Origin of the sequence: Streptomyces sp. NPDC047042, assembly GCF_040644035.1 — a bacterium.
In the GTDB taxonomy this organism is placed as follows: Bacteria; Actinomycetota; Actinomycetes; order Streptomycetales; family Streptomycetaceae; genus Streptomyces.
Window position 1 is genome coordinate 230,685 of sequence record NZ_JBEYVP010000009.1, and the last position, 56,670, is coordinate 287,354.

50 protein-coding genes (1 of these 50 cut by a window edge) are annotated in these 56,670 nt (G+C 70.2%); 23 read left to right on the top strand and 27 right to left on the bottom strand.

Annotated features, from left to right (window positions below; genetic code table 11):
• Positions 1–108, bottom strand: partial view of an ABC transporter ATP-binding protein gene (locus ABZ855_RS12900; RefSeq protein WP_360805561.1) — the 5' portion only. It extends 1,707 nt beyond the left edge of the window; the window shows 108 of its 1,815 coding nt (coding positions 1–108); its start codon is at positions 106–108; the stop codon falls past the left edge of the window.
• A 216-nt stretch (positions 109–324) separates the two neighbouring features.
• On the opposite strand from ABZ855_RS12900, the gene ABZ855_RS12905 reads away from it, so the two are divergent.
• Both ABZ855_RS12905 and ABZ855_RS12910 read left to right on the top strand, forming a co-directional pair.
• Entirely contained in the window at positions 325–1,959 is a 1,635-nt protein-coding gene (locus ABZ855_RS12905; RefSeq protein ID WP_360805399.1) for a peptide-N4-asparagine amidase, read from the top strand.
• Positions 1,960–2,104: 145 nt separating this feature from the next.
• Positions 2,105–3,523, top strand: coding sequence for a cation:dicarboxylase symporter family transporter (locus ABZ855_RS12910; RefSeq protein ID WP_360805402.1), 1,419 nt, complete (start codon positions 2,105–2,107; stop codon positions 3,521–3,523).
• Between the two features lie 72 nt (positions 3,524–3,595).
• Here ABZ855_RS12910 and ABZ855_RS12915 read toward each other — a convergent pair whose 3' ends face one another.
• On the bottom strand, positions 3,596–4,066 hold the full coding sequence (locus ABZ855_RS12915; protein ID WP_360805405.1) for a MarR family transcriptional regulator: 471 nt from the start codon (positions 4,064–4,066) through the stop codon (positions 3,596–3,598).
• A gap of 100 nt (positions 4,067–4,166) precedes the next feature.
• Here ABZ855_RS12915 and ABZ855_RS12920 point away from each other — a divergent pair, with 100 nt between their 5' ends.
• Positions 4,167–5,966, top strand: coding sequence for an ABC transporter ATP-binding protein (locus tag ABZ855_RS12920; RefSeq protein ID WP_360805408.1), 1,800 nt, complete (start codon positions 4,167–4,169; stop codon positions 5,964–5,966).
• A gap of 65 nt (positions 5,967–6,031) precedes the next feature.
• The gene (gene mltG / locus ABZ855_RS12925) at positions 6,032–6,937 is read left to right on the top strand and encodes an endolytic transglycosylase MltG (protein ID WP_360805411.1); all 906 of its coding nucleotides are present in this window, start codon (positions 6,032–6,034) and stop codon (positions 6,935–6,937) included.
• Between the two features lie 29 nt (positions 6,938–6,966).
• Here the strand turns inward: mltG and ABZ855_RS12930 are convergent, their stop codons facing one another.
• From ABZ855_RS12930 to ABZ855_RS12950, 5 genes are all read right to left on the bottom strand, one after another.
• Positions 6,967–8,064 (bottom strand): NAD(P)-binding domain-containing protein, encoded by a 1,098-nt coding sequence (locus ABZ855_RS12930; protein WP_360805414.1) that lies wholly within the window; start codon positions 8,062–8,064, stop codon positions 6,967–6,969.
• 69 nt (positions 8,065–8,133) lie between these two features.
• The gene (locus tag ABZ855_RS12935; RefSeq protein WP_360805417.1) at positions 8,134–9,168 is read right to left on the bottom strand and encodes an ABC transporter substrate-binding protein; all 1,035 of its coding nucleotides are present in this window, start codon (positions 9,166–9,168) and stop codon (positions 8,134–8,136) included.
• Between the two features lie 68 nt (positions 9,169–9,236).
• Positions 9,237–9,974 carry an ABC transporter ATP-binding protein gene (locus ABZ855_RS12940; RefSeq protein WP_360805420.1) on the bottom strand — a complete coding sequence of 246 codons (738 nt, stop codon included), beginning with the start codon at positions 9,972–9,974 and terminating at the stop codon, positions 9,237–9,239.
• Positions 9,947–10,834 (bottom strand): ABC transporter permease, encoded by an 888-nt coding sequence (locus ABZ855_RS12945; RefSeq protein WP_360805423.1) that lies wholly within the window; start codon positions 10,832–10,834, stop codon positions 9,947–9,949. Before ABZ855_RS12945 ends, ABZ855_RS12940 begins: the two co-directional genes overlap by 28 nt.
• Before the next feature lie 136 nt (positions 10,835–10,970).
• Entirely contained in the window at positions 10,971–11,117 is a 147-nt protein-coding gene (locus ABZ855_RS12950) for a putative leader peptide (protein ID WP_360805426.1), read from the bottom strand.
• A 59-nt stretch (positions 11,118–11,176) separates the two neighbouring features.
• Here ABZ855_RS12950 and ABZ855_RS12955 point away from each other — a divergent pair, with 59 nt between their 5' ends.
• Positions 11,177–11,599 carry a secondary thiamine-phosphate synthase enzyme YjbQ gene (locus tag ABZ855_RS12955; RefSeq protein ID WP_360805429.1) on the top strand — a complete coding sequence of 141 codons (423 nt, stop codon included), beginning with the start codon at positions 11,177–11,179 and terminating at the stop codon, positions 11,597–11,599.
• A gap of 165 nt (positions 11,600–11,764) precedes the next feature.
• Here the strand turns inward: ABZ855_RS12955 and ABZ855_RS12960 are convergent, their stop codons facing one another.
• The 8 genes from ABZ855_RS12960 to ABZ855_RS12995 are packed head-to-tail and all read right to left on the bottom strand — an operon-like array spanning position 11,765 to position 18,433.
• Positions 11,765–14,110, bottom strand: coding sequence for a xanthine dehydrogenase family protein molybdopterin-binding subunit (locus tag ABZ855_RS12960; RefSeq protein WP_360805432.1), 2,346 nt, complete (start codon positions 14,108–14,110; stop codon positions 11,765–11,767).
• A complete protein-coding gene (locus ABZ855_RS12965) occupies positions 14,107–14,580 on the bottom strand; it encodes a (2Fe-2S)-binding protein (RefSeq protein ID WP_360805435.1) in 474 nt (157 codons plus the stop codon). Before ABZ855_RS12965 ends, ABZ855_RS12960 begins: the two co-directional genes overlap by 4 nt.
• Positions 14,577–15,449 carry a xanthine dehydrogenase family protein subunit M gene (locus ABZ855_RS12970; RefSeq protein ID WP_360805438.1) on the bottom strand — a complete coding sequence of 291 codons (873 nt, stop codon included), beginning with the start codon at positions 15,447–15,449 and terminating at the stop codon, positions 14,577–14,579. Before ABZ855_RS12970 ends, ABZ855_RS12965 begins: the two co-directional genes overlap by 4 nt.
• Positions 15,450–15,463: 14 nt before the next feature.
• Positions 15,464–15,982, bottom strand: a complete 519-nt coding sequence (locus tag ABZ855_RS12975; RefSeq protein WP_360805441.1) for a type II 3-dehydroquinate dehydratase — start codon at positions 15,980–15,982, stop codon at positions 15,464–15,466.
• Between the two features lie 14 nt (positions 15,983–15,996).
• The gene (locus ABZ855_RS12980; protein WP_360805444.1) at positions 15,997–16,500 is read right to left on the bottom strand and encodes a type II 3-dehydroquinate dehydratase; all 504 of its coding nucleotides are present in this window, start codon (positions 16,498–16,500) and stop codon (positions 15,997–15,999) included.
• 27 nt (positions 16,501–16,527) lie between these two features.
• Positions 16,528–17,679, bottom strand: a complete 1,152-nt coding sequence (locus ABZ855_RS12985; protein WP_360805447.1) for an amidohydrolase family protein — start codon at positions 17,677–17,679, stop codon at positions 16,528–16,530.
• A complete protein-coding gene (locus ABZ855_RS12990) occupies positions 17,676–18,248 on the bottom strand; it encodes an amino acid synthesis family protein (RefSeq protein ID WP_360805450.1) in 573 nt (190 codons plus the stop codon). Before ABZ855_RS12990 ends, ABZ855_RS12985 begins: the two co-directional genes overlap by 4 nt.
• Positions 18,245–18,433, bottom strand: a complete 189-nt coding sequence (locus ABZ855_RS12995; protein ID WP_360805453.1) for a 4-oxalocrotonate tautomerase family protein — start codon at positions 18,431–18,433, stop codon at positions 18,245–18,247. Before ABZ855_RS12995 ends, ABZ855_RS12990 begins: the two co-directional genes overlap by 4 nt.
• Positions 18,434–18,595: 162 nt before the next feature.
• Here ABZ855_RS12995 and ABZ855_RS13000 point away from each other — a divergent pair, with 162 nt between their 5' ends.
• From ABZ855_RS13000 to ABZ855_RS13010, 3 genes are all read left to right on the top strand, one after another.
• Positions 18,596–19,519 (top strand): LysR family transcriptional regulator, encoded by a 924-nt coding sequence (locus tag ABZ855_RS13000; RefSeq protein ID WP_360805456.1) that lies wholly within the window; start codon positions 18,596–18,598, stop codon positions 19,517–19,519.
• Between the two features lie 298 nt (positions 19,520–19,817).
• Positions 19,818–21,473 carry an APC family permease gene (locus tag ABZ855_RS13005; RefSeq protein ID WP_360805459.1) on the top strand — a complete coding sequence of 552 codons (1,656 nt, stop codon included), beginning with the start codon at positions 19,818–19,820 and terminating at the stop codon, positions 21,471–21,473.
• Between the two features lie 55 nt (positions 21,474–21,528).
• Positions 21,529–23,502 (top strand): FAD-dependent oxidoreductase, encoded by a 1,974-nt coding sequence (locus ABZ855_RS13010; RefSeq protein WP_360805462.1) that lies wholly within the window; start codon positions 21,529–21,531, stop codon positions 23,500–23,502.
• A gap of 32 nt (positions 23,503–23,534) precedes the next feature.
• On the opposite strand, the gene ABZ855_RS13015 is transcribed toward ABZ855_RS13010, so the two are convergent.
• The 5 genes from ABZ855_RS13015 to ABZ855_RS13035 all read right to left on the bottom strand — a co-directional run bounded on the left by ABZ855_RS13015 (position 23,535) and on the right by ABZ855_RS13035 (position 28,029).
• Entirely contained in the window at positions 23,535–24,518 is a 984-nt protein-coding gene (locus tag ABZ855_RS13015; protein ID WP_360805465.1) for a 2-oxoglutarate and iron-dependent oxygenase domain-containing protein, read from the bottom strand.
• Positions 24,519–24,636: 118 nt separating this feature from the next.
• Entirely contained in the window at positions 24,637–25,551 is a 915-nt protein-coding gene (mmuM, locus tag ABZ855_RS13020) for a homocysteine S-methyltransferase (protein WP_360805468.1), read from the bottom strand.
• Positions 25,548–26,297: an amino acid ABC transporter ATP-binding protein gene (locus ABZ855_RS13025; RefSeq protein ID WP_360805564.1), complete on the bottom strand. Its 750-nt coding sequence runs from the start codon at positions 26,295–26,297 to the stop codon at positions 25,548–25,550. Before ABZ855_RS13025 ends, mmuM begins: the two co-directional genes overlap by 4 nt.
• Positions 26,297–27,127: an amino acid ABC transporter permease gene (locus tag ABZ855_RS13030; RefSeq protein WP_360805471.1), complete on the bottom strand. Its 831-nt coding sequence runs from the start codon at positions 27,125–27,127 to the stop codon at positions 26,297–26,299. Before ABZ855_RS13030 ends, ABZ855_RS13025 begins: the two co-directional genes overlap by 1 nt.
• Positions 27,124–28,029 carry an ABC transporter substrate-binding protein gene (locus tag ABZ855_RS13035; protein ID WP_360805474.1) on the bottom strand — a complete coding sequence of 302 codons (906 nt, stop codon included), beginning with the start codon at positions 28,027–28,029 and terminating at the stop codon, positions 27,124–27,126. Before ABZ855_RS13035 ends, ABZ855_RS13030 begins: the two co-directional genes overlap by 4 nt.
• A 169-nt stretch (positions 28,030–28,198) precedes the next feature.
• On the opposite strand from ABZ855_RS13035, the gene ABZ855_RS13040 reads away from it, so the two are divergent.
• The gene (locus ABZ855_RS13040) at positions 28,199–29,005 is read left to right on the top strand and encodes an IclR family transcriptional regulator (RefSeq protein ID WP_360805477.1); all 807 of its coding nucleotides are present in this window, start codon (positions 28,199–28,201) and stop codon (positions 29,003–29,005) included.
• Positions 29,006–29,039: 34 nt separating this feature from the next.
• On the opposite strand, the gene ABZ855_RS13045 is transcribed toward ABZ855_RS13040, so the two are convergent.
• Together ABZ855_RS13045 and ABZ855_RS13050 are read right to left on the bottom strand one after the other, a co-directional pair.
• Complete coding sequence (locus tag ABZ855_RS13045; protein ID WP_360805480.1) at positions 29,040–29,789, bottom strand: IclR family transcriptional regulator C-terminal domain-containing protein; 750 nt, start codon at positions 29,787–29,789, stop codon at positions 29,040–29,042.
• 60 nt (positions 29,790–29,849) lie between these two features.
• Complete coding sequence (locus ABZ855_RS13050) at positions 29,850–32,948, bottom strand: lantibiotic dehydratase (protein WP_360805483.1); 3,099 nt, start codon at positions 32,946–32,948, stop codon at positions 29,850–29,852.
• 218 nt (positions 32,949–33,166) lie between these two features.
• On the opposite strand from ABZ855_RS13050, the gene ABZ855_RS13055 reads away from it, so the two are divergent.
• From ABZ855_RS13055 to ABZ855_RS13080, 6 genes are all read left to right on the top strand, one after another.
• Complete coding sequence (locus tag ABZ855_RS13055) at positions 33,167–33,319, top strand: hypothetical protein (protein ID WP_360805486.1); 153 nt, start codon at positions 33,167–33,169, stop codon at positions 33,317–33,319.
• A gap of 69 nt (positions 33,320–33,388) precedes the next feature.
• Positions 33,389–35,398, top strand: coding sequence for a radical SAM protein (locus ABZ855_RS13060; RefSeq protein ID WP_360805489.1), 2,010 nt, complete (start codon positions 33,389–33,391; stop codon positions 35,396–35,398).
• Entirely contained in the window at positions 35,395–36,411 is a 1,017-nt protein-coding gene (locus tag ABZ855_RS13065; RefSeq protein ID WP_360805492.1) for a DUF692 family multinuclear iron-containing protein, read from the top strand. Before ABZ855_RS13060 ends, ABZ855_RS13065 begins: the two co-directional genes overlap by 4 nt.
• Positions 36,408–37,193 (top strand): hypothetical protein, encoded by a 786-nt coding sequence (locus tag ABZ855_RS13070; protein ID WP_360805495.1) that lies wholly within the window; start codon positions 36,408–36,410, stop codon positions 37,191–37,193. The genes ABZ855_RS13065 and ABZ855_RS13070 overlap by 4 nt, the downstream gene beginning before the upstream one ends.
• Before the next feature lie 26 nt (positions 37,194–37,219).
• Positions 37,220–39,178, top strand: a complete 1,959-nt coding sequence (locus ABZ855_RS13075) for a RiPP maturation radical SAM C-methyltransferase (RefSeq protein WP_360805567.1) — start codon at positions 37,220–37,222, stop codon at positions 39,176–39,178.
• Positions 39,175–39,822 (top strand): DUF5825 family protein, encoded by a 648-nt coding sequence (locus ABZ855_RS13080; RefSeq protein ID WP_360805498.1) that lies wholly within the window; start codon positions 39,175–39,177, stop codon positions 39,820–39,822. The genes ABZ855_RS13075 and ABZ855_RS13080 overlap by 4 nt, the downstream gene beginning before the upstream one ends.
• Here ABZ855_RS13080 and ABZ855_RS13085 read toward each other — a convergent pair.
• A complete protein-coding gene (locus ABZ855_RS13085) occupies positions 39,787–40,554 on the bottom strand; it encodes a Stf0 family sulfotransferase (RefSeq protein ID WP_360805501.1) in 768 nt (255 codons plus the stop codon). The two genes, ABZ855_RS13080 and ABZ855_RS13085, sit on opposite strands and share 36 nt — an antisense overlap.
• Before the next feature lie 63 nt (positions 40,555–40,617).
• On the bottom strand, positions 40,618–41,838 hold the full coding sequence (locus ABZ855_RS13090; RefSeq protein ID WP_360805504.1) for a metallophosphoesterase: 1,221 nt from the start codon (positions 41,836–41,838) through the stop codon (positions 40,618–40,620).
• A 199-nt stretch (positions 41,839–42,037) separates the two neighbouring features.
• Here ABZ855_RS13090 and ABZ855_RS13095 point away from each other — a divergent pair, with 199 nt between their 5' ends.
• A complete protein-coding gene (locus tag ABZ855_RS13095; protein WP_360805507.1) occupies positions 42,038–42,814 on the top strand; it encodes a carbonic anhydrase in 777 nt (258 codons plus the stop codon).
• Positions 42,815–42,891: 77 nt separating this feature from the next.
• On the opposite strand, the gene ABZ855_RS13100 is transcribed toward ABZ855_RS13095, so the two are convergent.
• From ABZ855_RS13100 to ABZ855_RS13110, 3 genes are read right to left on the bottom strand one after another with little or no spacing between them, the layout of a single operon-like run.
• Entirely contained in the window at positions 42,892–43,914 is a 1,023-nt protein-coding gene (locus ABZ855_RS13100; RefSeq protein WP_360805510.1) for a TolB-like translocation protein, read from the bottom strand.
• 34 nt (positions 43,915–43,948) lie between these two features.
• Positions 43,949–45,244: an MFS transporter gene (locus ABZ855_RS13105; protein WP_360805513.1), complete on the bottom strand. Its 1,296-nt coding sequence runs from the start codon at positions 45,242–45,244 to the stop codon at positions 43,949–43,951.
• 29 nt (positions 45,245–45,273) lie between these two features.
• Positions 45,274–46,122, bottom strand: coding sequence for a glycosyltransferase family 2 protein (locus ABZ855_RS13110; RefSeq protein WP_360805516.1), 849 nt, complete (start codon positions 46,120–46,122; stop codon positions 45,274–45,276).
• Positions 46,123–46,544: 422 nt separating this feature from the next.
• Here ABZ855_RS13110 and ABZ855_RS13115 point away from each other — a divergent pair, with 422 nt between their 5' ends.
• The 7 genes from ABZ855_RS13115 to ABZ855_RS13145 all read left to right on the top strand — a co-directional run bounded on the left by ABZ855_RS13115 (position 46,545) and on the right by ABZ855_RS13145 (position 56,590).
• A complete protein-coding gene (locus tag ABZ855_RS13115; RefSeq protein WP_360805519.1) occupies positions 46,545–47,849 on the top strand; it encodes a sugar transferase in 1,305 nt (434 codons plus the stop codon).
• 23 nt (positions 47,850–47,872) lie between these two features.
• The gene (locus ABZ855_RS13120) at positions 47,873–48,928 is read left to right on the top strand and encodes a Gfo/Idh/MocA family oxidoreductase (protein ID WP_360805522.1); all 1,056 of its coding nucleotides are present in this window, start codon (positions 47,873–47,875) and stop codon (positions 48,926–48,928) included.
• 29 nt (positions 48,929–48,957) lie between these two features.
• Positions 48,958–49,953 (top strand): NAD-dependent epimerase/dehydratase family protein, encoded by a 996-nt coding sequence (locus ABZ855_RS13125; RefSeq protein ID WP_360805525.1) that lies wholly within the window; start codon positions 48,958–48,960, stop codon positions 49,951–49,953.
• Positions 49,950–51,089 (top strand): DegT/DnrJ/EryC1/StrS family aminotransferase, encoded by a 1,140-nt coding sequence (locus ABZ855_RS13130; RefSeq protein WP_360805528.1) that lies wholly within the window; start codon positions 49,950–49,952, stop codon positions 51,087–51,089. Before ABZ855_RS13125 ends, ABZ855_RS13130 begins: the two co-directional genes overlap by 4 nt.
• Positions 51,086–51,790: an acetyltransferase gene (locus ABZ855_RS13135; RefSeq protein ID WP_360805531.1), complete on the top strand. Its 705-nt coding sequence runs from the start codon at positions 51,086–51,088 to the stop codon at positions 51,788–51,790. Before ABZ855_RS13130 ends, ABZ855_RS13135 begins: the two co-directional genes overlap by 4 nt.
• The gene (locus ABZ855_RS13140; protein WP_360805534.1) at positions 51,787–52,905 is read left to right on the top strand and encodes a DegT/DnrJ/EryC1/StrS family aminotransferase; all 1,119 of its coding nucleotides are present in this window, start codon (positions 51,787–51,789) and stop codon (positions 52,903–52,905) included. Before ABZ855_RS13135 ends, ABZ855_RS13140 begins: the two co-directional genes overlap by 4 nt.
• A gap of 79 nt (positions 52,906–52,984) precedes the next feature.
• Positions 52,985–56,590, top strand: coding sequence for a DUF4082 domain-containing protein (locus ABZ855_RS13145; protein WP_360805537.1), 3,606 nt, complete (start codon positions 52,985–52,987; stop codon positions 56,588–56,590).
• The last annotated feature ends 80 nt before the right edge of the window (positions 56,591–56,670 follow it).

Genomic DNA, 56,670 nt, shown 5'->3' on the forward strand with positions numbered 1-56,670 from the left:
GGTGATCTGACCGCCGAGCTGGTTGCGGAAGAGCCAGTACAGGAATCTGGGGCCCGAGCGCGCGTCCGGCTCACCAGGGTCGGGGTACGGAAGGTCTTGGATCTTCATGACGTCCCAGTGGCTCGCATCTCGCATGAGGGGGTGGTTTCGGGGGTGACAGTGGGGGGTTACCAGAGGCCGGGAGGCCTACAACGGGCCGTGAAAGGTTCGCGTCACAGCGTGGCCGAAGGCAAACGGTTTTCCGGCAAGAGGCGTGGATTCGGCCCGATTGGCGGTTGATCGCCTCATTGCCGTGCGGGGCCGACTGCCCGTAGAACACCGGCCATGAGAAGCCGGATCATCATGTCCATGCTTGCCGGAGCGACCCTCGTGGCGAGCACCCTCCTCGGGGCGGGACCCGCCCAGTCGGCAGCGGCAGCGGGGGCCGCCCGGACGGTCGACGTGCCCGCCGAGTTCGGCACCGACTGGCACGACCCGGTCACCGCCGCCCCGCCCGTCACCAGGCCCGTCGGCACCCCGTCCTGCGAAGTCACCGTCGCCGAGGCCCAGTTCAAGGACTTCACGCCCTACGAGGGCACGTACACGCCTCCGGGCGGATGCGGCGCGAGCTGGAGCAAGGTCGTGCTGCGCATGGACGGCAAGGTCAAGGGCCGTCAGTACGACCGGCTCGGCTACCTTCACATCGGCGGCGTCGAAGTCCTCCGTACCTCCACTCCGCAGCCCTCGCCGGACGGCATCGCCTGGTCCGTGGAGAAGGACGTCACGCGTTACAGCGACACCCTGAGCAGGCCCCAGCCCGTCGAGATGCTCATCGGAAACGTTGTCAACGACACCTACACCGGCGTTCTCGACGTCAAGGTCACCCTGACGTTCTACGCGGGGAAACCCCTCGCGAAGAACACCCCCGACCGCGTGCTCACCCTCCAGGACGGCACCCTCACCACCCCGCGCAACAGCGAACGGATCGTCGCCGAGGTGTACGCGACCGGTTCGGGCGGCGGCTGCGAGGAGTACTGGTACCTCACTGTCCCCGACGCCGCGCCCTACTCCTGCAAGGCCACGGACGGCCCTTACCGCGAGGTGCAGATCAAGGTCGACGGACAACTGGCCGGAATCGCAGCCCCGTTCCCGACCGTCTGGACCGGCGGCTGGTCCAACCCCTTTCTCTGGTACGTGGTTCCGGGGCCGCGCGCCTTCGACATCAAACCCATCGAATACGATCTGACCCCCTTCGCCGGGGTTCTCAACGACGGCCGCCCGCATGATGTGCAGGTGTCCGTCGTCGGCGTCCCGGAGGGGCAGGCCGGCTGGAGCACCCCCGTCAACGTCCTCGTCTGGCAGGACGCCGGGCGCGCCCGGGTCACCGGCGGCCTGACCGCGCACCACGCGAGCGGCCTGGCCAACTCCTCGACGTATACACCCGGTTCGGCCGACGAGCTGCACCGTCTCGACACCGAGGGCGCTCACCGGCTGACCGTCGCCGGGTATGTGAACACCTCGCACGGCAGGGTCGTCACCACCGTCAGCCGCGCCCTCGCCAACACCTCCGTGCACCGCTGGACCGACGGCGAGAACACCGACGGCCTCACCGCCACCTGGACGGACGCCGAGAAGGTCACCGTCGACGGACGCGGACCGGCCAGGACGACGCGCACGCAGCGGACGTACACCATGGACGGCACGACCACGCTCGGCGCGGGCGACCGTCTGCGGACCGTGCTGACGCTCGGCGACCGGGCGGCCGTCACCGAGACATCGGCCGGGCGGCGCACGGCGTGGTCGTGGCTCGACGACACCTACGCGGGCGACGCGACGTATACGGCGAATGTGCCGCGCGACCAGCGCCACGCCGTCGGGACGACGAGCGAGCGCTACCGACTCCACAGCTCGGCGGGATGCCACGACCGTTCGCTGGTAACCGTGCAGGGGGTGCTCACGGAGGACCGGAGCCGCTGCTGACAGCGCTGTGAGCGCGCTGTGGGGGCGGCCGATGATTTACACGGCCGTCATACGCAAGTTGCAGACGGCGCGAACAGGTCCTCAATAGTGTGTGCGACGCGGAAGCGCTTTTCCGCATCCCAGAAACCCCCCTGGAGGAGTGCTCGTGCCGCAGTCCGTACCGTCCCTGCCGCGACGCGTCGCACGCATACTGCGTACTTCACTGTTCGCGCAGGTCGCTGTCGCGCTTGTGCTCGGCATCGTCGTCGGCAAGCTCTGGCCCGACGTGGCCACGGATCTCAAACCGCTCGGCGACGGTTTCACCCGGCTCATCAAGACGATCATCTCGCCGCTCGTGTTCTGTGTGGTCGTCGTCGGCATCGCCAAAGCCGGAGATCTCAAGGCGTTCGGCCGGATCGGGCTCAAGGCCCTGATCTGGTTCGAGGTGGCGAGCACGCTCGCCCTGGTCATCGGGCTGCTCGCCGCCAACGTCGTCCAGCCCGGCTCGGGCATGAACGTCGACCCGTCCACGCTCGACACCTCGGCGATCGACGCGAAGACCGGCGGCGGCTCGCTGCCGTCGACGACCGAGTTCATCGTCAACGCGATCCCCACCAGTTTCGTCGGCGCCTTCGCCGAGAACGAACTCCTCCAGGTGCTGATCCTTGCCTGCCTGGTGGGCGCCGCGCTGCTCCACCTCGGCCACACCAAGGTGCCGAAGGTGCTGCCCGCCATCGAGCAGGCCCAGGAGATCATCTTCGCGGTCGTCGGCTTCATCATGCGACTCGCCCCGATCGCGGTGTTCGGCGCGATGGCGGTGCTGATCGGTCAGTACGGGCTCGGTGTGATCGAGACGTACGCCAAGCTGATCATCCTCTGCTACGCGGCCGCCGCGCTCTTCATCGCGCTGCTCGCCGTCGCTCTCAGGATGGTCACCGGCCTCAGCCTCTGGAAGTTCCTGCGCTACATCCGTGAGGAGATGCTTCTCGCGCTCGGCACCGCCTCCACCGAGTCCGTGATGCCGCGCGTGATGCTGAAGCTGCGCAAGGCCGGTGCCCGCGACGACGCCGTGGGTCTGGTGCTGCCCACGGGGTACTCCTTCAACCTCGACGGCGCGTCGCTCTACCTCTCCATCGGCACCCTGTTCATCGCCCAGGCCGTGGGCGTGGACCTCAGCCTCGGCCAGCAGATCACCGTCATCCTGGTGCTCATGCTCACCAGCAAGGGCATGGCGGGCATCCCCGGTTCGGCCTTCCTCGCCCTGTCCGCGACCGCCTCCTCGCTCGGGGCCATCCCGGCCGGCGCGGTCGCTCTGCTGCTGGGCGTCGACCGGATCATGGACTCGATGCGCGTCGTCACGAACCTGCTCGGCAACTGCGTCGCCGTCTTCGCCGTCTCCCGCTGGGAGGGCGCGCTGGACCTGGAGCGCGCGAAGAAGGTCCTCGACCGGGAGATCGTGATCTCCGAAGAGGACGACGACGAGGGCGCCGAGGGCGACGCGGACGCAAAGGTGGCCGTGGTGAAGGAGCCGCTGGAGTCGGCGGTCCCGGCCCAGGCGTCCGACACCAAGGAGCCCGCGGGCTGACCCGCGCCGCTCGGACGGGCTGTGGGCCTCCACCGGTGAGACACCGGTGGAGGCCCACAGCCCGTTTTTCTGTCAGCAGTGCCGAGCGGGCGGAGCGCCGGCGCCGTCCATCAGCGTGTCCAGCAGCCCGCCCAGTACCGTGCGCTGCTCGTCCGTCAGCGGCGCGAGGACTTCCTCGGCCGCCGCGCGGCGCGCTCCGCGCAACTCGTCCAGCGCCTTGCGGCCGACGTCCGTGAGTTCGATCCGGATGACCCGCCGGTTGTCGGGATCGGGCGCCCGGCGCACCTTGCCGCTCGTCTCCAGCGCGTCCACCAGTGTCGTCACCGCCCGGGGGACCACCTCCAGGGCCTCCGCCAGATCGGCCATCCGCGGCCGCGAACCGTGGTGCTGGAGGTGGCGCGAGAGGGTGCGCAGCAGCCGTGACTGGGCAGGGGTGATGCCGACTCCGCGCTGTTCCAGATGGTGCTTGTGGATGCGGTGCAGACGGCGGGTCAGGCTCAGCAGCTGGTCGGCGAGCGGACCGTCGGCGTCGGGGGAACTCATACGGGAACAATATCAGGACGCAGTTCATTGTGAACATAGGTAACAATGAGCTAAGCTCCGCCAGTCGTCATCATCATCACCGGTTCTCCCGAAGGAGCCCATGAAACCCGAACAACCCGTCTGGACGCCCTCCGCCGACTCGGCGGACCAGCCGCACCAGGCCCGCCGCATCCTGAAACTCTTCCGCCCCTACCGCGGCCGACTCGCCGTGGTCGGCCTGCTGGTGGCCGCGGCGTCCCTCGTCTCCGTCGCCACCCCCTTCCTGCTGAAGGAGACCCTCGACGTCGCGATCCCCGAGGGCCGCACCGGACTGCTCAGCCTGCTCGCGCTCGGCATGATCGTCAGTGCAGTCCTCGGCGGTGTCCTCGGCGTGCTGCAGACGCTGATCTCCACGACCGTCGGCCAGCGCGTCATGCACGACCTGCGCACCGCCGTCTACGGCCGTCTGCAGATGATGTCGCTCGCCTTCTTCACCCGCACCCGCACCGGCGAGGTCCAGTCCCGCATCGCCAACGACATCGGCGGAATGCAGGCCACCGTCACCTCCACCGCGACCTCGCTTGTCTCCAACTTCACCAGCGTCGTCGCCACGATCGTCGCGATGGTCGCGCTCGACTGGCGGCTGACCATCGTCTCGCTGCTCCTGCTGCCGGTGTTCGTCTGGATCAGCCGGCGCGTCGGCAACGAACGCAAGCGGATCACCACCCAGCGCCAGAAGCAGATGGCCGCGATGGCCGCCACGGTCACCGAGTCGCTGTCGGTGAGCGGGATCCTGCTCGGCCGCACGATGGGCCGCGCCGACTCGCTCACCCGGTCCTTCGCCGCGGAGTCCGAGAGCCTGGTCGATCTCGAAGTGCGCTCCAGCATGGCCGGCCGCTGGCGGATGGCCGTCATCGGCATCGTCATGTCCGCCATGCCGGCCGTCATCTACTGGGCCGCGGGCCTCGCCCTCCAGTTCGGGGGCCCGTCCGTCTCCATCGGCACGCTCGTCGCCTTCGTCTCGCTCCAGCAGGGCCTGTTCCGGCCCGCCGTCAGCCTGCTGAGCACCGGCGTCCAGATCCAGGCCTCGCTCGCGCTCTTCCAGCGCATCTTCGAGTACCTCGACCTGCCCATCGACATCACCGAGCCGGAGAACCCGGTCCACCTCGACACGGTCAAGGGCGAAGTCCGCCTCGAGGACGTGGAGTTCCGCTACGACGACAAGAGCCGCCCGATCCTCGACGGCGTCGACATCACCGTCCCCGCGGGCGGCAGTCTGGCGGTCGTCGGTCCGACCGGCGCCGGCAAGTCCACGCTCGGCCACCTCGTGCCCCGGCTGTACGACGTGACGGGCGGCCGGGTCACCATCGACGGCGTCGACGTCCGCGACCTCGACTTCGACACGCTCGCCCGCGCGGTCGGCGTCGTCTCCCAGGAGACGTACCTCTTCCACGCCACGGTCGCCGACAACCTGCGCTTCGCCAAACCGGACGCCACCGACGAGGAACTGCACGCGGCGGCTCGCGCGGCCCAGATCCACGACCACATCTCGTCCCTGCCCGACGGCTACGAGACCGTCGTCGGCGAACGCGGCCACCGCTTCTCCGGCGGCGAGAAGCAGCGCCTCGCCATCGCCCGTACGATCCTGCGCGACCCGCCCGTCCTCATCCTCGACGAGGCGACCAGCGCCCTGGACACCGGCACCGAACACGCCGTCCAGGAGGCCATCGACGCACTGTCGGCCGACCGCACCACGCTTACCATCGCGCACCGGCTGTCCACCATCCGGGGCGCCGACCAGATCGTGGTCCTGGATTCCGGGCGGGTGGCCGAGAGGGGCACGCACGAGGAACTCCTGCGCCAGGACGGGCGCTACGCGGCCCTCGTCCGCCGGGATGCCCAACTGGAGCCGACCGGGTGACGTATCTGGTCGAACAAGATGAAGATATGTCGGGTTTATGACGTTCTGCGGGTTACCGTGCCCGCATGCAGATGAACACTCCGTCACGGAGCACGATTCGCCTGACGCGCCGTGGCCGGGCCGTCCTCATCGCGACCGGAGCCGTCGTCGCGGCCACCGCCGTGGCGGTGCCGCTGCTGAGCGTCGACAGCGAAGGGGACCCCCGGCCGACCTCCCTCCTCATCCCGGAGGGCTGGCGCTCCATCCAGGTGTACGAGGCGGTCGACAAGGCCCTCGCCCTGCCGGCCGGGACCACCAAGAAGTCGCTCGCCAAGGCCCGGCTGAGACTTCCGAGCGACGCCGAGGGCAACCCCGAGGGGTATCTCTTCCCGGCGACCTATCCGCTGAAGGAGAAGACCACCCCGGAATCCCTGCTGTCGGTCATGGTCGACACCGCCAACCAGCGGTTCGGCGGTCCGCCGGTCACCGCGGGGGCGCAGCGCAACGCCATGAACGTCTATCAGGCCGTCACCATCGCGAGCATCGTCCAGGCCGAGGCCGCCGGCAAGCAGGACATGGGGAAGGTGGCCCGGGTCGTCTTCAACCGGCTCGAGCGCGGGATGCCGCTCCAGATGGACTCCACGATCAACTACGCGCTGAACAGGTCCACGCTGCGAACGACGGCCGGCGACACCCGCCTGAACAGCCCGTACAACTCCTACCTGCGCATGGGCCTGCCGCCCACGCCGATCGCCAACCCCGGTGACGAGGCGATGCGGGCCGCCATCAACCCGACACCGGGCGACTGGCTGTACTTCGTCACCGTCAAGCCCGGAGACACCCGTTTCACGGCCGACTACGCCGAACACCAGCGCAATGTCGCCGAGTTCAACCAGAACCAGAAGAACCAGAAGAACCAGAAGAGCGAGAAGAGCGATCAGAACCGGAAGAGCCCGGTCCGTGGGCAGCAGAGCGGGCAGCCCGCCACATGACCCGACGGGCGGCACCGCGGTACGGGACGTCAGACAGCGGCCGGCTCCTGCTCGAGCAGCCGTCTGATGTCCCGTACGGCCGCCCGCCCGGCCCGGTTGGCGCCGATGGTGCTCGCCGAGGGACCGTAGCCGACCAGATGGACGCGCGGATCGGTGACCGCGCGCGTCCCCTCGACGCGGATGCCACCGCCGGGCTCACGCAGTCTGAGCGGCGCCAGATGGTCGATCGCGGCCCGGAATCCCGTCGCCCAGAGGATCACGTCGGCTTCGACGCGCTGTCCGTCGGCCCACTGGACCCCGTCCGGGGTGATCCGGTCGAACATGGGCCGCCGGTCGAGCACGCCGTCGGCGAGGGCCTGCCGGATCGCCTCGTTGAGGGGCAGGCCGGTGACCGACACGACGCTCTTGGGCGGCAGTCCCTGCCGGACCCGCTCCTCGACGAGGGCGACGGCCTCCCGCCCGAACTCCTCGGTGAAGGGCCCCTCCCGGAAGACCGGCGGACGCCGGGTCACCCAGGTGGTCGAGGCGGCGTACGGCGCGATCTCCATCAGATGCTGGGTACCGGAGGCCCCGCCGCCCACCACGACGACCCGCTGCCCGGCGAAATCCTCGGGCCCCGGGTACTGCGCGGTGTGCAACTGGCGCCCCCGGAAGGTCTCCTGGCCCGGATAGCGTGGCCAGAACGGCCGGTCCCAGGTGCCGGTGGCGTTGATCAGCGCACGTGCCGACCAGGCGCCGTCCGAGGTCTCGACGAGCAACCGCCCGTCTCCGTCGCCCTCGCGCACGGCACGTACCTCCACCGGCCGCCGCACCCGCAGATCGAAGGTGCGCTCGTAGGTGTCGAAGTACTCGCCGATGACCTCGGAGGAGGGCCGGGCCGGGTCGGCGTCCGTCAGTTCCATGCCGGGCAGCGCGTGCATCCCGTGCACCTTGCCGTACGTGAGCGACGGCCAGCGGAACTGCCAGGCGCCACCGGGACGCGGGGCGTGATCGAGCACGACGAAGTCACGCTCCGGCACGAAACCGGTGCGCTGCAGGTGATAGGCGCTGGACAGACCGGCCTGACCTGCGCCTATGACGACGACATCGACTTCTTGTACGCCCTCGCGTACCCCGGTGTTGTTCACGCTTCTACTAACCGGGGGAGGGGCGAGGATCTTCCCGCCCGCCGGTCCCCGGCATCCAGCCGTCCCCGCTCATGACTCCTTGCTGGGGCGCGGGGCGGTGGTGGACGGAGGCAGGTCGTCGTTGAACCGCCGGTCCACGTACTTGGCGAAGTCGACCTTGTTCGGGATGAGCTTGAGGCTGGTGAAGGTGTCCGCGATCTGCTGCTCGGACGCGACCAGCGCGTCGTCGATCGCCACCGGGATACGGGTCGCGTTGGAGCGGTTCACCGAGGCGAGCGCCACGTCGTACGGCAGCCCGGTGTCCTTCGCCCACACCTTGGCCCATGCTTCCGGGTGCGCGTACACCCAGTCCTGGGCCCGCCGCAGCCGCTCCACGAAGTCCTTGACGGCAGCGGCCTTCTTGCTGTCCGCCAGCGCGGAGGGCGCCGCCACCTGGAAGTTGAGCCCGTTGACCACCCCCACGCCGTCGGCCAGGACGCGCCCCTGCCCGCCCTTGAGTATCTGCGAGGTGTACGGGTCCCACACCGCCCACGCGTCGACACTGCCGCTGGTGTACGCGGCCAGCGCGTCGGCCGGCTGGAGGTACTTGACCTTGATGTCGTCGAGGGTGAGCCCAGCCTGCTTGAGGGACGCGATCAACTGGTAGTGCGCGGACGAACCCTGCGCCACGGCAACGGACTTGCCCTTCAGGTCGGCGGCCTTCCTGAGCTTCGAGTCCTTGGGGACGAGGATGGCCTCGCCCTGGGACCCGCCGCGCAGGGCGCCCACCACCGTGATGTGGGAACCGGCGCCGGCCGCGAAGACCGGCGGGGTGTTGCCGACGCTGCCGATGTCGACGGCCTTGGCGTTGACGGCTTCGAGGAGTGGCGGGCCGGAGGTGAAGGTGGACCACTTGATCTTGTAGTCCAGGTTCTTGAGTTCCCCGGCCGCCCGCAGAACGGCCTCCGAACCGCCCTTCTGGTCACCGACGTTGAGCGTGAGGGAACCCTTGCCGTCGGTGTCACTGCCGGAGCCGAGCGAGGAGGCGGCAGAGCTGCCGCCGCAGGCGGAGGCGAGGAGGGCGAGGGGGAGGAGCAGTGCGGCGGGGACGAGGTGTCGTCGCATGGTGTCGTTCGTTCCGATCGTTCTGTTCGGCTGGGGCGAACCCCAAGGGGAGGTGGGAGCGCGGAAGTTCAGGCGGCTTCGGCGGCGGTGTCGACGCCCAGGCGTTCAAGGAGCTGGGCGCGCAACTCGGCGAACCGGGGGTCCGTGATGTCGCGCGGACGGTCCAGGTCGACCGTCGTCTCGTACGCGATGACGCCCTCGTCCATCACGAGCACGCGGTCGGCGAGCAGTACCGCCTCCTCGACGTCGTGCGTCACCAACAGGACGGCGCAGCCCCGGCGTTGCCAGAGCTCACCGACCAGCCGCTGCGCCTTGATACGGGTGAGCGCGTCCAGGGCGCCGAACGGCTCGTCGAGCAGCAGGAGGTCCGGCTCGCGCACCAACGCCCTTGCCAGTGAGGCGCGTTGGGCCTCACCGCCGGACAGGGTCTTGGGCCAGGCGTCGGAACGGTGACTGAGGCCGACCTCGGTGAGGGCCTGCTCGGCGACCTCGCGTCCGGGCTTGCCGGGCAGCCCGAGCAGGACGTTGCGCCACACCTTCTTCCACGGCATCAGCCGGGGCGCCTGAAAGGCGACGGCCTTGCGGCGCGGTACGAGGACGGTGCCCGCGATGTCGCGGTCGAGACCGGCGAGGATGCGCAGCAGCGTGGACTTCCCGCAGCCGCTGCGGCCAAGCAGGGCCACGAACTCGCCCGGCCGGACGTCGAGTTGCAGGTTGTCGATGACGACGCGGCCGTCGAAGGACCGGGTCAGCCCGTCGACCCGTACGGCCGGCGAGGTCACCGTCCGGTGAACGTGGGTCGCCATTGCAGCAGCAGCCTTTCGAGGGAGCGGACGACGAAGTCGGCCAGCAGGCCGAGGAACGCGTAGACGATGAGGCAGACCACGATCACGTCGGTCCGCAGGAAGTCCCGCGCCTGCACCATGAGGAAGCCGATACCGGAGTCCGCGTTGATCTGCTCGGCGAAGACCAGCGCGAGCCAGGCGATGCCGAGCGAGTAGCGCAGCCCGGTCATCGCCCCGGGCAGCGCGCCCGGCAGCACCACATGGCGGACGAGCCCCCACCGGGACAGCCCCAGAGACTCCCCGGCCTCGATCAACTGGGCGTCCACACCGCGGATTCCGGCGTAGACGTTGAGGTAGAGCGGGAAGGTCACGCCGAGGGTGATGATCGCGACCTTCGGGGCCTCGCCGATGCCGAACCAGATGATGAACAGCGGGATCAGACCGACGAACGGCACGGTCCGCAGCATCTGGACCGGGGCGTCGACGAGATCCTCGCCGACCCGGAACAGCCCCGAGACCAGGGCGAGCCCGGTGCCGATGACGGTGCCGAAGAGCAGTCCCAGCGCGACGCGTTGGAGCGAGGTGCCCATCGCGTTGCCCAGCGAACCGTCGGCGATCAGATCACTGCCGACCTCGGCGATCCGCCCGGGCGAGGCGAGGATGCCGGAGGTCAACACGCCGGTACTGCTGAGGAGTTGCCAGAGGGCCAGGAGCAGAAGGGGGCCCGAGGTGCGGCGCAGCCAGCGTGGGACGCGGGTGCGGCGTGTGGAGGTGGGGACGATGGGCTCGAGGTCCGGAGCGGCGCGCCCGATGTCGCCGGACGGTGATTTACCGGATATGTCGGGTGCGGGGGAACCGGGTGGGGCATGGCTGATGCTCATGAGTGCTCCACGAGGAGGAGAGCGACCGGAGAGGGGGTGTGCCTCGGCGCCGCCACGTCCGAGCTGGATCAGGGCAGATCCCGGACGTGCGGGTTGGGCGGTGCCCAGGCGGGCTGGAGGGGAGAGGAAAAGGGCGTCAGCAGCCGCGGCGACACGCGGCGGAGGCCACCCGCAGCAGGTCGATGTGACCGCGCGTGGTGAGCATGGCTGAACGCAACATGCCGCTGAAAGTAGCCAGGTGGCGCGTCGCGGTCAATGGCGTCTCACCTGGTGGGCCTGTCATGTCAAGGGATGGAAGCGGGATCGGGTGTGGCTCCCGTCCGCCGGGTGATGATGGGTCACATGTCCAACGCCTTCACCACCCGCGTACTGAACATCGCCTCCGGCACCCGGGAGACGGTCGTCGACCTCACCCATGACTGCGAGACCTTCCTGAGGGAGGTGGCGGACGGGCGCGACGGGCTTCTCAATGTCTTCGTCCCGCACGCCACCGCCGGAATCGCCGTCATCGAAACGGGCGCGGGCAGCGACGACGACCTCCTCGCCGCGCTGCACACCCTGCTCCCCGCCGACGACCGCTGGCAGCACCGCCACGGCACCCCGGGCCACGGCCGCGACCACGTGCTCCCGGCCCTCGTACCGCCGCACGCCACGCTGCCGGTGGTGGGCGGGCGGCTGGAGCTGGGGACCTGGCAGTCGGTGTGCCTGGTGGACACGAACGTCGACAACGCGAACCGTCAGGTGCGACTTGGCTTCCTGGGCTGAATGTGATTGAGACGGGCAGCCGGAGGGGCCGGCGCGCGTTTCACCAGGGGGGCGTGACCGGCGGCGACGGCGGCTTCGGGGGCGATTCGGGCGCGTCCTGGCTCCATGCCTTGGTGACGCCGTCGAAGGCGTCGCTGAGGAAGCGCACCAGACTTCGGAACCACTTCACCCCTCGACCCCCGCTCCCGGTGCGCGCGTTGTCGACGGCGGCGGCCCCGGCGCCGGACGAGAGTCCCGCTCGGCCATCGTGAGGACCACTCGGTCCGCGTCCAGGGGCAGCTGGTACGGCTGTACGCCCAGCAGGTCACGGAGAGCCGAGCCGATGGCCGCCGCCGGGAGGATCACCGGCGGCTCACCCAGGCCCTTCGCCCCGAACGGTCCGGTGCGTGAGTGGTTGGTCTCGATGAAGACGGTCTCGATGTTCGGCGGTACGTCGGCGATGGTCGGAAGCCGGTAGTCGTGGAGGTTGCCGTTGACGATGACGCCTGCGTCGCTTGTCCGGAGGTTCTCCGTCAGGGCGTAGCCGATGCCCTGCACAACGCCACCCTCGACCTGTCCACGTGCGCCGACGGGGTTGACGACCCTGCCGACGTCATGGACGGCGATGAAGTTGAGGACGTCGACGCGTCCGGTCTCCTCGTCCAGGGCGATCTCCACGCCGTGGCAGTGGAAGGTGGGCTCACCCAGTCTGAGGAATCGGGCGCCCTGCAGATCGGAGCCTTCGACGGGGGCGAGTTCTGCTCGATACCGACCGGTCGCGACCACCGGGCCGGAATGCAGATGAGCGGACGCGGACACCTCGGCGATGGTCATGCCGGTCTCCGGTGCGCCCTTGACCTCGACACGCCCATCGCGGAGCACCAGGTCCGCCGGGTCGACCTCGAGCAGTCGTGCCGCTTCGTTCCTGATCTGCTCGGCGACGGCGCGAGCGGCGAGGACCGTGGCGTTGCCGGTGGCGAACATGGTGCGGCTGCCGCGGGAGCCCGAGTCGTAGGGGGATTCCCGGGTGCTGCCGGACTTCAGCACGACACTGTCGGGCCGCAGTCCGAGTTCTTCGGCGACCATGCTCGGCAGGGCGGTTGAGATGGCGCCGGTCCCGATCTCGGTTCCGCCCGAGGAGAGCGTCGCGGTGCCGTCCTCGTGCAGTTCGACGGTCGCGGCCGACGGCGTGCCGAGGGTGGACCACCATGCGCAGGCGAGCCCGTAGCCGCGTCGCCGGTGATCGCCCGGCGCGACGTCGGCCTGCCGCCATCGCTGGAGGCGGCTCTCGACGACCCGCATGCACTCGTCGGTCGTCCCGCGGAGGGTGATGAGCTCGCCCGTGGGGCCGCGGTCGCCTTCGCCGATGAAGTTGCGTCGCCGGACCTCTGCGGGGTCCAGCCCGAGCCGCTGGGCGATGTCCTCGATCTGGGCCTCGGCGGCATAGACCATCTGCGGGCCCGACGGGCCGCGGAACGAGCCGGTCGGGCAGGTGTTGGTGTAGACGGCACGCCCCCGGATGTCGAGGGCGTCGATGCGGTAGGGGCCCGTCGAGTAGAACGCGGCCATCGAGGTCAGCACCGGGGTGTCCATCGCGTACGCGCCGGCGTCGAGCACGACGTCGCACCTGCGGGCCAGGATGCGGCCCGACTCGTCGACCGCGCTGGACATCCGCACGATCGAGTTCTCGCGCGGGTTGCCGGTCGCCATGTCCTCCGCGCGGGAGCAGACGATCTGGACGGGACGACCGGTGGCCAGGGTCATCGCGGCTGCCTGGGGTGCGAACAGCAGGTGCAGCTTGCCGCCGAAGCCGCCGCCGATGGCGGGCACCCTCACCTCGATCGCGCCGGTGGGGAGGTCGAACAGCTCGGCGAGCTGGGCGCGTACCCCGAACGGCTGTTGGGTGCTCATGATCAGCGAGAACCCGCCGGGGGCGGGCGCGGCGGTCACGGCTCGTGGTTCCAGGTAGGCCTGGTGAGCCCGGTGCGACTCGACCTCGGTGTGGACCACCGCGTATGCCGTGTCGAAGACGGCGTCGACGTCACCTCGCGAGATGTGGACGTCCTCGATGACGTTCGTGTCCCGGTCGTGCACCAGCGCGTCGGCGCTCGTCAGTGCCTCGCGGAGGTCGACGACGGGTGTGCTCGCCTCGATGTCGACCTCGACCAGGCCCGCCGCCCGACGGGCGATGGCCAGGGACGTGGCCGCGACCATCGCTACGGGTTCGCCGACGAACCTGACCCGGTCACGCGCGAAGATCGGCTGGTCCTTGACGTAGTTCCCGTAGCGGCGGTCCGTCACGTCCTCAGCCGTCAGTACCTTGACGACGCCGTCGAGTGCCAGGGCCCTGTCGACGTCGATGCCGCGGAGCCGGCCGGCCGCGACGGGCGACTGCACGAGGACGCCGTAGAGCATTCCAGGCAGGCGGATGTCCTCGGTGTAGGTGGTGTGGCCGGTGAGGCGATCGGCCGCGTCGCGGCGGACGAGCTGGGTACCGACGTTCTGGTAGCGGCCGTACTCTGCTGGGCTCATCGCGATGTCCTGCTCGCTCGGCGGACGGCCTCGAGGATCGGCAGGTAGCCCGTGCAGCGGCACAGATTGCCGGCGAGCGCTTCCTTGATGTCCTCGTCGGTGGCCGCTCCTGGTTCGGTCCTGGCGAGCAGCGCGCAGGTCGACATGACGATTCCGGGGCTGCAGAAGCCGCACTGGACGGCGTCGGCCTTCACGAACTCCTCGGCGACGACCGCGCCGATCCCGCTCGCGGTGACCCCTTCGACCGTCTCCACCGAGTGTCCTTCGCATTCCAGCACGTACACGAGGCAGCTGTTGACCGCTTCTCCGTCGACGGTGACGGTGCACGCACCGCAGTCGCCGGTGCCGCATCCGAGCTTCGTGCCGGTGAGACCGCACTCGTACCGGAGGGCGTCCAGGAGCAACGTGTCGGGCGCGACCTCGATGTCATGGTCCGAGCCGTTGACCCGCAGGGTCATGGGTGTGGTCATCGTCGGTGTCCTTCTCGCGCACGCTGGAGCGCGATGCCGATCGCGCGCTTGGCGAGCACTGGTAGCACGGTGCGCCGGTGGGCACGTGAGCCTCGGCCGTCGTCGATGGGGGTGGCGGTGTTGAGCACGAGTTGGGCTGCGGCTTCGATGGAGGGTTCGTCCAGCTCGGTCCCGACGAGCGCGTCGGCGGCGTCGGGAGCCGTCACAGGGGTGGCCGCGGCGGCGCCGAGCGCAATGCGGGCGGCGACGCAGCGTCCGTTCTCGATCTCCAGATGGGCTGCCACGCCGACGACGGCCAGGTCCATCGCGAGACGGTAGGTGAAGCGCAGATACGCGGAGGCACCACGGGACGCGGGAACGATGATCCGTGTCAGCAGCTCGTCGGGTGCGCGGACCGTCCGGCCCGGCCCGGTGAAGAAGTCGTGTCCTGGCACCAGTCGTGTCCCGGTGGTGGAGGCGAGCTCCAGCTGAGCGCCTGTCGCCAGGACCCCGGGGAGGGTGTCGCCCGCCGGTGAGGCCCGGCAGATGTTGCCCCCGATCGTTCCGCGTGCGCGGGTCTGCCAGCCGCCGACAAGCGCGGCTCCGTCGGTGATCGCGTTGGGCGGTACGACGGACGTCTCGGCCAGCTCGCGCAAGGAGGTGGCGGCGCCGATGGTGAGCGTGCCGTCGGTGTCGAGACTGATTCCTCGCAGTTCGGAGACGCCCTTGATGTCGACGATGTCGTGGGCGCGGTCGACCATGCCGTCCGCGCGCATCACGACGAGGTCGGTGCCGCCGGCGAGCACTGACGCCGGGCGGCGGTTCAGCAGGGTCAGGAGTTCGGAAAGGGTGTCGGGCCGCCTGTAGCTGCCGATGTCGGGCCCGGACATCCCCGTCCTCGTTGTCATGGCTTCCCGGCAGACGCGCGGACCGATGCGGCCAGTGCGACGACCGCTCCTATGTAGCCGTGGTGGCGCAGACCCATGACGGTTGCGTCGCAGGACCGGGTGAACGTGGAGAGGTGCCCGGTTGCGAAGATGTTGGCGAAGTGCACCTCGACGAACGGCCTGCCGGTCTCCTCCAGGGCGATGCGCGTCGGGTCGCCGAACGCCCAGAGGCCGCCCGGGTTGATGATGTAGCCGTCCATGTCCGGGTTGGCCTCGAGGAAGTCGACGAGGTCGCCCTCGTGGTTGGAGTGGAAGGCGGTCACGTCGGCGCCGACTGTGTCGCCGACTTCGGTGACCAGGTCCTCGAGCGCCTGGAGGGAGGCGATGCTCCCGTAGATGTTCCGGTCGCGCCGACCGAGATTGGTCATGTTCAGGCCGTTGAGCAGCGCGAAACGGAGGCGCCTGCCGTCGTCGGTGCCTGTGGTGCCTGTGGTGCCTGTGGTGTCCGCGGCGCCCGCAGTGTCTGTGTTGGTCATCTGAAGCCTCCGGATCAGCCGTAGAGAGAGCGTGGGTTGCCGTGCGAGCGGTTGATCTCGCTCGTTCCCTCGGGGTTGAGGAAGTCGAGGTCGTCGAGCGCGAGGGAGAGGGCCACCAGCGCTCCCAGGACCGCGTGTCGGCCGGGCCCGGCGAAGATGCCGGTGACGCTGGGGGCGAAGATCGACTCGCCTCGGAGCTCCTCCTGGCTGAGGTGCAGCTCGACGGCGGGCTTCTTGGCGTCCTTGAGGACGTGCCGCAGGGACTCGCCGACGCGCACCAGGCCGCCGGGGTTCACGAGGAACCCGTGGACCTGGCCGGCGTTCGCGTGGACGTACTCCAGCAGCTTGCCCTCGTGGTTGGACCGGAAGTGCCGAACCGCGATTCCGAGGCTGTCGCTCCACGTCCGCAGCTCACGCTCGAACTCGTCGGCGGGCTGGAGTTGGCTGCTGGTGTTGGGGCCGCTCAGGAGGGCGATCTCCCACCGCTGGTCGGTCGTACGGAGGGTCTTCAGGTCCACGGCGTGTCCTTTGCGCATCGGGAGGAGTCAGGACCGTTGGGTCGCGAGCCGGGCGGGGGCGGGGGAGTTACGGGAACGCAGCGCTCGGACCTCGCCGTCGATGACGACGCCGGCGATCCCGGGGATGTCCCCGCGTTCGATGGCGGAGAGCGCGTCCGTGGCGACGCCTCCGCTGGGAGGCTGCAGGAGTACGAAGTCGGCGGGGCGGCCGATCGCGATGATGCCCTCGTCACGGCGAAGCACCCGGCCGCCGTTCCCGGTGGCGAGCGCGAGGGCGTCCGTGGCGCTGAGGCCGCCGAGGGAGGAGAACTCGGCGACCGTCTTGATCATGCCGAGCGGCATCACACCGGTGCCGGTGGGTGAGTCGGTGGCGATCAGGATGCGGTCGAGCTCGTCGCGCTCCTTGGCGATCTCGAGCATCAGCAGGCTGGAGCGCAGGTTGCCGGCCTGAACCAGTTGGAGAGCTCCGGGAGCCTCGAACACGGCCTTGAGGTGCTCGTCGGGAAGGGACGTCGTGCCGCCGTTCGCATGGCCGACGATGTCGCAGCCGAGCGTGATGACGTCGTCGAGCGAGACGGCCGCGGACCCGGGAACGGACGCGCCGCCCGTGTGGTTCATGACGATGAACCCGGCGGCCTGGGCCGCGCGTACCAGCGGGGCCGCCTCCGACTGGCTCTCGAAGGCACCGAATCCCACCTTCGCCAGGCCGACGCGTTCGGCGGCGAGTTCGGCGAAGTCCTCTTCCCTCAGGGAGGGGCTGATGATGACCGAACCGCCGAGCACCTTGACGCCGCCCGGACGGATGTTCTCCCAGGACCGCTGGGCCGCGATCGCGAGGCCCTTGAGGCCGGCGCGGTCGCTGGGACGCCCGGGGACGTGGATCTCGGAGGCCGACATCATCAGGGTCGTGCCGCCGTGCATATAGCTCTCGATCCAGCCGACGGTCTGCTGTCGGGGAGTCCAGTCGCCGAAGGTGACGTGCACATGGGTGTCGATGAGGCCCGGGGCGAGGATCGCGCCATTGGCGTCGAGGGTGGCGTCGGCGTCACCGGCTTCACCGTCGCCGCCGAGCGCCGCGATCCTCCCGTCGACGCAGCGGACCGATTCGATCGCCATGAGCGGGTCGCCGAGCCGGCCGCTGACGGCGCCGGCGAGATTGATGATGTCGAGGGTGCTCACGACGTCTCCCGGTTCTTGACGTCCTCGACCGTCATGCCGCCGACGCGGTCGTTGAGCCGGCCGCGGGAGGAGACGGCCACGATGACGGCCACCTCGTCCGCGAGCGGTGCGTCGGGGACGAACAGGGTGAAGGCGTCGTAGTGCGAGCGGACCCAGACCTCGTCCTTGTGGGCAAGGGGGACGTCGATCTGTACCCCGGGGCCGCAGCGCTTGCTGACCGAGGAGATCCACGCCTCGCCGCCCACCGCGTCGCGGACGCCCCTGCCGAACTCGCCGATCTTGTGTGCGACACCGTGCTCGATCTCACCGTTGACGCCCACGAGGGATGCCTTGCCGTAGCCCTCGACCTCGAGTCCGAGGGTCTGGGCAGCGGTGGAGGCCAACAAGTGCCCGAGCTCGTAGTTGTCGTCGGTGATCGCCGTGAGGTCGTCGGAGTAGGGCCGGCCGGCGTAGGGATTGCTCAGCACGGCGATCGCGGCCGCCTTGACGAGAGGCGGGTCCGCGCTCTGTCCGCCCTCGGACCGGGTTTCCTCCCGGACGGTCAGGATCTTGCGTATCCGCATGGTCATCGCTCTTCCTTCAACAGTCCTGCCGACTTGAACCACTGGGTGGGTTCCATGTCCCGGAAGATCACGTGGACCGTGTCCGGACGCGCGTTGCCGATCTCCACGAAGGCCTCGCAGATCGCCCGTGCGAGCTCTGCCTTCTGTTCGGGCGAGCGCCCCTCGTACCACGTCACATCCACCAGCGGCATAGCGCTCTTCTCCGTTCGCAGGGTCCTGTTCGACGAGCACTGATCGCGGGCGCGACGCTCCAGGCCGCGCGGTGCAACACAGGATGCCGCGACAGTTGATTCATGAATAGCGCGGAAATTCGCCCGATATCTTTCAGATTTTCTTCATGGTAGGTTCCGGCCGTGAAGTTCGATCTCCACCGCATGCGGTTGCTTCGAGAGCTGGCGCAACGCGGCACCGTCACCTCGGTCGCCGCCGCGCTGGCCTACAGCCCGTCAGCCGTCTCCCAACAGCTCGCCGTGCTCGAGGAAGAGATCGGGACGAGGCTTTTCGAGCCGGACGGCCGGCGCATCAGACTCACCGAGCAGGCGCACATCCTCGTCGCCCACACAGCCACCGTGCTGGAGCAGCTGGAGCGTGCCGAAACAGACATCCTCGCGTCGTTGGACACCGTCGTGGGCACGATCAGGCTCGCCACGATCCAGACCGCCGCGCTCGCACTCGTGCCCGCGATGCTGACCTCGCTGGCGGGGGACCACCCCGAACTGCGTGTTCAGCTCACTCAGGCGGAGCCCGAAGTCGCCCTGCCCGGTCTGCTGGCGCGCGAGTTCGATCTGGTCTGCGGCGAGAACTACGTCGACTATCCGACCAGCCGCTCGAGCGAGATGAACTTCGACGTGGTGGCGGAAGATCCCATCCGCGTCGCGTTCTTGCGACCGCCCGACGGACGCGAACCGAGCGAGGTGACGCTAATCGACCTTGCCGGCAGTCCCTGGGTTCTCGAACCAGCGGGCAGCCCCGGGCGGGACTGGGCCATGGCCACCTGCCGCCAAGCCGGCTTCGAGCCGAGGGTGGCCCACGAAACCCCTGACGTACTGGTGCAGACGCAGCTCGTCGCGAGCGGCCACGCGGCGGCGTTCCTGCCGGACCTCACCTGGTTCGACCGCGAACCGCGGTTCCACCTGCGCCAGATGGCCGCCTCGCACGTACGGCAGATTGTCACGACCTGCCGGGCCGGCTCACACCGCAACCCCGCACTCGTCGCCGTGCGCGGCGCACTCCGACAGGCCTACGAGCACAACAGGCCCAGCATCACCAACCGTTAGGTGATCACGAAAGCCCCGCCAGGAAGACCTGGCGGGGCTCTTTCAGTTTCGCCCGGCGGAATGAGAAGCATTTCTTAACGGTTCCATCCACCTTTCCCCGCTTTACCTGGAGAGCGGGACGTGCGTCACTTGGCCCCACGCTGATCGAGGGCCGGGGACTCGATGTCCGCGAAGCGCGTGAAGAACCGCATCGAATTGTCCTGTGCCCACCGTGCGCGATCGCTGCCCGACCCGTCGCGTACCGGGATCGCGAGCCACCTCAGCCCCACCACCTCACCACGAGCGACCAGGAGACAGCGTGAGTGCGAGTACCGACGCAGCCGACGACCGTGGCCTCAAGCGCCAACTGTCCCGCATGAACATCCTTCAGATCACGATCAACTCGATCATCGGGACGGGGTGGTTGTTCAGTGCGATGAACGCCGCCGCGATTGCCGGCCCAGCGGCGCTGATCGCTTGGTTCGTCGCGATCGCGATTCTCGTACTCATCGCCTTCAACCACGCTGAACTGGGTGCGATGTTCTCCGTGGCCGGAGGATCGGCCCGGTTCGTCCACTACTCCCACGGGACACTCGCCGGATTCGGTATCGGCTGGATGGCCTGGATCTACGGAGCGGCGACCGCTCCCATCGAGGTTCAGGGAGTCCTCAGCTACGCCGAGGGTTACACGCACCTGAACCTGTTCGACGTCGACGGGACCCTGACCCCGCTCGGCTATGTCGTCGCCATCTCACTGCTGGCGATCTTCGTCGTGCTCAATCTCTTCGCGATCAAGGCCCTGGGCCGAGTTCACAACGCGATCACCTGGTGGAAGATCGGCACCATCGCGCTGGTCATCGTGGCCATCCTGTTCGCCCGCTTCCAGCCGTCGAACTTCCACTCGCACGGCTTCGCGCCGTACGGCTTCCATGGCGTGCTGGCCGCTGTCGCCATCGGCGGCATCGTCTTCGCCTACACCGGCTTCGAGCAGGCAGTTCAGCTCGGCGCCGAGACCAAGAACCCCGGCCGGAACATCCCGTTCGCGCTCCTCGGATCCCTGGTTGTCTGCTCGATCCTCTACATCGGACTTCAGGTCGCGTACATCGGCGCGCTCTCGCCCGCGAAACTGGCGCACGGCTGGGAAGGAACCAGCGTCGACGTCACCACTGGTCCGTTCGCGGCACTGGCCACGTCCCTCGGCCTGGGCCTCATCGCCGCGATCGTCTACATCGACTCCGTCGTCTCCCCGTCCGGCAACGGAATCGCGTACGTCACCTCGACCGCGCGAGTCACCTACGGGATGGGGCGGAACGGCTACATTCCCGAACTCGTCACCCGCGTCGACAAGCGTGGCGTCCCCGTCATCGGCGTGATCATCAGTTTCGTGGTCGGCCTGCTGTGTCTGCTGCCGTTCCCGAGCTGGCAGTCCCTCCTTGGATTCCTCACTTCCGCGACGGCCATGCTGTGGGCAGGCGTTCCCATCGCGCTCGGGTCGCTCCGGCGCTCATTCCCCGACGCGGCCCGTCCGTTCAGACTCAGACCGGCGGGTCTCTGGGCGCCGCTGGGCTTTGCCGCGGCCAACCTGCTCGTGTACTGGACCGGTTGGGAAACGGACTGGAAGGTCTTCGTCGCCATCGGCATCGGCTACACGGTGTTCTTCGTCAACCGTGCCTTCCAGCAGGCCGAGGACCGACCCGACCTCGACTTCCGCTCTTCCTGGTGGGTGTGGGTCTGGATCCTGGGGACAGCGGCCATCAGCTACCTGGGCACCTTCGGCCAGGCCTCCCACCCCAGCGGACTGGGCTACCTGTCGTTCCCCTACTGGGACACCGCGGTCATGGTCGCTTTCAGTCTCGCCGTCTACTACCTGGCGATCGCGACGCGACTGCCGGCCGAGAAGGCGCAGCGGTACGCCCCGAGCGACGGCGAACTCAACCTCGAGTCCCGCGAGATGGGAGCGGCCAGCCTTGGTTAGCCGGTCCAGCAGCACACGCCCCCTCCTCCTCGAGCACAGGACCCAGGACTCTGACATGACGGACTTCCCGAACCTCTTCAACCCGATTCAGGTAGGTCCATACACCCTGAAAAACCGGATCATGAACACCGGTCACGCCGCCCACTTCCAACTGGGGGACGGCACCCCGACCGACGCGTACGCCTACTACGTACGCGAACGAGCCAAGGGCGGCGCCGGCGCCATCGTCACCGGACACACGGTTCCCGTCTATGACGGTGACGCGTCACTCTCGCTGGCCACCTACAGCGACGCGACCATGGACGCGTTCAGCAAGATGGCGCAGGGGTGCCACGAGTTCGACGTCCCCCTCATCGCGCAGCTCGGTCACCGTGGACGTCGGCTGATGGATCACGCGGGATTCCTTCGCCGCGACATCGTCGCCCCGTCGCCGGTCCCGACCCCCGACTATTCGGTGCCGCTGTTCATGCCCCACGAGCTGTCGACCGGCGAAGTGGAAGGGATCGTCGAGTCGTTCGGCGCCGCCGCGGACCGTATGCGTCGCTGCGACTTCGACGGGATCGAGCTGTCCATCGGCATGGACTACCTGTTCGCCAACTTCCTGCATCCGCACGGCAACCGCCGCGACGACAAGTACGGCGGCGACGACCTGCGTGAACGGATGACGTTCCTCAACGAAGTGCTCGAGGTGACGCGCGAAGCCATCGGCAGGGACCGGATTCTCGGCGTCCGGCTCTACGACGACGGTGTGGACTACAGCATGAGTCTGCCGGAGCACGTCGAGCTGGCGAAGATCCTCGAAGCGGAGCAACTCGTCGACTACATCAGCGTCTGGCAGGCCATCACCTCCGTCCCCCGAAGCGGCCGCGCACACTGGCCCAGCCACTACTTCGAGACCGGGGCCTTCATCCATCTGTCCGAGGCCATGAAGGACGCCGGCATCGAACTGCCGATCATCGGAGCGGGTCGCCAGGACTCTCCGGCCTTCGCGGAGCAGAGCATCGCCGACGGAAAGCTCGACATCGTCGGCATGGCGAAGACCCTCATCGCCGATCCCCACTTCCCGAACAAGGCGAGGGAAGGCCGCACCGACGACATCCGCATCTGCATCGCCTGCACCCAGTCCTGCGTCGGCCATGTCGACAAAGGGCTTGGCGTCGGGTGCATCTACAACCCCGTCACCGGACGGGAGCAGGCGTGGGGAGAGCTGGAGCCGGTCGACGAACCGAAGCGGGTCGTCATCGTCGGCGCCGGGCCGGCCGGTATGGAGGCGGCCCGCACCGCCGCCATGCGGGGACACGACGTGGTCCTCTTCGAACGCGACCAGCGCGTGGGCGGCCAGGTCAATCTCGTCGTGACGACACCGAAACGCGGCAACTTCGAGGAGGTCATCCTCTGGTTCGAACGCCAGCTGCCGAAGCTCGGGGTGGATGTCCGACTCGGCGTGGAGGCTGACGCGGGGACCGTCCTGGCCGAGTCTCCCGACGTCATCCTCGTCGCCACCGGGTCCACCCCCTTCGTTCCGGAGGTGACCGGCGCGGACCTCCCGCACGTGCACACCGCGCGAGAAGTCCTCGCCGACGACACCGTGGCCGGCAGGAACGTGCTCCTGTTCGACGTCGGCGGCCGGGCAGAAGGGGCCACCACAGCCGACTTCCTCGCCGCCAAGCGGCACAACGTCAGGTTCGTGACCGGTATGGAGACCGTGGCCCCCGAAATGCCGTCGCCCGCGCGCCACCATCTGCTCGAAGCGCTCATGAACAGCCCACGAGTCGAGCTACGGACCCACACCTCGATCCACGAGATCGAAGAGGGCTCGGTCACCACGTTCAATGTCGTCACCTGGGAGCCCGACAGCATCGAAGGCATCGACACCGTCGTCGTAGCCGCCGGGGGCATCGCCGACGACTCGCTCTACCGACAACTGTCGAAGCAGCACCCGGACGTTCAGGCGATCGGTGACTGCTATCAGCCGCGGGACATCGAGATCGCCATCGTCCAGGGGCACCAGGCCGGTCGCGAGATCTGACGCGTGCAGGGCTGCCCCGGCTGCGCCGACCGTCATGCGATGGTCAGCTCCGGGTGATGCTTCCGCACCACCGCGGGGTGGGCGCGGACCCAGCCCTTGAGTTCGTTCCAGCCGAACTCCGCGAACAGCGGGTTGTCCGGGTCCTCCGTCATGCCTGTCGCGTCCGACGCGCCGGGGAAGGGGAGCGGGGCGATCCGGGCGTCGAGCCGGGGGTTGTAGAAGAACGGCGCGGAGAAACGCTCGCGGGAGCCCGGAGGAGAGACCACACGGTGGTTCGTCGCCTTCAGATAGCCGTTCGTCGCGACCTCCAGCAGCTCGCCGAGGTTCACCACGAACGCCCCCGGCAGATACGGCACGTCGATGAAGCCCTGCCCGTCCGGCGTCTCCACCTGCAGTCCGGGCACCTCGTCCGTCAGCAGCAGGGTCAGGAAGCCGTAGTCCTTGTGCACGCCCACGCCCTGCTCGTCCCCCTCCGGTGCGCGTCCCGGGTAGCGGACCAGCTTCAGGTGGTTGCGCGGGTGCCCGGAGAAGGCGTGGTCGTAGAAGTCCTCGGGGCCGCCGACGGCCGCGAGCAGCTCGTGCAGCAACCGGTGGGCGACCGTGCTGAGCCGGGCCATCCAGTCCAGCGAGACCTCACGGAGTACGGGCAGGGCCTCGGGCCACTGGTTCGGCCCCTCCAGCCACCAGTAGGGCGGCTCGCCCGGGGCCGGCACGTGAGCGGGCAGCTCGTTGCTGATGTCGAGCTGGTCGCGCCAGTCGCGGCGGCCCTGGGTGTGCTCGTTGCCGATCCGCGTGTAGCCGCGGAAGTGGGGCGAGTTGAGGTTGTCCACCGCGAGCCGGTCACCCTCGGGCAGGGCGAAGAAGTCGCGGGCGGTACCGAGCAGCCGGGCCTGTTCGGCGGCGGTGATGCCGTGACCGACCAGCTGGAAGAAGCCGACGTCACGGGCGGCCCGGTGGAGCGCGTCACGGTCGGGGGCGGAGAGGTCGATCACCGGGAGGGGGGCGGGCTGGGACATGGATGGTGTTCCTTGCGAGTGGTGCGTGTACGGGGAGGGGGTGAGCGGGGGTCGCTGGTTTCCGGCGCGCCGGGTCGGCTGCGGGGCACACGGAGTGTCCGCCGGGCTTGGATTGCCCTCAGCGGCCGGTCGGCGCGGCGTGGAGGCGGCCCGCCAGCTCCTTGATCTCGGCGGGGCCGACCCGGCAACACCCGCCGACGAGGGACGCGCCGGCGCGGAGCCAGGAGGGAGCCAGGTCCGCGATCTCGTCCCGGGCGCCGAGCCAGCCGCGGGTTCCGGCGTCCCAGACGCCGCCGCCGTTCGGATAGACGACGCCGGGCACTCCGGTGACCAGGTCCAGCGCGGCGGTCGCGTCGGCGGCGGGGGCGCAGTTCACCCCCGTGGCGATGACGGCGTCGCTGCTCCGGGCCAGGGCGAAGGCCTCCGTCAGCGGCTGGCCCGCGCTGGTGGTCGTCCCACGGATGCTGTACGAGAGCCAGGCCGGGATGCCCAGGCCGTCCAAGGCGATCAGCACGGCCTCGGCCTCCCGCAGGTCGGGGATGGTCTCGACGGCGAAGACGTCGGGGCCCGCCTCGGCCAGCGCCTCCAGCCGGGGGCGGTGGAAACGGGTCAGCTCGGCCACGGTGAGGCCGTAGTCGCCCCGGTATTCCGAGCCGTCGGCCAGCATCGCCCCGTAGGGACCCACGGACGCCGCGACCCAGCGCCTGCCGTCTCCCTGGGCCTCGGCGGCCTCGGCGGCCTCGCGGGCCAGGGAAACGCTGCGGCGCAGCAGCGCGGTGGTCTCGGTGCGGGAGATGCCCAGCCGGGCGAAACCGTCGTACGTGGCCTGGTAGCCGGCCGTGATGGCGACCTGGGCGCCCGCCGCGAAGTAGGCCCGGTGGACGGCCGCGATCGCGTCGGGGTCGTCGCGGAGCAGGCGGGCGGACCAGAGGGCGCCGCCGCTCAGGTCGTGGCCCTGGGCCTCCAGCTCGTTGGACATGCCGCCGTCCAGGACGAGGGGACCGGCGGACAGGGCGTCGCGAAAGGTCGTCACAGCACCCTCGCCACGAAGTCGCGGGTCCGGGGGTGGTCGGGGGCGGTCAGGATGCGGGTGGGCGGTCCTGACTCCAGGATCCGGCCGTCGTCGAAGAAGACGACCTCGTCGGCGACCTCGCGGGCGAAGCCCAGCTCGTGGGTGACGACGAGCATCGTCATGCCGTCGGCGGCGAGGCCGCGCATGACGTCCAGCACCTCGCCGACCAGTTCCGGGTCGAGGGCGGAGGTCGGCTCGTCGAACAGCATGAGCTTCGGCCGCATCGCCAACGCGCGGGCGATGGCGACCCGTTGCTGCTGGCCGCCGGAGAGCTGAGCGGGGTAGGCGTCGCGCCGGTCGGCCAGACCGACCCGGTCCAGGAGTGCCAGCGCCTCGCCGGTGACCTCGGCACGGGGGCGGCCCGCGCCCACCGGTCCCTCGACGACGTTGGCGAGGGCCGTCAGATGCGGGAAGAGATGGAAGCGCTGGAAGACCATGCCGATGTGACGACGCTGCCGGGCCAGGTCACGGCGGCGCAGCTCGCGCAGCCCGTCCCGGTACGGCTCGTACCCGATCGGTTCGCCGTCCACCAGGATCCGGCCGCCGTCGGGCCGCTCCAGACGGTTCACGCACCGCAGGAAGGTGGACTTTCCCGATCCGGAGGGCCCGATCACACAGGTGACTGTCCCGCGCGGTACGGAGAGGTCGATTCCGCGCAGCACCTCCTGCCCGGCGAAGGACTTGCGGACGCCGGTGGCCTCGATCATCATCGGCTGCTGCCCTTCGCGAAGTGACGTTCGAGGTAGTGCTGGCCGACGTTCAGCAGCGTCGTGACGGCCAGGTACCAGATGCTGGCGACGATCAGCAGAGGGATCGTCTGGTAGGTGCGGGAGTACACGATCTGCACGGAGTAGAGCAGTTCCGCGTAGGCCAGCACACTCACCAGGGAGGTCGTCTTGAGCATGGAGATGGTCTCGTTGCCGACCGGCGGGATGATCACCCGCATCGCCTGGGGCAGGACGATCCGGCGCAGGGTCCTGGCCCGGGACAGGCCGAGCGCGTCCGCCGCCTCCGTCTGCCCGTGGTCGACCGAGACGATGCCGGCCCGGATGATCTCGGCGAGATAGGCGGCCTCGTTGAGGCCGAGGCCCAGCAGGGCCGCGGCGAAGGTCGTGATGACGGAGTTCGCGGGGACGTCGCCGATCGCCGGCAGGAAGGGCAGGTGCAGCGACAGCGTCGGGTACAGCGCGGAGATGAACCCCCAGAACAACAGCTGGACCAGGAGCGGGGTGCCCCGGAAGAGCCAGATGTACGCCCAGCTGACGGTCCGCGCGACAGGGTTCTCCGACAGCCGCATGAGCGCCACCACGATGCCCAGTACGAGCCCGATCGCCATGGCGGCGGCGGTGAGTTCCAGGGTGGTCAGCAGACCGGTCATCACGGTCCGGCTGAACAGCCAGGCGCCGACCGTGTCCCAGCCGAAGCGCGGGTTGGTGATCAGCGACTGGACCAGGGCCGCGGCCAGGAGCACGACCACGAAGGTCAGCACCCACTGGCCCGGCCGGCGGCGCCGGTAGACCGGCAGCTCCTCGCTCATGAGGCCGCGTTGATCTCGAACTTGTCCAGGGCGCCGGACTCGAGGCCCCACTTGGCGAGGACCTGCTGGTAACCGCCGCTCGCCTTGAGGTCCTCCAGGGCCGACTTGAGCAGCTCGGTCAGCTCGCTGTTCTTCGGTACGGCGATACCGAAGGGCGCGTTGCCGTAGGAGTCGCCGGCCACTTCCAGCTTGCCGCCGGACTGCTTGGCGGCGTAGGCGGCCACCGGCGAGTCGGCCAGGGCGGCGTCGGCGCGGCCGCTGGTGACGGCGAGGTTCACACCGGTGCCGTCCGGGAAGGTGCTGGCCTTGATCGGCGTCTTGCAGGTCTTCGCGCGGGCCGGCAGGTCCTCCAGCGCCTGGGTGGACCCCTTCGCCACGGCGACGGTACGGCCGCACAGCGAGTCGCCCTCGGGCTTGAGCGCCTTGGGGTTGCCCGACGGGACCAGCAGGGACGTGCCCGCGTCGAAATAGGTGACGAAGTCGACGACCTTCTCCCGCTCGGCGGTGTCCGTGAAGGACGAGACGCCGAGCTGGTACTTGCCCGACTGCAGGCCGGGCAGGATCGAGTCGAAGGGCACGTTCTCGATGGTGACCTTGACGCCGAGGACCGTGCCGATGGCCTTGTCGAGGTCGGCCTCGGCGCCGATGACCGTCTTGTTGTCGGAGTCGAAGAAGTCCATCGGCGGGTAGCTGACGTCGCTGGCGATCTTGATGCCGCTCGCTTTCAGCGCGGCCGGGACCTTGGCGGCGAGCGCGGCGTTCTCCGCGATCGGGGCGGCGGCGGAGGTGGCGGCGCCGGACGGGGTGCCGGCGGAGCCGGCGGTCGGCTCGGAGGGGTCGGCGCAGCCCGCCAGAAGAAGCGTCGCGGAGCCGAGAAGGATGAGCGGGCGCAGAGCGGACAAGGCGTACTCCAGATGAGCCTGATGTGCGAGGGATTGCTGGAGACTAACCCTGAATGCGTAATAGGCAAATCCAGTTGCTCATGATGCACGCACCCTGCAATGAACCTGCAATGTTCGCGCAACGATGGCGCGGGACGGCACCGCGGCCTGGCGCTATGCTCGGCCCGCGATGACCACCGACAGCAGCCTCAAACGCGGCCTGGCCGTGCTCCGACTCTTCGCCCAGCACCCGTCGCAGGATCCCCGCGGCCACACCGTCGGCGAGGTCGCCGCACTCCTGGGCCGCGAACGCAGTCAGGTCTCCCGCATACTGCGCAGCCTGGAGACCGCCCGCTTCCTGCGCCGTGATCCGGCCTCGCTGCGCTACTCCGTGGCCTGGGAGCTGTACGCGCGGGCCCAGCAGATCACCGAGGCACGACTGCGCCGGGACGGCCGCACCGCGCTGGAGGGCGTCGCCGCCGACACGGGGGAGTGCGCCTACCTGGGAGTCCTGCGGGGCGCCAGTTCGGTGACGATCCTCGAGTCGATGCCGTCGGCGCTGTCCTCGTTCGTGTCCTGGGTGGGCCGCGCCTATCCCGCCTACTGCAGCGACGCCGGTCAGGCCCTGCTGTTCGACGCCGACGACACCGAGGTCGCGGCCGTCCTCGCCCGCACCGCCTTCGTCCGGCACGGCCCCAACACCCCGGCCGACCTGGACGACTTCATGGCCCGGCTGGACGCTGCCCGCAAGCGCGGCTACTCGGTCGTCGACCAGGAGGCCGAGCCCGGCCTGTACTCGCTCGCCGCCCCGGTCAGGGACTTCCGCGGGGAGATCGTCGCCGCCGTACAGGTCGTCGGCCCCCGCCGCCGCCTGGAGCCGGCGACGGCGGCCTGCGCGGACTCGGTGGTCCGCTGGAGCGACTGGCTGACCGCCGCACTGAGGTCGACGGACGAGGAGGCGGACGGGAAGAGAGACGGGAAGACGGACGGGAACTGAGCGAAGACGGACGGGGGACTGAGCACCCGTCGATTCAGCCGAGCAGGGAGGCCAGTCGCGCCGCCGCGTCACCGATCGCGGCGACGAGCTCTTCCCGGTCGTCCCTGGCCGCCGCGTGCGGTACGACCGCGCTGACCGCCGCCACGACGTCCCCGTGCGGATCCCGTACCGGCGCCGCCACCTCCAGCACGTCCTCGTCGTACTCGCTCTCGCACACCGCGACCCCGCGCCCCGCGTCCGCGGTGACCCGCGCCAGCAACTCGTCCACGGTCCGCGGCGCGTACGGGCCGCCCGCCCCGATGAAGTCCTCGCCGCCGAGGAGCCGCGCGACCTCCTCGCGCGAGTGGTCGAAGAGCAGCGCCCGCCCCGCCCCCGTGCACCAGACCGGCGTCAGCCGCCCCGCCCGCGCCCAGGAGAACTCGGCCCAGGCGGCCAGCTCCGCCCGCACCGAGAGCACCATCGCCCCGCAGAGCACGTCGACGTACGCACACGCCCCGAAGCGGACCACCAACTCCCGCAGCAGCGCCCGGCTCTCCACGCCCCACGGTCCGGCCTCGGCCGCGACGGCCAGCAGATCCGCCCCGGCCCGGAACTCGTGCCCGTCCCGGGCGAGCGTCCCGGTGCCGACCAGATCCCGCAGCAACCGCGAAGCCTGCCCCTTGTCCAGCCCGCTCTCCTCCGCCAGCCGGACCACACCGGGTCCCCCTCGACTGTCGAGCTCCCCGCGAACCACCCGTTCCGCGAGCCCGAGTCCTCGAGCCAGTGCACCCGTCGCCACGTCCATGCGCCGGATGCTACAGAGTCCGGGGGAGCCGGTCGGCGTGGCGTCGGCGGGCTGTCGTGGTCAGGGTGTTCTCCTCGCCCGTGCCGTCCAGCTCAGTGCCGCGGCTCTGGCCAGGTGCAGGTGCGCTCGTTCCTTCGTTGGTCCCGGTCCGCGCATGCGGACGTGGTGGAGATGCAGCAGGTCCGGGAGCAGGTCCTGGACGGGCATCGTCCCGGCGCCCTCGATCGCGCCGCGGTAGGCGGCCAGCGCGGCGCGGCGTGCGGACCAGCTCGCGGTGACGCGCGCGTCCAGCACCGGAGTGCCTGAGGCCTTGGGGGAGGGGGCTGTCAGGGCGATGGTCTCGTCGTAGACCGCTCGGGGTGGGGCGCATCTGTCCGTGCGGGTGTGTGCGACCAGCCAGCGCATCGCCTTCGCGTCGTCGCCGAGCAGGCCGACGGCGATGTCCACCATGCTCGCGGCGGTCACCGCACGGACGTTGGGAGCGTCCCGCCCGGCCTGCGCGGTCAGTTGGGCGAGGACGGCCGCCGCGTCGGCGGCGAAGTACTCCTCGGCCGCTTCCAGCGCAGCCGGGCCGCCGAAGCGCGTGGTCTGCGGGTAGTGGGTATCGAGGCTCGCGTGCGTGATCAGGCCCGCGTGCCGCAGCCGCCGGGTCCACTCGCCGACCCGCTCGACAGTCGTGCCGAGTGAACCGGGCGCGCAGGTCAGACACAGACGTAGGTGGTCCTCGGGATCGCGGTGACGGACGAACCACCAGCGGGGCTCTCCCAACTCCCCGAGAAACGACGGCAGATGACGGGTCAGGAGCGCGTCCTGACGGTCGCGGTGCCCGTGCAAGCCGATGCAGAGCAGGTTGCCGCAGCCGGGCAAGCTGCCGTACTCCGGACCGACGACGTCGCCCGATGCGCGGACAGGCGCGCGGGTCGGGCCCGCAGCGGCCAGAGGTATGACGATCTCGTGGGCGCGCCCGCCGGTCCAGCCCAGATCCCCGGGATTCGGCGCGGCACGCAGCAGCGCCCTGCCGTCGCGCTCCACGTCGGTACGGAGCAGGACCCGGTGCGAGGGCTCCGCCAGGTCCAGGTTCATGCGCCGGTCTCCGTCGCCCAGGTACACGTACCGGGGCAGAAGAACGTCACGACGCCATTCGGCCAGGGCCTCGTCCCACTGCGGCCACGGCGTCCGCACGCCGGGAAGATCGTCGACGCCGAGCGTCCAGCGGGCCGGCGACAGCACGGTGCGCCCGTGGTGCAGCGCGGGGAGGAACGGCAGGCCGGCCACGGCAGCTCCCCACGAGAACCCGGTGCACGGGACGGCCAGCGCCACCGGTGCCTCGATCAGGAAACGGGCCAGCGGATGGGTGCGCTGGGTCAGCTCCACCGCGTTCGGCAGCATCGTGTGCACCGGACGGCGCCGGGAGACCGAGACCAGGTGCAACCGCTCGGCATCGGCGGTCACCGCCAGGTCCGTCACGGGCACCTGGTCCGTGTCCGGGCCGTGGTGTTCGCCGAGAGGGATCACCAGCCCCGCCATCTGCGGGGCGTGCGCGACGTTCACCGAGCGCATGTACAGCGGGGTGGCACTGATCTGCGCGATCAGCGCGTCCTGCTGCACGCCGGGCAGACCGGCGTACACGTCGGTCATCCGGCGGCGGTCCTCGGCGTCGAACAGGTGGAGGAAGCGCCCGGTGGCCGTACCGGCCGCACGGGCCACCCCGACGATGTGCAGCGTGAACTCCCCTTGTCCCAGGGCGGACATGCTCGCGGCGTGGATCCGCGCGGTCACCTCGGCGCTCGGCTGCACGGGCCCGCCGGGATCCACCACCGCCAGTTGCTCGATCGCGGCGTCATCGAGCCGGACGTGGTGGCGGCGCCGCGTCGCGGCGGTGTACGCGAGCCTCAGCAGCCGGCTGTCGCGGGCGGTCAGTGTCGGGCCCGCCGAGGCGGCTGTGGACGCGGATGCGGACCCGAGGTAGCCGGACGGGTAGCCGAGGAGGTCGATGGCGTTCAGGACGGGTACCACCGCTCCCGGGCCGTAGCGCTCGAGGAAGCGGCCGTGCCAGGCAGCCCATCCAGGGCTCAGCGCCGCCCGGGGCGCCAGGCGCGTGAGCACCTCGGCGGCCGAAGCCGCCTCCTCGGCCACCGCCTCCGGGATCACCAGGTCCCAGTCCAACCGCAGGTCGAGGGCGAGCGCGGGTTTTGCGGTGGAACAGAGCCGTGTCATCGCGGCCGTCACGCGTGCGCGTTCGGCGCGGGCGCCTGTGGGGGTGACGGTGGCGTCGTCGTGCCGTGTCAGTGCCGCCGCGACCTCACGCAACTCGTCGGCTTCGGCGGCGGGCAGGTGCTGTATCTGTCCGAGCAGGGTGGCGACGGGATCGGAGGCCGTCACCGCGGGACGCAGACTGGTGATCAGGAATCGCTGCCGTACCAGGTTCGCGAGCAGGTTCTCGATCGCCGTGGGCGAAGCGGCAGGGAAGCCGCCGGAGAGCGCTTCGGCGAGGACCGTCCACACGACCGGCGCCTGTGCGATGTCCATGGCCATGCGGACCGGTCCGGTCGCGCGTATCCCCACGTGCACCGGGCCACCGTCGTTCGCACTGCTTGCGCGGTGCTCGATCGTCAGGCGTCCGTCGCGCTCGAACGCGAGGCTGGAAGCCCGCAGCGTCAACTGGGGCCGGAGCACGGGATGTTCCTCCAGCCGGTCGACCAGAGCCGCGGTCCATGCCGCCTCCGGTCTGGTGACCGCCCGGTGTCCGGTGCCCGCACGCAGCAGGGGAGCGGCCCCTGTGCGGGCGGCCGCGACACCGGCGAACAGGCCGAACGGAGTGGCACGCGAGCGGGCGCGCAGCAGGTAACGCACCACCGAAACCACCGCGCGCCGCACGGCGAGGTCCGGCACCGGCTCGCCGTCGCATATCTGACGCACCCGTCTCGCCAGGTCCGGGCTGGAGAACTCGACCGCGGTGGCGAAGTCGGTTGCCTGCCACGTCTGTTGAAGCCATGCCCGCCACGACTCCCGGTGCGCGGACGGGCCGGTCAGGTCCGGCCAGACCATCGGCTGGTCGGGATGCCGGACCGCCGCCCGGACCACGGCCGCATCTACATGGCGGTACAAACAGCCCTCCAGCAGCACAACGGCGTTGACCTCGACCTTCGATCTTCCCAAAGCGCGCGGCGGCAGAGGCGATTATGAGTCATGGTCATTTGACGCCGTTGCTGCGCAATCCGGTTCTGCGGAGTCCTCATGAGCCGTTGACCTGGGATAATGCGGTCCATTCCAAACGACGACGTTTGGGCTGTTGTCGCACGTGCGGTCTGGCTAGCATTGGGCGCCGCACACGGCAAGCGGCACATTCCCAGCACGTTTGCGAAGGGGAGGAAATCATGACTGCTGCATCTCCTGAGAAACTCGTCGACGAGGAATTCGGTGAACTGGAAGAACTCCAGGTGATCGATTCCAGTGAGCTGAAGCTCGGCGCGGCCTACCACACGTACACCTACATCGCGGCGGAGAGCACGGAGGACATCCCCGAGTAGGACGCCCGGTAGCAACGGCCGACGGCAACTCTCCGACGGACGAGACCGGTTGAGACGAGGAGGCAGGTCGTGCCGTCCAGCCGGTCGGCGGGACGTTCCCGCACCGACGTCCTGTTGATCTTTCCGCCGCAGACCGAGGCCAGGTTCTTCCCGTATCTGAGCCTGCCGTACCTGACCGGCCACCTGCGGCGCCGCGGCCGGCAGGTTCACCAGGCCGACCTGAACATCGCTGTGCTCCACGAACTGCTGCGTCGTCCCGCGCTGTTGGACGACGCGGTCCGCGCCCAGGACACGGGTGACGACGGTACGGCCGTGAGCGACTGGTATCGCCGAGCGGTGGCCGACGTCTTCGCCGCGCACATCGGCGAACTGCGTGCCCACGTCCTGCACAAGGAGTCAGCCGGCGAGCTGGGCCCCGACCGCGCGGTCCGGCTCGCCACCCTGGGCCTCGAACTGCTGGTCCGCGACACCTTCCTGACCCGGACCTGGGACGACCTCGGACGGCTCGACGACGCCGTACGCCGCGCCGCGGACGAGCCGCCCGTCGCGTCCGGCGTACCGGTCGAATCGCTGCACCGCCTGGTGACCGGCCTGCTCGGCCGGCATCGCCCCCGGGTGGTCGGCCTGTCCGTGGCGTTCTTCAGCCAGCTCGCGCCCGCGCTGCTGATCGCCGCCTGGGTCCGACGGCTGGCGCCGGACACCCTGATCTGCCTGGGCGGCCAGCAGGTGATGCTCCGTCACGACAGCCTCGTCCGGCTGTCCGGAGTGCGGGACACGGTCGACGCCCTCTGCACGACCGCCGGGGAGGAGCCGCTCGAACGCTGGCTGGACGCGCTCGACGGGACGGTTCCGCTCGAAACCGTGCCCGGCATGACCTGGCTGCCACGGTCCGATGCCGGGTCGCGCACGGGTCCCGCGGTCACCCTGCGCTTCCGAGACCTCGGCCCACCCGACTTCACCGGACTGCCGTTCCGCTCCTACCTCAACGACGCCCTGGAACTCGCGATCGTCTCGTGCGTCGGCTGCTACTGGGGGCGCTGCGCGTTCTGCTCGTACGGCAACCGATCGCTTCCGCAGGGCGGGTACCAGCAGGGCACCGCGACCCAGATCGCCGACGCCGTGGAGGCCGTGGTCCGCGCCACGGGCACCCGGTACGTGTCGGTCGCGGACGAGAACACCAACCTGCGGCTCATCCTGAAGGCCATGCGCGCGACACGCGACCGTGGCATACGGGTCCGGTTCGGCGTCCGCAGCCGGCTGGAGGCCGTCCTGACCAACCCGGCGTTCTGCCACGACCTCGCCGCGGTCGGCTGCGCGATGATCTCGGTCGGCTACGAGGGCACCTCGCAGCGTCTGCTGGACCGGATGGAGCGGGGCGTGCGCGCGGCCGACTACCAGCGGATCCTCGACAACCTCGCCGCGGCGGGCATCACCGTCCGGTTCACCGTGATGGGCCAGGTCCTGGACGAGACTCCGGACGAGTTCGAGGCCTCCCTGCGCTTCCTCGTCGACAACGAGCGGCGGATCGGCATCGACGCGCTGGAACTGATGGTGGCCGAGCCCGGCAGCAGACTCGTGGCCGGGCCGGAGGACTACGGCCTCGCCCTCGACACCTCGGACCGCCTCGCGGGCAACCCCGAGCTCAGCTACCTGGCCGGCCGGGTCGGCCACCCGCTCGCGGTCCCCGGCGGCCCGACGCGCACCGAGGCACTGGACCGGCTGGTGCGGATCTTCCGCACCGTCAAACCGGGCCGTACGAACGGCTCGACACCCTCACGCCCCACCCCGAACGGCCATCGCGTGCCCGCCGTCGCCGCCCTGCGCCCGTACACATGGGTACGCGCCGTGCCCGAGCACGCCGACGACCGTACGGCGGACCGCCTCACCCTCGCCGATGTCGTCCGCGAGCGGTTCTACGCGCTTCCGCGAGGCGACGTGGAACAGCGCGCCGACGGCCTGCTCACGGCCCGCACCGACCGTGGCGGCCGACTGCTGGCCCAGCTGGCCGACGCGGCGGCGGGCACTCCCGACCCGGCCCGTGCGGCCGAACCGGTCCCCTCAGCCAGGAGTTCGACATGACGCAACCGTCGCGCACCGCACCCGGCGGCGCCGGAACCGCCACCGTCACCGGATCCCCGCGTCGAATGGGCCTGGGGGTACTGCTGGACATGCCGTGGGGCGGCGGACGCCTCGGCAGGCGCGGGATCGGATTCGTGGAGAGCGACGACGGCGGCGGAGACATCACCGACCGGGTCCGCGCCTTCCTGCGCCGACACGGCGGCGACTTCGCCTACTCGGCCCTCGCGTTCCAGCCGCGCTCGCGTGCCCGCGTACGGCCGGCCGACTACGTGCGCGCGTACGACCGCTTCTTCGAGGCGTCGCCCGCCGGGTCGGCCCGCGCCTTCCACCAGACCGAGCTGAACATGGGCACGCCCGAGCCCTACGACCGTCGCCCGGCCGCCGAGTTCACCAACGAACTGGCCGCCCGCTACGGCTTCTCCTGGGTGGTCGAGGACCTGGGCATCTGGAGCCTGCGCGGCATACCGATGCCCTATCCGCTTCCGCCGCCGCTGACCGAACCGGGGCTGGAGATCGCCACCCGGAACGTCGCGGAGGCGGCCCGGCTGCTCGATCCGCCGCTGCATGTCGAGTTCCCCGGCTTCACCGAGGGCGGCTCGTTCGTCCTCGGGCACATGGACGCCTTCCAGTACTTCGCCCGGCTGGCACAGGACGCCGACGTCTGGGTGACGCTCGATGTCGGCCATCTGCTCAGCTACCAGTGGCTGAGGGGACGTACCGGCAGCAGCATGTACGACGGGATCGAGGCGCTGCCTCTCAGCCGGTGCCGGGAACTGCACCTTTCGGGCTGCCAGATCGTGGGAGGCAAGTTCCGCGACCTGCACCACGGCGTCCTGCTGGACGAGCAGGTGGACCTCACCGCGTACCTGCTGCCGCGCTGCCCGAACCTCCTCGGGGTGACCTACGAGGACCCGATGTACCGCGAGGACGGACAGCTGGTCGAGAAGTCCCGGCACAACTACGCGCGGCTGCGCGACCTGGTCGCCGCCTGGCAGCGCGGGGAGGTGGCGTGAGCACGGTGGAGCCGGGCGCGTCGCTGGACGGCGAGGGGCTGACCGACCTGCTCCTGCGGCTACTGCTGGACGCGGACCTGCGGGCCCGGCTCGCCGCTGAGGGCGCCGAGGCCGTGGCGGCGGATCCCGGCGAGCTGGAGTGCCTGGCCTCCGTCGACCTGGCCGAACTGGACACCACCGCACGCCGGTTGCGCTCCCAGGTGTGGCGGCCCGGCAGCGGAGGCAGCCTCGCGACCACGTTTCCGCGCAGTCTGCGGTTGCTCCAGGACGCCGGTGCCACGGAGGCCGGCCTGCTCACCGGCTTCCTCGGCTCACCGCAGTTCTCGCGGTTCCGGCTGATCCCGTACACCACCCCTGGGATGTCCTCGGAGGAAGCGTTCGCGTCCTACCTGCTGGACGGCGTCGGGGCAGGGGCGTTGCGCGACACCGTGACCCATGAGCTGATGATCGCCCTGTTCACCGCGCTGACGTGCGAGCAGCCGCTGTCGTTCGTGATCGAGGCGGAGGGAATCGTCCGCACCGACCGGGGCCACGCCGCCCTGCGCGCGTACGCGCCGGCGTCCGTCGCCACCTGGGGGACCATCCCGGGGGAGCAGCACGGCGCGGGGGACACGGACCTCGCCACGAACGTGGAAGCAGTGGAATACGCGTACTTCACCACGTCCGCCGCCGGACTGGCTCACGGCGTGGTGTCCGGGCGGGTGGCGGCGGCCTTCGAGGCCGAACCGACGGCCCGGCGCGAGACCGCGCGGCGCGCGCTGGCACGCCGCGGACTGTGGTGACGGGGAGAGGAACCGCCTTGCACATCGTGTTGGTGGACATGCCGTGGTCGTCGCTCGACGCGCCGTCCCTCGCGCTCGGCATTCTCAAACGCCGGATCCTCGACGTCTTCCCCGACGGAGCCGCGGACGTCGAGGTGGTGCACGCCAACCTCGACTTCGCCGACTGGGTGGCCGCTCGTACGGAGTACGGCTTCGAGGAGTACGAATTCTGCGCGAACTCCTATTTCTCCGGACAGAGCGAGTGGATCTTCTCGGCCGCGCTCAATGGCCGACCCCGGTGGCGGATGGCGGAGTTCACCGAGCACTTCGACGGGAAGATGCCGGAGCGCATGCTGGCCAAGGCGCGTGAACTGCACGAACTCGCGCCGTTGTTCGTCCGGGAGACAGCCGCCAAGATCGCCGCCACGGCACCGGACGTGGTCGGCTTCACCACCACGTTCGCGCAGAACGCGGCCACCCTCGCCGCGGCCCGCGTGGTCAAGGAACTGGCGCCCGGCACCATCACCGTCTTCGGCGGCGCGAACTGCGACGGACCGCAGGGCGCCGCGCTGCACCGCAACTTCCCCCAGGTCGACTTCGTGGTGCGCGGCGAGGGCGAGATCGCGTTCCCGAGGCTGCTCGCCGCGCTCCGCGACGGTGACGCCGACGACCTTGCCGCCATCCCCGGCCTGTGCCGCCGCGATTCGCAGGGCCGGTCCGTGGCCCATCCCATGGACGCCGCCCCGCTGCCGCCGGGAGCGCTGGTCACCCCGGACTACGGCGACTACTTCGAGCGGCACGCGCGGTCCACCGCGGGCGGCTGGGTGGAGCCGCGGCTGGTGGTGGAGGGCTCGCGCGGCTGCTGGTGGGGCGAGAAGCACCACTGCACCTTCTGCGGCCTCAACGGTTCGTTCATGGAGTTCCGCAGCAAGGACCCACGGCGGTTCGTGGAGGAGATCCTCGGCCTGGTCGAGCGCCACCGCGTACTCGACGTGTGGGTCACCGACAACATCCTCGACATGGCCTACCTCAACTCGATGGCCCCGCTCCTCCAGGAGTCCGGGTACGACCTGCGGCTGTGCTACGAGATCAAGTCGAACCTGCGGCGCGAGCAGCTCGCGACCCTGTCCGCGGCCGGCGTCAGCTACGTACAGCCCGGCGTGGAGAACCTCAGCACCCGGGTGCTGAAACTGATGGACAAGGGGGTGACCGGCTGCCAGAACGTACGGCTGCTGCGGGACGCGGAGACCACCGGAGTCAACCTCAGCTGGAACTACCTCTACGGCTTCCCCGGGGAGACCGAAGCGGACTACGACGAGATCATCGACCAGCTGCCCGCGCTGCACCACCTCGGACCACCGGCCAACTCGACCCGTCTGAAGGTCGAGCGGTTCAGCCCCTACTTCGACCGGCCGGAACTGGGCTTCGGCGAACTGAGCCCCGCCTCGCACTACCACCACATCTACGACCTCCCGGAGGACGAACTGGCCGACCTGGTCTACATCTTCGACTCACCGAACCAGGGCATCGCCGACGACTGCCTGAACCGGCTGCGCACAGCCGTCGCCAGTTGGACGCGGGCGTACCCGCGCAGCCGACTGACCCACTGCGACCTCGGCGGACACATCGTCCTGGTCGACACCCGGCCGGGTTTCTTCTGGCGGCTCCTCGACCTCACCGATCCGCTCGAAGTGACGGTGTTCCGGCTGCTCGACACACCGCACAGCCCGGCGGCGCTGCTGCGCAAGGCCGCCGCCCGGTGCGCGGAGGCGGGGGAGCCGACCGGCGAGGTGACAGCGGAGCGCCTCACCGGGTTGCTGGCGCGCTGGCGTGCCCTCGGCCTGGTCTTCGCCGAGGGCGGCCAGTACGTCCAGGTCGCGCCCGCCGTGGCCAACCAGGACCTGCTGCGGCTCGACGGCGCCGGACTGCACGGGGACGGGCTGCACGGGGACGACACGCCGCTCGTCCCCGCCCTCGCGGCCCCGACAGGGGGATACACCCGATGAAGCCGGAGCTGACTCTGTGGAAGGACCGCGATCCGGGGGCCATGCTCCTGCCGGGCATCCGCTGCGGCACCCTCGAAGGGCCGCCGGGCGACCCGGTGGACGCCGTCGAACGGCTCGCCTCCGACGGCGTCCAGTTCGTCCAGGTGCACGAGCCCGTGGACCTCACCGATCCGGACGGCGCGTCCGCGGTCGCCGTCCTCCTCCTCGTCCGGGAACTCACCAGCCACGGCATCGCGGTGGACTGGACGGTGCGCATGCCGGACCCGGCCCAGTGGCGGGCGCTGAGCCATCTGTACCCACCGGCAAATGTCCTCCTAGGCTCCACGGGAGAGGAGAGCGACGAACGCGTGGTCACCGCGTGGCGCGGCTCGTTCCACATCGCGAAGTGCGGCTACCGCCGGGGCCCGGGTTTCCTGGAGATCCGCGACCACCGCTGGGGCTCCTTCCGGCGCCTGGTCGTCCAGGCTCCCCGGAGCACCGCGTTCCAGGGACTGCTGGACGGCGTCCCGGCGGTCGCGTCGGCGTCGACCGAGCGGGCCCTGGAGCGCTACCTGCGCGAAAACCTGCTCCATCGCGCCGGGCGCCATCTGTGGTGGACCCCGTACCGCCTACGACGCTGGCCGCTCAGCACGACGATCCCGTAGGAACCTCTCGACCCACCGCTGCGTCAACTCGTCGGCCTGCCGTCTGATCCCCGGCGCCGGCACCGACTCGGGCGCGCCGACACCGAGGAAGTCGAGGCAGCTCAGCAGGCGTGTCTCGTAGTCCGCGACCAGGTCCTCGTAGACGACGACATGCGGGACGACGCCGCGCCTGCGGAAGTAGTCCTCCCAGACCGACGCGTCGCGGTCGAGCAGCCGCAGATAACGGCGGATCTCCGCGTAGCTGTACCGGGGGGCGGCGCGCGCACTCCCCTCCGGCAGAAGGGTCCCGTCCAGGATCCAGACACCGGTCTGCTCAGCCATGGTGTACGAGACCGCCTGCCGCAATCGGTCCCGCCGTTGGATCCAGATGTACCGGGGTGCCTGGAGGATGTCGTACGGGTCGATCTCCAGGCTCCCGAGGTGTCCCGCGTGGATCCGCAGCCCGAACACGCCGTTGGGGCTGGTCCGGCACCTCATCAGCCGCCGCACATAGCCCGTCGCCAACTCCTGTGGATCGCCGGAGTCGAATCCCCAGCGCTCGAAGTAGTCCAGGACGAAGGCGTCGGCGAAGTAGTCCTCGGCGAAACCGGCGAGCCCGGTGTGCCACAGGGCGCGGGCCAGCATGTTGCTGCCGCACCGGGGGGTCGACGCGAGCACGTAACGGACCGGCGGCAGACCGGAGTAGGGCGGGAAGTCGAACTCCGGAGAGTTGGTCCGATAGCGCAGCGCCATGGGAACACCTTCGTGCCCGGCACCCGTGGTTGCCACCGGCTGTGTCGCGTTCCGGACACGGTGCTACGGCGAGGTGGACGGGTGCGGGGAGCGGAGCACGAGCAGGGTGATCTCGCTGGGGGCGAAGACACGGAACGGCGGGCCCCAGAATCCGGTGCCCCGGCTGGTGTAGAGGAGGGTGCGGGTGCCGTGACGGCTGAGGCCGGCGAGGGCGGGCTGGTCGAGGCGGACCAGGTGGTGGAAGGGCCAGATCTGGCCGCCGTGGGTGTGACCGGAGAGCTGGAGGTCGATGCCGGCTGCCGCCGCCCGGTCGACGAACTTGGGCTGGTGTGCCAGGAGCAGGACGGGGAGGTCGGCGTCGGCGCCGTCCAGGGCTCCGGCGAGGTGGGCGCGATGGCCTGCCAGGCCGGAGGATTCGGCGGTGACGTCGTCCACGCCGGCGACCACGAGGGTGTCGCCGCCGCGTTCGAGGAGCAGATGACGGTTGCGCAGCGGCTCCCAGCCCAGCTCGTCCATCAGGTCGACCCAGCCCTGGGCCTCGCTGTAGTACTCGTGGTTGCCGGTGACGTAAACCCGGGCATGGGTGGCTCGCACGGTACCGAGGGGGACGGCCTGGGCGCGGCGGCGTTCGGCGGTGCCGTCCGCGATGTCGCCGGTGTGGCACACCAGGTCGGCCTCCAGGGAGTTCACCGTCTCGCACACCCGCGCCGACCAGCGGGCGCGGTCGAGCGGGCCGTAGTGGGTGTCGGTGATGAGGACGACCCGGGTGCCGTCCAATCCGGCGCCCAGGCGCGGGAGTTGTACGTCGAGCCGGCGCACCCGTGGCACGCGGCGGGCTTCGGCGTACCCCCAGGTGAGGAGTACGGCGGTGGTGCCGAGGACGGCCCAGGTGACGATCCGGGCCCGGTCCTGATCCTCACCGACGCCGGCCACGGTCAGCGCGAGCCGCAACAGGACACCGAGCAGAACCGACCAGGTGAACAGGACCCAGCTGCTGCCCAGCAGGGTGTCACCGATGATCGCGGCCCAGTCCTGCTGACGCCGGCCGTGGCCGCGCGCCATCGCGAGCGGCATGGCTGTGAAGCCGAGGAGGAACAGGGCGGTGCCCGCCAGGGTGACGGGCAGCGGCCAGTGCTGGCCGGTGTGCAGGAGCACCCAGCAGGGCACGGCCCACAGCAGGACGGGGGCGATCAGGGGGAGGTAGCGCATCAGGCGGAGCAGTCGGCTCTGCCGCGGAGCCCGCGCCTCGCTGTCGGCGGGTCGGGTGTCACTGGTGTCGGTCACGCTTCCCCTCTCGTACCGGGCTGCCGTGTCGCGCACTGTATCCGGTACCCTCCGGCCGGTCCGAAAGCGGCTCCGCGCGGTCGCACGGTGTGATTTGGACGAGCGCTTCCCTTGCGCTGCATGAACGTTGGACGGCCCCTAACCGCTCCCCAGTGAGGGTGGAATCACCAACTCCACCTGGGATGTAAGGGGCAGACTCATGGGTAACGCTGTGCGACCGCAGCGCAGGGCCGTTCTCACCGGAGGACTCGCGGCGGCCACCGCGGCCGTGCTCACCGGCTGTTCGTCGAAGACGAACGGCTCCGACGCGGCGAACGCGGCGCACGCCGCCGCGGCTTCGCCCAGCCCCTCCGCGAACGCCGCGCCCCGGCCCGACTCCGCCCGGACGGCATACGCGAGACTGCTGGAGGGCAACAAGCGCTGGGTGAGCGGGCAGTTGCAGCACCCCGACCAGGACCCCGCCCGGCGCGCGGCCGTCGCCCCCGAGCAGAAGCCGTACGGCGTGATCGTCTCCTGCATCGACTCCCGCGTACCGCCGGAGCTGGTCTTCGACACCGGCATAGGCGACCTGTTCGTGATACGCACCGGCGGGCAGGTCGTGCAGCCGGTGGTCGTCGGCTCCATCGAGTACGGGCCCGTCACCGCGGGGTCCCCGCTCATCGTCGTACTCGGGCACCAGAACTGCGGCGCGATCAAGGCGGCGTACAAGGCGCTCAAGGACGGGACGGAACTGCCGGGCAACCTGCAGTCGATCGTGGAAGCCCTGCGCCCGGCCTACAAGCAGATAGCCAAGGTCAAGCACGCCGACCCCGTCGACGCGATGATCCGTGCCCACGCCAATCTGACCGCCGCCGACCTGCGGTCCAACGCCTCGCTCGCGCCCCTGGTGAAGAAGGGCGACCTGACCGTGGTCAGCGCCTACTACTCGCTCGACACGGGCCGCGTGGAGACCCTCACCGGAGCACCTGCCGCCTGACCCGCGGCTCTGTCCTGACCTGGTCCGACAGTTCCCGCCGTCCCGAAGGAAGGCGGGAACCGTCGCGTGCCCCGCCTCTACAGCGGGGCGGGTGAGGAAGCCCCCGGGATCAGCAGGCGTGGGCTGCCCGTGCCGTCGGCGGGCACGGTCCACAGGTCGCTGCTGCCGACCTTGCCGTCGGCGGGGAGGGCGTAGGCGACGGTGTCGTTGTCGAGCCAGGTGGCCTGGTCGTCGACGCTGTGGCGTTCGGCGAGCGCCGTCTCCTTCAGGGTGCCGAGGTCGAGGACGTACTCGTGCCAGAGGGCGGTACGGGACAGGACCCGCTTCTTGAAGGCGACGCGCGTCCCGTCCGGGGAGAGCGAGGGGCACTCCACGTTCTCGGTCAGGGTGGTGACCTTGCGCTCGGAAAGCGAACCGCGGACCAGGTACGTCTTGTTGCCGGTGTTGAGGGTGGCGTAGAAGGTGTCGTCGTCGGTGGCGAAGGTGACGCCCCAGAAGTTGATGTCCGAGGCGCGGTAGGACCTGCCGTCCAGGACGACGGAGAACGTCTCCAGGCTGGGCGTCAGCTTCATCGTGCGGGTGTCCAGGATCGACGTCCGGGTGGAGAAGAACGCGGACGCGTAGGACTCGCCGGAGACGAAGACGGTCCAGGCGACGAAGCGGCCACTGGGTGAGACCCGGGCCCGGCTGGGGGTGCCCGCCAGCGGATAGGTGCGCACGGTGCGGAGGTTCGCGTCCAGGAGCAGGGCGCGGTTGCTCTGCTTGAGCACACCGGGGACGGACTGGAGGCAGACGCCCGTGCCGGCCGCCGCGTAGAACCGGGCGCACTTCAGGTCGGACGCGGTCCGGCCCGCCCCGGGGTCGGTGGACGGGACCGAGGCGACCGCGGTGCGGTGCGGCCCCGAGGCCGCGTTGACGAAGGCCAGGCGGCTCTTCTGGTCGAGCGTCAGCTTGCCCGTGCTGACGGCGGGGCCGCCCGGCTGGGACCGGTTCGCCCGGTCCGCGCGGTCGGCGGCGTTCAGGACCACGCCGGTTGCCACGCCCGCGAGGATCAGCACCCCGGTGACGAGTATGAGCAGGCGGCTGCGCAGCGATGTCATGTGGATTCCTGGGACTTCGTGACGGTGGTCGTGGTCATCGGGTTTCGCCCGCCGGCCGCAGCACCACGCCCGCGACGACCGCGCAGCACAGCAGACCGATCGCCGACCCGGCCAGCGCCGGACCGTCGCCCCACACGGTCCAGGCGGCGCCGAAGGCCAGCGAGCAGCAGAACCGGGCCAGTGCCTGGCTGGTCCCGACGATGGCGAGGCCGCTGGCGCGCAGTTGCTCGGGCACGATGTCGGCCAGGGCGGCGGGAAGCACGCCGTCGGTGGCCGCGTAGAACAGGCCGTGCAGGGCGAGCACGAGGAAGGGCAGGGCGGGGGTGGCCGGGGCCCACAGCAGGAGGGCGTAGCCGGTCAGCAGACTGACGTGCCCGGCGAGGAACACCGTGCGCCGCCCGATCCGGTCGGCCAGCGCGCCGAGGGGCACGGCCAGCAGCAGGAACACCGCGGCGGTGCCCAGCGGCAGCAACGGGAACCACTCGTCGCCGATGCCGGCGCGCCTCTGCAGGAGCAGATAGACGAAGGCGTCGCTGACCGTCGTCAGGCCGAGCAGCGCGGCGCAGCCGGCGAGCGCCCGCAGCCGTGGCAGCCGCAACAGCGCCAGCGCTTCACGTACGTTCACGGGCGGCTTGCCCGCGACCGTATCCGCATCCGCATCCGCATCCGCATCCGCGTCGGCCGACCGGGCGTCTCGCCGCCTGCCGGGGACGAACAGCACCAGCACGAGCACACCGAGGACCGCGACGCACGCGCTGACGCCGAACACGGCGTCGTAGCCGTCGGTCGCCGCGCGCAGGATGAAGAAGGCGGCCAGCGGGCCGAGCATCGCGCCGGTGGTGTCCATCGCCCGGTGCACGCCGAAGGCGCGGCCCTGTTTCTCGGACGGGGTGGACAGCGAGATCATCGCGTCGCGCGGGGCGGTGCGCAGGCCCTTGCCGGTGCGGTCCAGGGCGAGCACGGTGCCGAGTGCGCCGACGCTGCTCACGAGCAGGAGCAGCGGCTTGCACAGCGCGGACAGGCCGTACCCGAGCCCGGCCATCAGCTTGTGGTTGCGCACCCGGTCGGCGAGATGACCGCCGGTGAGCTGGACCAGCGCGCTGACGCCGTTGTAGACGCCGTCGAGGGTGCCGAAGACCAGCGGGGTGAAACCGAGCGTGGAGACGAGGTAGAGCGGCAGAACGGCGGTGACCATCTCCGAGGAGATGTCGGTTATCAGGCTGACCGAGCCCAGCACGAGCACGACCGGGGCGACCCGGTGCCCCGGTCCGCGTCTTCGGCCCTGTTCGGTGTCCGCCTGCGCGGGGGCGGAACGGTCGGTGAGATACATGATCGAGTTGAACTCCAGGTGCGGTGCGATCAGTTCTGCCGGCTGCTCTCGTCCCGTAGCCAGGTGCCGAAGTCCTGGGCCCGGATCGCCTTGGCGGACCTCCGCCGGGCGGCGACCGCTGCCGCGAGGAAGACTACGACACTGACGACGAGCTTCGGATCCCTGCGGACCAGGGCTTTCAGATCCGCCGTGCTCGTACGCGCCGAGGCCTCCTGCGGCGCCTGGTGCTGTTCGACCTGGGCCGTCGAGACCGCGGCCCGCACCCGCCGTTTCATCAAGTCCGGCCAGGTACGCGGCGGGTGGACCACGACACTGGCCCCGTCGACCACGAGCCGCTCGTGCGCGGCGAACGCCAGGGACGCCGCCAGGTCGTCCGCCATCAGCGGCGGGAGCGCGGCGATCCGGGCGTGCCCGGCCTTGGAGACCGCGATGACACCCCGGCCGAAGAGACCGGCGCGCACGGCGGGGAGCTGCTGCCACACCCGGTAGTAGGCGCGCACCCGCCAGGCACAGCCCGCCAGCGGGATCCGCCGCTCGGGGGCGGTGGCGAGAATGTCCGAACTATCGTCGTCCAGGGGCTCGGTGAGGGCCCGGACGTCTGCGCCCGTGATCACGACGTCGGCGTCCACGTAGACGCGCGGGAAGCCGCGCGCGTGGTCGTCTCCCGCCCGCAGCGCGGCGTGCTTCGAGGGCGTGGGTATGTCGACCACTCGGACGCGCGGTCCGCGGGCCGCCGCGACACGGGCGGTGTCGTCGGTGCAACCGTTGCACACGACCACGATGTCGGTGTCGTCCTCGGCCGGGCCGGCCAGCAGCGAATCGAGGAGTCTGCCGATGACTTGCCCCTCGTTGTGGGCCGGAATCACGATGCTCGTCACGTGGGCAGTATGCCGTCAGTGTCACTAATGCGATGTGTGTTTCGTTCAACCGTTCCCGTCGCTGCGTTTCGTGGTCTAGATTGAGTGCCGCCGGACCGGTTTGGGTGGGGAACTTGTCCTTGACTACATGTCACGGTGCGGCATTTTGCACGGATTTGAACTTGTACGAAAATACATGCTGGGGGGCGTGAGGCGGTTGGGGAACCGCTGCAGCTCCCTTGCTTTCCAGTGTCGCTGTGTGGAGGGCACTTCGATCGGGGGGTAGCCGCGCATGTGGTGGGGGGAGCATGGCCATTGAGGTCACGCATGAGCAACTGGTCGTGGGACGCAGAAGGCCGGAAGCTCGCCGAAGACATTGGGATCAGAAGTATCGATTCGCCCTACTGGTCGCGGACGGTTTCGCAGCCGTTGTCGCGGCCTTCTTGATCCACGCGGCCTACGGCCGCTGGGCGGTGGCCCTGGTGCTGCCCCCGGCCTGGATCCTGGCCATGCTCGTCCATCGCTCCTACGACCGCACCGCCCTCGGGCTGGGAACCGAGGAGTACCGAAGGGTGCTCCGCGGCGCGCTCGCGCTGCCGGCGCTGGCCGCCGGTGTGCACTACCTCCTCGCGCACGACGAGGGGCTCCTCCACGACATGGTCATGGCCACGGTGCCCGCTGTCGTGATCGCCCTGCCGGGCCGCTACGCGCTCCGCCGCCGCCTCCACCGAAGATGGGCACGCGGCCGTGACCGCAGCGCGACACTCCTGGTCGGGCCCGCTCACGCGATCGTGGAGCTGGTCACCGTACTGCGGCGCGGCGGCGCACAGGAACTGCACGTCGCCGGCGTGTGCCTGAGCGACCCGAAGAACCGGGCGGAGATCCACAAGTTGGGGCTCCCCGTCCTCGGCGGCGTGGGCGACATGGACGACGTGGTCCGGGTCATGGGCATCGGCACCGTGATCGTCCTGCCGTTCCCCGACTCCGACGCCTCCGTCCTGCGCCGGATGTCCTGGACGGCCGCCGTACAGGGAGTCGACTTCCTGCTGGCCCCCGTACTCACCGACGTGTCGGCGTCCCGGCTGGCGGTGCGCCCCACCAACGGGGTGCCGCTGGTGCGTATTCAGGCGCCCAATCTCACCCGGTTCTCCCGGCTGCCCAAGGAGATCCTGGACCGGTCGCTCGCGGCGGTGCTCCTGGCGCTCCTCGCGCTGCCCCTGCTGCTGATCGCCCTGATCGTCCGGCTGGACAGCAAGGGGCCGACGCTGTTCAGGCAGCAGCGGGTGGGCCGCTACGGCGACCACTTCACCATGTTCAAGTTCCGTACCATGCGGCCGGATTCGGAGTCCCTGCGGGCCGAACTGGAGCACCTCAACGAGAACAGCGACGGCCTGCTGTTCAAGGTGAAGGAAGACCCCCGGATCACCCGGGTCGGCTCGGTGCTGCGCCGTACGTCGATCGACGAACTGCCCCAGCTGATCAACGTGCTCAGCGGGCACATGTCGCTCGTCGGACCCCGCCCGCCGCTGCCGGAGGAGGTCGAGGAGTACCCGGCGGAGGTCAAGCGCCGACTGCTCGTCAAGCCCGGCCTCACCGGCCTGTGGCAGGTCAGCGGCCGCTCGGACCTGCCCTGGGACGAGGCGGTCCGGCTCGATCTCGGATACGTGGACAACTGGTCGATGGGACTCGACCTGGAGATTCTGGCGCGCACCGGGTCCGCCGTGGTGCGCGGAACGGGGGCCTACTGATGGACCGAGGGAAGAGGAACCAAGTGACGCAGACAGGCGAGCCGTTGGGGGTCGCGGTCGTCGGGGCGGGCTACTGGGGTCCCAATCTCGTCCGCAACTTCCAGGCCAGCGAGCAGTTCCGGCTGCGCTGGCTGTGCGACCTCGACGTGGACCGCGCCCAGCGGGTCCTCGGCGGTTACTCGACCGTCCAGGCCACCGCGGACTACGCGGCCGTGCTCGCCGACCCGTCGGTGCACGCCGTCGCCGTCGCCACACCCGCCGGCACCCACCTCGACATCGCCCTGGCCGCCCTGCGCGCCGGAAAGCACGTCCTCGTGGAGAAGCCGCTCGCGGCCACCTACGCCGACGGGATGCGCCTGGTCACCGAGGCGGAGGAGCGCGGGCTCACCCTGATGTGCGACCACACCTACTGCTACACACCCGCCGTGGGCCGCATCCGCGAGCTGGTCCGCTCCGGGGAACTCGGCGACATCCACTTCGTGGACTCGGTGCGGATCAACCTGGGGCTGGTCCAGAAGGACATCGACGTCATGTGGGACCTCGCCCCGCACGACCTGTCGATCCTGGACTTCATCCTCCCCGACAACGTCGAGCCGGTCGCCGTCGCCGCCCACGGGGCCGACCCGATCGGCGCCGGACAGGCCTGCGTGGCCTATCTGACGCTCCAGCTCAACACCGGGGCCATCGCCCACGTGCACGTCAACTGGCTGTCGCCCACCAAGGTCCGCACCACCATGGTCGGCGGCGCCAAACGCACCCTGATCTGGGACGACCTCAACCCCGCCCAGCGCGTGGCGATCTTCGACCGGGGCGTGGACCTGTCCGCGCCCCAGGAGATCGGCGCCGACGAGCGCCGCGACATGCTCGTCTCGTACCGCTCCGGAGACATGGTCGCGCCCGCCATCGGCGAGAAGGAAGCGCTGCGCAGCATGGTCGACGAGTTCGGCGACGCGATCAGACAGCGCCGGGCACCCCTGACCGACGGCCGGGCGGGCCTGCGGGTGCTGGACATTCTCGAGGCGGCCTCCCGGAGCCTGGAGTTCAAGGGCGCGGTCGTCGGCCTGCGTGCCGGACGTTGACGTACCCATTCACTGAGAGGGCAGGGCAGTTGAGCAGCGTACGAGGCAAGAAGATCCTGGTCACCGGGGGAGCGGGCACCATCGGCTCCAACCTGGTCGACCTCCTCGCCGAGGGCGGCGCGCGCGAGATCGTGGTGCTGGACAACTTCGTCCGGGGACGCCGCGCCAACCTCGCCAAGGCCCTGCCCAGCGGGGTCGTGGAGATCGTCGAGGGTGACATCCGGGACGCCGCCACCGTACGGAAGGTCACCGAGGGCGCCGAGCTGGTGTTCCATCTCGCCGCGATCCGCATCACCCAGTGCGCGCAGGAACCCCGGCTGGCCAACGAGGTCATGGTCGACGGCACGTTCAACGTCCTGGAGGCCGCCGCCGAGGCCGGAGTGGGCAAGGTGATCGCCTCGTCCTCGGCGTCCGTCTACGGCATGGCCGAGACCTTCCCGACGACCGAGCGCCACCACGCGTACAACAACGACACGTTCTACGGCGCGGCCAAGGCCTTCAACGAGGGCATGCTGCGCAGCTTCCACGCCATGTACGGCCTGGACTACGTGGCGCTGCGCTACTTCAACGTCTACGGGCCCCGGATGGACATCCACGGCCTCTACACCGAGGTGCTCATCCGCTGGATGGAGCGCATCGAGGCGGGCGAGCCGCCGCTGATCCTCGGCGACGGCACACAGACCATGGACTTCGTCGACGTACGGGACATCGCCAGAGCGAACGTGCTGGCCGCCGAGTCGGACGTCACCGACGAAGTGTTCAACGTCGCGAGCGGCACGGAGACCTCGCTGCGCGAACTCGCCGACGGCCTGCTCGAGGCCATGGGTGCCTCCGGTTTGGAGCCGGAGCACGGGCCCGCCCGCGCGGTGAACGGCGTGGTCCGGCGGCTCGCGGACACCAGCCAGGCCGCCGAGCGGCTCGGCTTCACCGCTCGGATCGACCTGCGGACGGGGCTCCGGGACCTGGTCGAGTGGTGGCGTGCCGAGCGCGCCGCCGACGCCGCCGCAGAGGAGGCGGCCAAGTGAGCACCGACCGCATCCCGGTGATGATCCCCTGGCTCGGGGAGGAGGAGGCCAAGGCCGCCTCCGACGCGGTGCTGTCCGGGTGGGTCGCCCAGGGCCCCCGGGTCGCCGCCTTCGAGAAGGCGTTCGCCGAGCGGGTGGGCGCCGAGCACGGCATCGCCGTCAGCTCCTGCACCACCGCCCTGCACCTCGCACTCGTCGCGCTCGGACTCGGCCCCGGCGACGAGGTCGTGGTGCCGTCGCTGTCCTTCATCGCCACCGCCAACGCGGTGCGTTACGTCGGTGCCGAGCCGGTGTTCGCCGACGTCGACCCCGCCACCGGCAACCTGACCGCGGCCACCGTGGACGCGGTCCGCACCCCGCGCACCAAGGCCGTCCTCGCCGTCCACCAGGGCGGCGTCCCGGCCGATGTGCACAGTCTGCGCGCCGCCTGCGCCGACTGGGACCTGCCCCTCGTCGAGGACGCGGCCTGCGCCATCGGCTCGACCGTCGGCGGCAAGCCCGTCGGACAGGGCGCGCTGATCGCCGCCTGGTCCTTCCACCCCCGCAAGCTCGTCACCACCGGCGAGGGCGGCATGATCACCACCGACGACGCCGAATGGGCCGCGCGGCTGCGCCGGTTGCGCGAGCACGGCATGAACGCCTCGGCGGCCGAACGGCATTCGAGCAGCAAGCCGGTCCTGGAGAGCTACCTCGAGGTCGGCTACAACTACCGGATGACGGACGTCCAGGCCGCGATCGGCCTGGTCCAGCTCGGCAAGCTCGACGCGATGATCGCCCGCCGCCGCGAACTGGCGTCCCGCTACGACGCGTTGCTGCGGGACGTCCCCGGACTCACCCCCGTACGCGACCCCGAGCATGGGCAGAGCAACTTCCAGTCGTACTGGGTGCTGCTGGCCGAGGACTTCCCGGTCGGCCGGGACGACCTGCTCGCCGCGCTCGCCGAGGCCGGCGTCTCCGCCCGGCGCGGAATCATGGCCTCGCACCTCGAACCCGCCTACGCGGGCCACCCGAGCGCCCCGCTGCCCGTCACCGAGCGGATCAGCCGCGACTCGCTGATCCTGCCCCTGTTCCACACGCTCACCGAGGCACAGCAGGACCGCGTCGTCGCGGCATTGCGCGAACAGGCCCGTGGATGAGCGGACTTCTGATCATCGGCGCGGGCGGCTTCGCCCGGGAGACCGCACAGGCCGTACGGGACGCGGGTGACATCGAGCTGCTCGGGCACCTCGACGACAACGCCGGCCTGCACGGTACCGAGGTCGACGGCGTGCCCGTACTCGGCGGCTGCGACCTGGTCCACGAGCTGCCCGAGGCGCGCGTCGTGATCTGTGTGGGCAACCCCCGGGACTACGCGGCCCGCGCCCGGCTGGTGCGCCGGCTGGCCCTGCCCGCGGACCGCTACGCCACCGTGATCCACCCGACGGCGTCGGTGTCGGCGACCTCGGAGGTCGGTCCGGGCTCGGTGCTGCTCGCGCACTGCGTCCTGACCGCCGCCGTGCGGGTGGGCGCGCAGGTCGCGGTGATGCCGCACGTCGTCCTCACCCATGACGACGTGGTCGAGGACTTCGCCACGATCGCCTCCGGTGTCCGGCTCGGCGGGGGAGCGCGGCTGGAGCGGGGCGCCTATGTGGGCTCCGGTGCCCTGGTCAGGGAGGGCACGGTGGTCGGCGCCTGGTCGCTGATCGGGATGGGAAGCGCCGTGCTCGAAGATGTACCGCCGGGCGAGGTCTGGGTGGGGAGCCCGGCCCGACGGCTGCGCGAGGCGGCGGCGCCCGCGCTCGACGAACTGTTGACACAGCAACTGTTGACACAGCAACTGGGGGGACCAGTCGCATGAACCAGATTCCGTTGGTGGACCTCAAGGCGGCCCATCAGGAGGTCGCCGACGAGGTGCGCGCCGGATTCGAACGAGTCCTGGCCAACACCGCTTTCATCGGCGGCGACGAGGTGAAGGCGTTCGAGCGCGAGTACGCCGAATTCGGCGGCGTCGCGCACTGCGTGGGCGTCGCCAACGGCACCGACGCCGTCGAACTCGCCCTGCGCGCGAGCGGGGTCGGGCCCGGTGACGAGGTCGTCATACCCGCCAACACCTTCATCGCCACCGCGGGCGCCGTGGCCCGGATCGGCGCACGGCCCGTCCTCGCGGACTGCCTGCCCGACACCTACCTCCTCGACCCCGAGGCCGCCTTGGACGCGGTCGGCCCCGCCACCCGGGCGGTCGTACCGGTGCATCTGTACGGACAGATGGCCGAAGTGACGAAGCTGGCCGCCCAACTCCCCGACCACGTAAGGGTCGTCGAGGACGCCGCCCAGTGCCAGGGCGCCACCCGCGACGGCCGGACCCCCGGCAGCGGCGGCATCGCGGCGACCAGCTTCTACCCGGGCAAGAACCTCGGCGCCTACGGCGACGCGGGCGCCGTGCTCACCGACGACGACGAGTCGGCCGAACTGATCCGCGCGATAGCCAACCACGGCGGCGTCGCCAAGTACCGCCACGACGTGCCCGGATTCAACAGCCGGCTGGACGGCCTGCAGGCCGTCGTCCTGCGGGCGAAACTGGCGCGGCTGGCGGACGGCAACGCGGCCAGGCGGGCGGCGGCGGCCCGCTACGACGAACTGCTCGCCGAACTCGCGTCCGCCGGACGGGTCGTGCTCCCGACGACGGACGCCGACAACGCCCACGTGTGGCACCTCTACGTCGTACAGGTCGCCGGCGCGGACCGTGACGACATCGTCGGCAAGCTCAACGCCGAAGGCATCGGCGCGGGCGTGCACTACCCCGCCCCCGTCCACCTCACCGAGGCATACCGGCATCTCGGCCACGCACCCGGCGACTTCCCCCACGCCGAGAAGGCGGCGGACCGGATCCTGTCCCTGCCGCTCTTCCCCCAAATAAGCCCCGATCAGCAGCAGCGCGTCGTGGAGACGCTCGCCAGGGCGCTCCACAGCTGATCGGCCCCCACATTCACGAATCACGCTCCACCCCCGACATTCAGGGTCGGGCCCTGCACAGCACCGCTGAGAGGTACACATGAACAGATGGAGCAGACGGATCCGGGGCGGGCGCCTCGCCGTCGTAGCAGCATTGATATGGGCGGTGCTCCCGCAGGCCCTGCCCGCACAGGCGGCCTCCGATCCGTGCGGAGCCGGCTCGAACCCGGTCGTCTGCGAGAACTCCAAGCCGGGCAGCCCCATGTCCGACTGGTATTCGCCCAACTCCTACGGTGACATCAAGGGCTTCACCACCAAGGAGAGCGTCCAGGCGGGCGACACCGTCCAGTTCAAGATCCAGTCGCCGGTCCCGTACCACGTGGAGATCTACCGCCTGGGCTGGTACGGCGGCGACGGCGCGCGCATGGTGTCGACCGCGGCCCAGGCGGCGGTGACCTACCCGGCCAACTACAACAACAACCCCGCCAGTTGCACCACCAGGAGCAGCACCGGCCTGGTCGACTGCGGCAACTGGCCCGTCACGGTGAACTGGACGGTGCCCAGCGACGCCGTGTCCGGCCTGTACATCGCCAACCTGACGCAGAACGACGGCGACGGCCTGATGCCGTACCCCTTCGTCGTGCGCAAGGACTCCAGCACCTCCGACATCGTCGTGCAGACCAGCGACCAGACCTGGCAGGCCTACAACGACTACGGCGGCCAGGACCTCTACGGCGGCGGCGGCCCCGCGCCGGACGGCCGCGCCTACGAGGTCAGCTACAACCGGCCGCTGGACATCGGCGGCGACAACGGCATCTACGGCTCCGAGTTCATGATGCTGTCCTGGCTGGAGCGCAACGGCTACGACGTCAGCTACCTGTCCGGCGTGGACGTGTCGACCAACGGCGCGACCCTGCTGCCGAAGCACAAGGTGTACCTGTCCTCCGGCCATGACGAGTACTGGACGCAGAGCCAGTACTCCAACGTCCTGGCGGCCAGGAAGGCCGGCGTACGGCAGGCCTTCTTCAGCGGCAACGAGGTCTTCTGGAAGACCCGCCTCGCCGCGAGCAACGACGGCACCAACACCGCGAACCGGACCCTGGTCTGCTACAAGATGACCAAGATGGTGCAGGGCAACGGCATCGCCGACCCCAGCGGCACCTGGACCGGCACCTGGATGGACCCGACCAGCACCCAGTACGGCCAGGCCTACCAGCCGCCGAACATCCTCACCGGCTCCATGTTCACGGTCAACGGCTACCGGGCCGACGCGATCACGGTCCCCGGCTCGTACGGCAAGAACCGGATCTGGCGCAACACCTCCATCGCCAACCTCACGCCGAGCCAGACCGCCACCTTCCCGACCGGCACCCTCGGCTACGAGTGGGACAGCGACCTCGTCAACAGCACCAGGCCCGCCGGAGCGATCGCCGTGTCGTCCACGACAGTGGACATCAACGACGGCAAGTACCGCCTCGACTGGGGCAACATGTACGGCAACGGCACGGCGACGCACAATCTCGTCGAGTTCCGTGACCAGGACTCCGGGGCCCTGGTCTTCGGCGCGGGCACCGTGCAGTGGTCGTGGGGCCTCACCAACCTCCCCACGTACGACCCCGAGGACGTGGTGGTCACCGAGGACGCCCGGATGCAGCAGGCGACGGTGAACATCTTCGCCGACATGGGCGTCCAGCCGCTGACCCTGCAGAGCAACCTCACGGCCGCGACGGCCACCACCGACACCACCGGCCCGGCCATCACCGTGACGAGCCCGGCCTCCGGAGTCACCGTCCCGGCACTGAAGCCGGTCACCATCACGGGTACCGCCGGAGACTCCGGCGGCGGCGTGGTGGCCCGAGTGGAGGTTTCCACCGACGGCGGAACCACCTGGAACGCGGCCACCGGACTGACGTCCTGGACCTACAGCTGGACGCCGACCGCCCCGGGCGCCGCGTCCATCAAGGTCCGCGCGGTCGACGACAGCGTCAACATCGGCGCCGTCACCACCCGCCCGGTGACCGTCGGCCCGCAGGCCTGCCCCTGCACCATCTGGCCCGCCACGGCCGTGCCCGGCACCATCAACGCGGGTGACGGCGGCCCGCTGGAGCTCGGCGTCAAGATCCGCACCACGGTGGCCGGTTCCATCACCGGCGTCCGCTTCTACAAGTCACCCGCCAACACCGGCACCCACACCGGCAGCCTGTGGAGCGCCTCCGGCACCCGCCTGGCCACCGGCACCTTCACCAACGAGACGGCCTCCGGCTGGCAGCAGCTGAACTTCGCCACCCCGGTGACCGTCAAGGCCAACACCACCTACGTCGCCTCGTACTTCGCCCCCAACGGCGGCTACTCCTACGACGGCGGCTACTTCTCGAACAGCGCCGCCGGACTGGCCCCGCTCACCGCGCTCCAGTCCGGCACCGACGGCGGCAACGGCGTCTACCGCTACAGCTCGACCAGCGCCTTCCCGTCCTCGGCGTCCTCGGGCAGCAACTACTGGGTCGACGTGGTGCTGGACACCTCGACGGCCAGTACGACCCCGCCCGCCGTCACCTCGACGTCCCCGACCTCGGGGGCGACCAGCGCGGCCATCACCGCACCGGTGTCGGCCGTCTTCGACCACGCCATCGACGCCGACACACTCACGTTCACCCTGAAGGACCCGAACGGCAACACCGTGCCGGGCGCCGTCACGGTCCCCGCGTCGAACAAGGCGACCTTCACTCCGTCGACGGAGCTGGAACTGCACACCACGTACACCGCGTCCGTCCAGGCCGAGGACCTGTGGGGCAACGCCATGACGGCGCCGGTGACCTGGTCGTTCACCACCAGTTCCACACCGCCCGCGGTCACCTGCCCCTGCACCCTGTGGAACAGCAGCACGGTGCCGGCCAGGACAGCGGTCACCGACGACCCCAACTCCCTCGAACTGGGCACCAGGTTCCAGTCCTCGGCGAGCGGCTGGGTCACCGGTGTCACCTTCTACAAGGGCGCCACCAACACCGGCACCCACACGGGCAGCCTCTGGGCCGCCGACGGCACGCTCCTCGCCTCCGGCACCTTCACCGCCGAGTCCGCCACCGGCTGGCAGACGATGACGTTCGCGAACCCGGTGGCGATCGCCGCCGACACCTCGTACGTCGTCTCCTACCACGCGCCGAACGGCAACTACGCGGTGGACGGCGGCTACTTCGCCTCGGCCCACAAGTCCTACCCGCTGACCGCGACCGCCGACATCAGCACGGCCCACAACGGGCTGTACCGGTACGGCAGTGACGTGGCCTTCCCCAACGGCTCCTACGGATCCGCGAACTACTGGGTCGGCCCCGTCTTCACCGCCGACAACCCGTCCGCGCAGCTGGCGACGTCGACCACCTCCTCGGAGGCGTCCACCTCGACGCTGGCGCGCACCGCCGACGCGGCGCACGCCCTGGTCACCACGGTGCCCAGCACGGCCAAGCTGTCGACGGTGAAGGCCTCGGTGACCATCCTGCCGGGCGCGAAGGCAGCGGCCGCCGGGAAGCTCAAGGTCAAGGCGGTCCTCTCCTACAACCGGGCCACCCACAAGGTGTCCGTCCATCTGTCCGCCCCGCTGCCGGACGGCACGCGGTTCAAGATCACGGTCATAGCCAAGGACAAGCAGCGCCACACGGTGGCGTCGCGGGTCTGGAGCCTGACCAGCAAGACCGTCCGCAAGAAGAACTGACCGATCACAACCCACCGGCGGGGGGGGGGGGCGCCCCCCCCCCGCGCGCCGGCCCGCCCGGGGCGAGGCACGCACCAAAG

Bases quoted from the DNA above. Each gene is read 5' to 3' on its own strand.
- ABZ855_RS12905 (WP_360805399.1), top strand. From the start codon at position 325: ATGAGAAGCCGGATCATCATGTCCATGCTTGCCGGAGCGACCCTCGTG.
- ABZ855_RS12915 (WP_360805405.1), bottom strand. From the start codon at position 4,066: ATGAGTTCCCCCGACGCCGACGGTCCGCTCGCCGACCAGCTGCTGAGC.
- ABZ855_RS12920 (WP_360805408.1), top strand. From the start codon at position 4,167: ATGAAACCCGAACAACCCGTCTGGACGCCCTCCGCCGACTCGGCGGAC.
- mltG (WP_360805411.1), top strand. From the start codon at position 6,032: ATGCAGATGAACACTCCGTCACGGAGCACGATTCGCCTGACGCGCCGT.
- ABZ855_RS12935 (WP_360805417.1), bottom strand. From the start codon at position 9,168: ATGCGACGACACCTCGTCCCCGCCGCACTGCTCCTCCCCCTCGCCCTC.
- ABZ855_RS12940 (WP_360805420.1), bottom strand. From the start codon at position 9,974: ATGGCGACCCACGTTCACCGGACGGTGACCTCGCCGGCCGTACGGGTC.
- ABZ855_RS12945 (WP_360805423.1), bottom strand. From the start codon at position 10,834: ATGAGCATCAGCCATGCCCCACCCGGTTCCCCCGCACCCGACATATCC.
- ABZ855_RS12950 (WP_360805426.1), bottom strand. From the start codon at position 11,117: ATGACAGGCCCACCAGGTGAGACGCCATTGACCGCGACGCGCCACCTG.
- ABZ855_RS12955 (WP_360805429.1), top strand. From the start codon at position 11,177: ATGTCCAACGCCTTCACCACCCGCGTACTGAACATCGCCTCCGGCACC.
- ABZ855_RS12960 (WP_360805432.1), bottom strand. From the start codon at position 14,110: ATGAGCCCAGCAGAGTACGGCCGCTACCAGAACGTCGGTACCCAGCTC.
- ABZ855_RS12965 (WP_360805435.1), bottom strand. From the start codon at position 14,580: ATGACCACACCCATGACCCTGCGGGTCAACGGCTCGGACCATGACATC.
- ABZ855_RS12970 (WP_360805438.1), bottom strand. From the start codon at position 15,449: ATGTCCGGGCCCGACATCGGCAGCTACAGGCGGCCCGACACCCTTTCC.
- ABZ855_RS12975 (WP_360805441.1), bottom strand. From the start codon at position 15,982: ATGACCAACACAGACACTGCGGGCGCCGCGGACACCACAGGCACCACA.
- ABZ855_RS12990 (WP_360805450.1), bottom strand. From the start codon at position 18,248: ATGACCATGCGGATACGCAAGATCCTGACCGTCCGGGAGGAAACCCGG.
- ABZ855_RS12995 (WP_360805453.1), bottom strand. From the start codon at position 18,433: ATGCCGCTGGTGGATGTGACGTGGTACGAGGGGCGCTCGCCCGAACAG.
- ABZ855_RS13010 (WP_360805462.1), top strand. From the start codon at position 21,529: ATGACGGACTTCCCGAACCTCTTCAACCCGATTCAGGTAGGTCCATAC.
- ABZ855_RS13015 (WP_360805465.1), bottom strand. From the start codon at position 24,518: ATGTCCCAGCCCGCCCCCCTCCCGGTGATCGACCTCTCCGCCCCCGAC.
- ABZ855_RS13025 (WP_360805564.1), bottom strand. From the start codon at position 26,297: ATGATCGAGGCCACCGGCGTCCGCAAGTCCTTCGCCGGGCAGGAGGTG.
- ABZ855_RS13030 (WP_360805471.1), bottom strand. From the start codon at position 27,127: ATGAGCGAGGAGCTGCCGGTCTACCGGCGCCGCCGGCCGGGCCAGTGG.
- ABZ855_RS13040 (WP_360805477.1), top strand. From the start codon at position 28,199: ATGACCACCGACAGCAGCCTCAAACGCGGCCTGGCCGTGCTCCGACTC.
- ABZ855_RS13045 (WP_360805480.1), bottom strand. From the start codon at position 29,789: ATGGACGTGGCGACGGGTGCACTGGCTCGAGGACTCGGGCTCGCGGAA.
- ABZ855_RS13055 (WP_360805486.1), top strand. From the start codon at position 33,167: ATGACTGCTGCATCTCCTGAGAAACTCGTCGACGAGGAATTCGGTGAA.
- ABZ855_RS13065 (WP_360805492.1), top strand. From the start codon at position 35,395: ATGACGCAACCGTCGCGCACCGCACCCGGCGGCGCCGGAACCGCCACC.
- ABZ855_RS13080 (WP_360805498.1), top strand. From the start codon at position 39,175: ATGAAGCCGGAGCTGACTCTGTGGAAGGACCGCGATCCGGGGGCCATG.
- ABZ855_RS13085 (WP_360805501.1), bottom strand. From the start codon at position 40,554: ATGGCGCTGCGCTATCGGACCAACTCTCCGGAGTTCGACTTCCCGCCC.
- ABZ855_RS13095 (WP_360805507.1), top strand. From the start codon at position 42,038: ATGGGTAACGCTGTGCGACCGCAGCGCAGGGCCGTTCTCACCGGAGGA.
- ABZ855_RS13100 (WP_360805510.1), bottom strand. From the start codon at position 43,914: ATGACATCGCTGCGCAGCCGCCTGCTCATACTCGTCACCGGGGTGCTG.
- ABZ855_RS13105 (WP_360805513.1), bottom strand. From the start codon at position 45,244: ATGTATCTCACCGACCGTTCCGCCCCCGCGCAGGCGGACACCGAACAG.
- ABZ855_RS13135 (WP_360805531.1), top strand. From the start codon at position 51,086: ATGAGCGGACTTCTGATCATCGGCGCGGGCGGCTTCGCCCGGGAGACC.
- ABZ855_RS13140 (WP_360805534.1), top strand. From the start codon at position 51,787: ATGAACCAGATTCCGTTGGTGGACCTCAAGGCGGCCCATCAGGAGGTC.
- ABZ855_RS13145 (WP_360805537.1), top strand. From the start codon at position 52,985: ATGAACAGATGGAGCAGACGGATCCGGGGCGGGCGCCTCGCCGTCGTA.